At 71.8% G+C, this 56,679-nt stretch carries 48 protein-coding genes and 2 pseudogenes (1 of these 50 running past the window's edge); 33 read left to right on the top strand and 17 right to left on the bottom strand.

Annotated features, from left to right (window positions below):
• The first annotated feature begins 19 nt into the window (after positions 1–19).
• Genes SGFS_RS17145 through SGFS_RS17135 form a run of 3 tightly spaced genes read left to right on the top strand, consistent with a single transcriptional unit; the run spans position 20 to position 2,201 of the window.
• Positions 20–1,495 (top strand): DEAD/DEAH box helicase, encoded by a 1,476-nt coding sequence (locus tag SGFS_RS17145; protein ID WP_286251236.1) that lies wholly within the window; start codon positions 20–22, stop codon positions 1,493–1,495.
• A 47-nt stretch (positions 1,496–1,542) separates the two neighbouring features.
• Positions 1,543–1,842, top strand: coding sequence for a CBS domain-containing protein (locus SGFS_RS17140; protein ID WP_286251234.1), 300 nt, complete (start codon positions 1,543–1,545; stop codon positions 1,840–1,842).
• A gap of 50 nt (positions 1,843–1,892) precedes the next feature.
• Complete coding sequence (locus SGFS_RS17135) at positions 1,893–2,201, top strand: SCO5918 family protein (protein ID WP_286251233.1); 309 nt, start codon at positions 1,893–1,895, stop codon at positions 2,199–2,201.
• 105 nt (positions 2,202–2,306) lie between these two features.
• Here the strand turns inward: SGFS_RS17135 and SGFS_RS17130 are convergent, their stop codons facing one another.
• Positions 2,307–2,663, bottom strand: coding sequence for a hypothetical protein (locus SGFS_RS17130; protein WP_286251231.1), 357 nt, complete (start codon positions 2,661–2,663; stop codon positions 2,307–2,309).
• A gap of 665 nt (positions 2,664–3,328) precedes the next feature.
• Between SGFS_RS17130 and SGFS_RS17125 the strand changes: the two genes are divergently transcribed.
• The 5 genes from SGFS_RS17125 (at position 3,329) to SGFS_RS17105 (ending at position 7,553) form a co-directional block, all read left to right on the top strand.
• A complete protein-coding gene (locus tag SGFS_RS17125) occupies positions 3,329–3,676 on the top strand; it encodes a helix-turn-helix domain-containing protein (protein WP_286251229.1) in 348 nt (115 codons plus the stop codon).
• A gap of 240 nt (positions 3,677–3,916) precedes the next feature.
• Complete coding sequence (locus SGFS_RS17120) at positions 3,917–4,120, top strand: cold-shock protein (RefSeq protein WP_053751759.1); 204 nt, start codon at positions 3,917–3,919, stop codon at positions 4,118–4,120.
• A gap of 381 nt (positions 4,121–4,501) precedes the next feature.
• Positions 4,502–4,996 carry a MarR family winged helix-turn-helix transcriptional regulator gene (locus tag SGFS_RS17115; RefSeq protein ID WP_286251227.1) on the top strand — a complete coding sequence of 165 codons (495 nt, stop codon included), beginning with the start codon at positions 4,502–4,504 and terminating at the stop codon, positions 4,994–4,996.
• 202 nt (positions 4,997–5,198) lie between these two features.
• Positions 5,199–5,990, top strand: a complete 792-nt coding sequence (locus SGFS_RS17110; protein WP_286251226.1) for an MBL fold metallo-hydrolase — start codon at positions 5,199–5,201, stop codon at positions 5,988–5,990.
• A gap of 288 nt (positions 5,991–6,278) precedes the next feature.
• A complete protein-coding gene (locus tag SGFS_RS17105; RefSeq protein WP_286251224.1) occupies positions 6,279–7,553 on the top strand; it encodes a YhgE/Pip domain-containing protein in 1,275 nt (424 codons plus the stop codon).
• A 138-nt stretch (positions 7,554–7,691) separates the two neighbouring features.
• On the opposite strand, the gene katG is transcribed toward SGFS_RS17105, so the two are convergent.
• Together katG and SGFS_RS17095 are read right to left on the bottom strand one after the other, a co-directional pair.
• Positions 7,692–9,884, bottom strand: a complete 2,193-nt coding sequence (katG, locus tag SGFS_RS17100; protein ID WP_286251222.1) for a catalase/peroxidase HPI — start codon at positions 9,882–9,884, stop codon at positions 7,692–7,694.
• Positions 9,885–10,001: 117 nt separating this feature from the next.
• Complete coding sequence (locus SGFS_RS17095) at positions 10,002–10,439, bottom strand: Fur family transcriptional regulator (RefSeq protein WP_286251221.1); 438 nt, start codon at positions 10,437–10,439, stop codon at positions 10,002–10,004.
• A 208-nt stretch (positions 10,440–10,647) separates the two neighbouring features.
• On the opposite strand from SGFS_RS17095, the gene SGFS_RS17090 reads away from it, so the two are divergent.
• The gene (locus SGFS_RS17090) at positions 10,648–11,292 is read left to right on the top strand and encodes a TetR/AcrR family transcriptional regulator (RefSeq protein ID WP_286251220.1); all 645 of its coding nucleotides are present in this window, start codon (positions 10,648–10,650) and stop codon (positions 11,290–11,292) included.
• Positions 11,293–11,668: 376 nt separating this feature from the next.
• Here SGFS_RS17090 and SGFS_RS17080 read toward each other — a convergent pair whose 3' ends face one another.
• Positions 11,669–12,298, bottom strand: coding sequence for a TetR/AcrR family transcriptional regulator (locus SGFS_RS17080; protein WP_286251219.1), 630 nt, complete (start codon positions 12,296–12,298; stop codon positions 11,669–11,671).
• Between the two features lie 138 nt (positions 12,299–12,436).
• On the opposite strand from SGFS_RS17080, the gene SGFS_RS17075 reads away from it, so the two are divergent.
• The 5 genes from SGFS_RS17075 to SGFS_RS17055 are packed head-to-tail and all read left to right on the top strand — an operon-like array spanning position 12,437 to position 18,962.
• On the top strand, positions 12,437–13,564 hold the full coding sequence (locus tag SGFS_RS17075; protein WP_286251218.1) for a VOC family protein: 1,128 nt from the start codon (positions 12,437–12,439) through the stop codon (positions 13,562–13,564).
• Between the two features lie 26 nt (positions 13,565–13,590).
• Positions 13,591–14,553 carry a fumarylacetoacetate hydrolase family protein gene (locus SGFS_RS17070; protein ID WP_286251216.1) on the top strand — a complete coding sequence of 321 codons (963 nt, stop codon included), beginning with the start codon at positions 13,591–13,593 and terminating at the stop codon, positions 14,551–14,553.
• Positions 14,550–16,151 carry a bifunctional 3-(3-hydroxy-phenyl)propionate/3-hydroxycinnamic acid hydroxylase MhpA gene (mhpA, locus tag SGFS_RS17065; protein ID WP_286251215.1) on the top strand — a complete coding sequence of 534 codons (1,602 nt, stop codon included), beginning with the start codon at positions 14,550–14,552 and terminating at the stop codon, positions 16,149–16,151. The genes SGFS_RS17070 and mhpA overlap by 4 nt, the downstream gene beginning before the upstream one ends.
• Positions 16,148–18,175, top strand: a complete 2,028-nt coding sequence (locus SGFS_RS17060) for an acetoacetate--CoA ligase (protein ID WP_286251214.1) — start codon at positions 16,148–16,150, stop codon at positions 18,173–18,175. The genes mhpA and SGFS_RS17060 overlap by 4 nt, the downstream gene beginning before the upstream one ends.
• Positions 18,176–18,206: 31 nt before the next feature.
• Positions 18,207–18,962, top strand: a complete 756-nt coding sequence (locus SGFS_RS17055) for a dienelactone hydrolase family protein (protein WP_286251213.1) — start codon at positions 18,207–18,209, stop codon at positions 18,960–18,962.
• 40 nt (positions 18,963–19,002) lie between these two features.
• Here SGFS_RS17055 and SGFS_RS17050 read toward each other — a convergent pair whose 3' ends face one another.
• Entirely contained in the window at positions 19,003–19,650 is a 648-nt protein-coding gene (locus SGFS_RS17050) for a hypothetical protein (protein WP_286251212.1), read from the bottom strand.
• A 179-nt stretch (positions 19,651–19,829) separates the two neighbouring features.
• On the opposite strand from SGFS_RS17050, the gene SGFS_RS17045 reads away from it, so the two are divergent.
• Both SGFS_RS17045 and SGFS_RS17040 read left to right on the top strand, forming a co-directional pair.
• Positions 19,830–21,059, top strand: coding sequence for a sensor histidine kinase (locus SGFS_RS17045; protein ID WP_286251210.1), 1,230 nt, complete (start codon positions 19,830–19,832; stop codon positions 21,057–21,059).
• Complete coding sequence (locus SGFS_RS17040) at positions 21,056–21,658, top strand: response regulator transcription factor (RefSeq protein ID WP_286251207.1); 603 nt, start codon at positions 21,056–21,058, stop codon at positions 21,656–21,658. The genes SGFS_RS17045 and SGFS_RS17040 overlap by 4 nt, the downstream gene beginning before the upstream one ends.
• Before the next feature lie 30 nt (positions 21,659–21,688).
• Here SGFS_RS17040 and SGFS_RS17035 read toward each other — a convergent pair whose 3' ends face one another.
• Positions 21,689–25,843 (bottom strand): bifunctional nitrate reductase/sulfite reductase flavoprotein subunit alpha, encoded by a 4,155-nt coding sequence (locus tag SGFS_RS17035; RefSeq protein ID WP_286251206.1) that lies wholly within the window; start codon positions 25,841–25,843, stop codon positions 21,689–21,691.
• Positions 25,844–26,167: 324 nt separating this feature from the next.
• On the opposite strand from SGFS_RS17035, the gene SGFS_RS17030 reads away from it, so the two are divergent.
• The 4 genes from SGFS_RS17030 (at position 26,168) to SGFS_RS17015 (ending at position 28,947) form a co-directional block, all read left to right on the top strand.
• Positions 26,168–26,557 carry a cell division protein SepF gene (locus SGFS_RS17030; RefSeq protein ID WP_286251205.1) on the top strand — a complete coding sequence of 130 codons (390 nt, stop codon included), beginning with the start codon at positions 26,168–26,170 and terminating at the stop codon, positions 26,555–26,557.
• A gap of 108 nt (positions 26,558–26,665) precedes the next feature.
• Positions 26,666–27,892, top strand: a complete 1,227-nt coding sequence (locus SGFS_RS17025) for an AAA family ATPase (RefSeq protein ID WP_286251203.1) — start codon at positions 26,666–26,668, stop codon at positions 27,890–27,892.
• The gene (locus SGFS_RS17020) at positions 27,889–28,263 is read left to right on the top strand and encodes a nucleotide pyrophosphohydrolase (protein ID WP_434027279.1); all 375 of its coding nucleotides are present in this window, start codon (positions 27,889–27,891) and stop codon (positions 28,261–28,263) included. The genes SGFS_RS17025 and SGFS_RS17020 overlap by 4 nt, the downstream gene beginning before the upstream one ends.
• Positions 28,264–28,470: 207 nt before the next feature.
• On the top strand, positions 28,471–28,947 hold the full coding sequence (locus SGFS_RS17015) for a DUF6099 family protein (RefSeq protein WP_286251202.1): 477 nt from the start codon (positions 28,471–28,473) through the stop codon (positions 28,945–28,947).
• 175 nt (positions 28,948–29,122) lie between these two features.
• On the opposite strand, the gene SGFS_RS17010 is transcribed toward SGFS_RS17015, so the two are convergent.
• A complete protein-coding gene (locus SGFS_RS17010; RefSeq protein ID WP_286251201.1) occupies positions 29,123–29,293 on the bottom strand; it encodes a hypothetical protein in 171 nt (56 codons plus the stop codon).
• Positions 29,294–29,534: 241 nt separating this feature from the next.
• On the opposite strand from SGFS_RS17010, the gene SGFS_RS17005 reads away from it, so the two are divergent.
• On the top strand, positions 29,535–30,458 hold the full coding sequence (locus SGFS_RS17005) for an LLM class F420-dependent oxidoreductase (RefSeq protein ID WP_286251200.1): 924 nt from the start codon (positions 29,535–29,537) through the stop codon (positions 30,456–30,458).
• 142 nt (positions 30,459–30,600) lie between these two features.
• Here SGFS_RS17005 and SGFS_RS17000 read toward each other — a convergent pair whose 3' ends face one another.
• Entirely contained in the window at positions 30,601–32,835 is a 2,235-nt protein-coding gene (locus SGFS_RS17000; RefSeq protein WP_286251199.1) for a hypothetical protein, read from the bottom strand.
• A 187-nt stretch (positions 32,836–33,022) separates the two neighbouring features.
• Between SGFS_RS17000 and SGFS_RS16995 the strand changes: the two genes are divergently transcribed.
• From SGFS_RS16995 to uppS, 3 genes are all read left to right on the top strand, one after another.
• Entirely contained in the window at positions 33,023–34,585 is a 1,563-nt protein-coding gene (locus SGFS_RS16995; RefSeq protein WP_286251198.1) for a 3' terminal RNA ribose 2'-O-methyltransferase Hen1, read from the top strand.
• Positions 34,582–37,206 (top strand): polynucleotide kinase-phosphatase, encoded by a 2,625-nt coding sequence (locus tag SGFS_RS16990; protein ID WP_286251196.1) that lies wholly within the window; start codon positions 34,582–34,584, stop codon positions 37,204–37,206. The genes SGFS_RS16995 and SGFS_RS16990 overlap by 4 nt, the downstream gene beginning before the upstream one ends.
• A 205-nt stretch (positions 37,207–37,411) precedes the next feature.
• The gene (uppS, locus tag SGFS_RS16985) at positions 37,412–39,211 is read left to right on the top strand and encodes a polyprenyl diphosphate synthase (RefSeq protein WP_286251194.1); all 1,800 of its coding nucleotides are present in this window, start codon (positions 37,412–37,414) and stop codon (positions 39,209–39,211) included.
• 348 nt (positions 39,212–39,559) lie between these two features.
• Here the strand turns inward: uppS and SGFS_RS16980 are convergent, their stop codons facing one another.
• On the bottom strand, positions 39,560–40,459 hold the full coding sequence (locus tag SGFS_RS16980) for an NAD(+)/NADH kinase (protein WP_286251192.1): 900 nt from the start codon (positions 40,457–40,459) through the stop codon (positions 39,560–39,562).
• A complete protein-coding gene (locus SGFS_RS16975; RefSeq protein ID WP_286251191.1) occupies positions 40,456–41,571 on the bottom strand; it encodes an SPFH domain-containing protein in 1,116 nt (371 codons plus the stop codon). Before SGFS_RS16975 ends, SGFS_RS16980 begins: the two co-directional genes overlap by 4 nt.
• 151 nt (positions 41,572–41,722) lie before the next feature.
• On the opposite strand from SGFS_RS16975, the gene SGFS_RS16970 reads away from it, so the two are divergent.
• Positions 41,723–42,946 (top strand): arginine deiminase, encoded by a 1,224-nt coding sequence (locus SGFS_RS16970; protein ID WP_286251190.1) that lies wholly within the window; start codon positions 41,723–41,725, stop codon positions 42,944–42,946.
• A gap of 116 nt (positions 42,947–43,062) precedes the next feature.
• Positions 43,063–44,070 (top strand): ornithine carbamoyltransferase, encoded by a 1,008-nt coding sequence (argF, locus tag SGFS_RS16965; protein ID WP_286251188.1) that lies wholly within the window; start codon positions 43,063–43,065, stop codon positions 44,068–44,070.
• A gap of 36 nt (positions 44,071–44,106) precedes the next feature.
• On the opposite strand, the gene SGFS_RS16960 is transcribed toward argF, so the two are convergent.
• Entirely contained in the window at positions 44,107–44,568 is a 462-nt protein-coding gene (locus SGFS_RS16960; RefSeq protein WP_286251186.1) for an ATP-binding protein, read from the bottom strand.
• Between the two features lie 345 nt (positions 44,569–44,913).
• On the opposite strand from SGFS_RS16960, the gene SGFS_RS16955 reads away from it, so the two are divergent.
• Both SGFS_RS16955 and SGFS_RS16950 read left to right on the top strand, forming a co-directional pair.
• On the top strand, positions 44,914–45,741 hold the full coding sequence (locus tag SGFS_RS16955; RefSeq protein WP_286251185.1) for an enoyl-CoA hydratase family protein: 828 nt from the start codon (positions 44,914–44,916) through the stop codon (positions 45,739–45,741).
• Entirely contained in the window at positions 45,726–48,110 is a 2,385-nt protein-coding gene (locus tag SGFS_RS16950; RefSeq protein WP_286251184.1) for a bifunctional salicylyl-CoA 5-hydroxylase/oxidoreductase, read from the top strand. Before SGFS_RS16955 ends, SGFS_RS16950 begins: the two co-directional genes overlap by 16 nt.
• Positions 48,111–48,332: 222 nt before the next feature.
• On the opposite strand, the pseudogene SGFS_RS16945 reads toward SGFS_RS16950, so the two are convergent.
• Positions 48,333–48,539, bottom strand: a pseudogene (locus SGFS_RS16945) (adenylyl-sulfate kinase); the annotation flags it as partial.
• Between the two features lie 83 nt (positions 48,540–48,622).
• Here SGFS_RS16945 and SGFS_RS16940 point away from each other — a divergent pair.
• Positions 48,623–48,964: pseudogene (locus SGFS_RS16940) on the top strand (IS200/IS605 family accessory protein TnpB-related protein); the annotation flags it as partial.
• A gap of 10 nt (positions 48,965–48,974) precedes the next feature.
• Here SGFS_RS16940 and SGFS_RS16935 read toward each other — a convergent pair.
• Both SGFS_RS16935 and SGFS_RS16930 read right to left on the bottom strand, forming a co-directional pair.
• Complete coding sequence (locus tag SGFS_RS16935; RefSeq protein WP_286251183.1) at positions 48,975–49,796, bottom strand: PaaX family transcriptional regulator; 822 nt, start codon at positions 49,794–49,796, stop codon at positions 48,975–48,977.
• 42 nt (positions 49,797–49,838) lie between these two features.
• A complete protein-coding gene (locus SGFS_RS16930; protein ID WP_286251182.1) occupies positions 49,839–51,437 on the bottom strand; it encodes an AMP-binding protein in 1,599 nt (532 codons plus the stop codon).
• Between the two features lie 130 nt (positions 51,438–51,567).
• Here SGFS_RS16930 and SGFS_RS16925 point away from each other — a divergent pair, with 130 nt between their 5' ends.
• On the top strand, positions 51,568–52,683 hold the full coding sequence (locus SGFS_RS16925) for an acyl-CoA dehydrogenase family protein (RefSeq protein WP_286251181.1): 1,116 nt from the start codon (positions 51,568–51,570) through the stop codon (positions 52,681–52,683).
• Positions 52,680–53,081, top strand: a complete 402-nt coding sequence (locus SGFS_RS16920) for a RidA family protein (RefSeq protein ID WP_286251179.1) — start codon at positions 52,680–52,682, stop codon at positions 53,079–53,081. Before SGFS_RS16925 ends, SGFS_RS16920 begins: the two co-directional genes overlap by 4 nt.
• A gap of 12 nt (positions 53,082–53,093) precedes the next feature.
• Here SGFS_RS16920 and SGFS_RS16915 read toward each other — a convergent pair whose 3' ends face one another.
• Positions 53,094–53,282: a DUF5999 family protein gene (locus SGFS_RS16915; protein WP_286251178.1), complete on the bottom strand. Its 189-nt coding sequence runs from the start codon at positions 53,280–53,282 to the stop codon at positions 53,094–53,096.
• Positions 53,283–53,549: 267 nt separating this feature from the next.
• Here SGFS_RS16915 and SGFS_RS16910 point away from each other — a divergent pair, with 267 nt between their 5' ends.
• Positions 53,550–53,987 carry a DUF6299 family protein gene (locus SGFS_RS16910; RefSeq protein ID WP_286251177.1) on the top strand — a complete coding sequence of 146 codons (438 nt, stop codon included), beginning with the start codon at positions 53,550–53,552 and terminating at the stop codon, positions 53,985–53,987.
• Positions 53,988–54,057: 70 nt separating this feature from the next.
• On the opposite strand, the gene SGFS_RS16905 is transcribed toward SGFS_RS16910, so the two are convergent.
• Both SGFS_RS16905 and SGFS_RS16900 read right to left on the bottom strand, forming a co-directional pair.
• Positions 54,058–54,858 (bottom strand): carbonic anhydrase, encoded by an 801-nt coding sequence (locus SGFS_RS16905; protein WP_286251176.1) that lies wholly within the window; start codon positions 54,856–54,858, stop codon positions 54,058–54,060.
• Between the two features lie 144 nt (positions 54,859–55,002).
• Complete coding sequence (locus SGFS_RS16900; RefSeq protein ID WP_286251175.1) at positions 55,003–56,175, bottom strand: PucR family transcriptional regulator; 1,173 nt, start codon at positions 56,173–56,175, stop codon at positions 55,003–55,005.
• A gap of 253 nt (positions 56,176–56,428) precedes the next feature.
• On the opposite strand from SGFS_RS16900, the gene SGFS_RS16895 reads away from it, so the two are divergent.
• Positions 56,429–56,679: the start of an FAD-binding dehydrogenase gene (locus SGFS_RS16895; protein ID WP_286251173.1), read on the top strand. It continues 1,600 nt past the right edge of the window; 251 of the gene's 1,851 nt are visible here — the first part of the coding sequence; it begins with the start codon at positions 56,429–56,431; the stop codon falls past the right edge of the window.

Below are 56,679 nucleotides of genomic sequence, written 5' to 3'. Positions count from 1 at the left end.
ACATCGAGGAAGGTTCCGCATGAACCGCACACGCACGAACGACCGCTTCGACCGCACCCGTAACGGCAGTGCAGGCGCCGGAAGGGGCGGCAGCCGCATGGGCTCGCAGGCACCGCGCGGTTCCGGCGGTTACGGCCGCCGGCCGGTCGCGGCGCAGGGTGAGTTCGCGCTGCCCAGGACGATCACCCCCGCGCTGCCCGCCGTTGAGGGCTTCGCCGATCTCGACATGCCCGAGCAACTGCTGACCGAACTCGGCAAGCAGGGTGTGACCGCACCGTTCCCGATCCAGGGAGCGACGCTGCCGAACTCCCTCGCGGGCCGTGACGTACTGGGTCGCGGGCGCACCGGTTCCGGCAAGACCCTCGCCTTCGGCCTCGCCCTGCTCGCCCGCACCGCTGGACAGCGTGCCGAGCCCCGCCAGCCGCTGGGGCTGATCCTCGTACCGACGCGTGAGCTCGCGCAGCAGGTGACCGACGCGCTCACACCGTACGCCCGCTCCGTCAAGCTGCGGCTGGCCACGGTGGTGGGCGGGATGTCGATCGGCAGGCAGATCGGCGCGCTGCGCGGCGGGGCCGAGGTCGTCGTCGCGACGCCGGGCCGGCTCAAGGACCTCATCGACCGTGGCGACTGCCGGCTGAACCACGTGGGCATCACGGTGCTGGACGAGGCCGACCAGATGGCCGACATGGGTTTCATGCCGCAGGTCACCGCGCTGCTCGACCTGGTGCGTCCGGAGGGGCAGCGGATGCTGTTCTCCGCCACCTTGGACCGTAACGTCGACCTGCTGGTGCGCCGCTATCTGACCGACCCCGTCGTGCATTCGGTCGACCCGTCGGCCGGTGCGGTCACGACGATGGAGCACCACGTCCTGCACGTCCACGGCGCCGACAAGCATGCCGCCACGACCGAGATCGCCGCCCGCGACGGTCGCGTGATCATGTTCCTGGACACCAAGCACGCCGTCGACCGGCTCACCCAGGACCTGCTCAACAGCGGGGTACGCGCCGCCGCGCTGCACGGCGGCAAGTCGCAGCCGCAGCGCACCCGTACGCTGGCGCAGTTCAAGACGGGGCACGTCACCGTGCTGGTGGCGACCAATGTCGCGGCGCGCGGCATCCACGTCGACAACCTCGACCTGGTCGTCAACGTCGATCCGCCGACCGACCACAAGGACTACCTCCACCGTGGCGGCCGTACCGCCCGCGCCGGCGAGTCCGGCAGCGTCGTCACGCTCGTCACGCCGAACCAGCGCCGCGGCATGGTCCGCCTCATGTCGGACGCCGGAATCCGGCCGCAGACCACCCAGGTCCGTTCGGGCGACGAGGCCCTGAGCCGGATCACCGGAGCCCAGGCCCCGTCCGGCATCCCGGTCGTCATCACCGCACCGGTGGTCGAACGCCCCAAGCGCAGCGTCTCCTCCCGAGGCCGACGCCGCCCCTCTTCGTCGACCCGGCGCGCGCCCGTACGCCGGCCCGTCATCGACGCGGCGGTCTAGGGCCTGTCGTCATCCGGAAGCTGACCCATTTCTACAGGAGGCACCTTTTGACGCTGGTTCAGACGCAGCCCCGCCCGGCGAGCGCCAACCCCGTGCACAGGACGGTGGTCGAGGTCATGGACGCGGCCGGACCGCGGGTTTGTGACGACATGAGCGTCGAGGTGGCGCTGGCCGTCATGGCCGCCGCAGGCACGGGCCGACTGGTCGTCTGCGACCAGGACGACCAGCGCACCGGCCTGGTCACCCAGGCCGAACTTGCCGCCGTCCGGGACAGCTCCGCATACACGGACCGCCTCCGCCTGCGCGACATCCTCAGCACCCCGGGCATCCTCGCCCTCTCCCGCTGAACCGCCTCACCCCAGGTCGGACCGTTCTCCCCCTCTCTCTGTGAGGCCACATGCGCTGCGTCATCGCCCGCTTCCCCTTCGAGCTCACCAAGGGCGGCGTGCTGGAATCGATGAAGGGCATCAAGCCCGAACCGGTCACCGGTGAATCCGTAACCATCGGCCGCCGCCACTACCCCGCCAAGCAGGTCGGCCAGGTCATCACCCGCCAGGACCGCCGTGACTTCAGCGCCGCCGAAGTCCTCCGGGCCATGGCTCAGCTCGGTTTCACCTGCCGCACGCTCCCCGAGGCCGCGCCCGTGCGCATCCTCAGCCCGCTTCAGCAGGCTTCCGCGGCTCTCGGCACCCCCGTATCCGTCTGACCGCGGAAACAGGCGCGAGCCACACCTGAACAGCAGTATGGGCCCGACCGGCACGCGCCGGTCGGGCCCATACTGCTTCCTAGGAGTTCCCGCCGCAGTGGTTGCTCAGTGGTCGGTATAGCGGAAGTCGCCCATGGTCCAGGCGCTGACGTCGTCGATCGCAACGCGGTACATCCCGCCCGTCTCCGGGATCCCCACCGTGCCCTGCAGGATCCGGGCGACGTGGAAGTGCAGATGGGTGGGCGGCCCGTTCTTCACGGGGGCGTCGAAGACGGCGGAGAACTCTCCCAAGAGGTCGGAATCCGAGAGCACATCCGACACCCGCTGCCTCCACACCGCCTCGGGAGCCAGCCGACCGGTGATGACAGCACCACCGGTGACCACGGTCAGGGACATCTGATTGCTCTGCCCGGACTCCACCAAGGCGGCGACGTCAACCAGCAGCTCGTCAGGCTTCGACATGAGGCAGATTATATTCGCCGACCATCCAGCTGCTTGAGCGGTGACGCAGCCGGACGGGACGGACCCGCACGGTCGTGCCGCCGAGGCCCGGCAGGTGACCGAATATGACTTCGCGGCCGCCATCCATGGACCTGTGAGGGCGGTTTACCTCATCCGTGAGCGCGCGAAAATCTATGCCCGCCGGAGTAGACATTGGGTGGTGGCGTGGTTATGGTTTCTCTCGTAGCCGAGATCGAGCAAGGCCCGGCAGAGACGAACTGCCGGGCAGCAGTGCGCAGGACGGTGCGGTGGTGGAGTTCCGAAGCCAGGGTTGTCGCAGGACGGTGACGGGACTGACGACCGGACCGGGTGGCCCGCAGTGATCAGGGGCCGCCATACGCAGTACCCGATTGGTAAGTGAATGGCTCAGAGGGAAGAACGGAGGACTTCAGCGCCATCAGGATCGCCCGGGCGGCAGGCTTGAGCCCGGGTACCGCAGGACATCGATAGGCAGGTGGTCTCCGGTCACGCATCCGCGATCCCCGCACTCCCCGCCCTCTCCCGGGTGGGCCTGCGGAACAAGTGGGCCAGCGCAGCACTAGGGCTGGCAGATGGTGTAGCAGTTCCTTCGGGGCCCTGGTGCCGTACGGCACCAGGGCCCCTCGACGCGTTCCCAGAGAGGTGCAATGACAGCAGACGACTCGTACGGCCGTCTTGATGACGACAACTACCCCGCCTACACCATGGGCCGGGCCGCCGAGATGCTCGGCACCACCCAGGGCTTCCTCCGCGCCATCGGCGAAGCCCGCCTGATCACCCCGCTCCGCTCCCCGGGCGGCCACCGCCGCTACTCCCGTTATCAGCTGCGCATCGCGGCCCGCGCCCGGGAACTCGTCGACCAGGGGACCCCGATCGAGGCCGCCTGCCGCATCGTCATCCTCGAAGACCAGCTCGAAGAAGCCCGGCGCATCAACGCCGAACACCGCCGCACCGCCGAATCACCCGAATCGCCCAACCCTCCGGGCACGGCGTGAGACGCGCGTGCCCGCCGAAATCGGCGGCCGCACGCAAGGTCGCTGTACGCGGCGTGATCGTTCCTATGGTGACGTGGTGTGCGGGCGTGTAGCGTCTGCGTCAGCTGTCGTGGTTCGGAGTTCCCCTTTGCCCACGCTTTTGGCGTGGGCGTTTTGCTGTGCTGTGCCGCAGGAACCAGGGCGATCACCTCCGCCTTCCACATGGAGTGGGAGGCGTTCATCGACTGGAAGGGCATGACTATGGCTACGGGAACTGTGAAGTGGTTCAACGCGGAGAAGGGTTTCGGCTTCATCGCTCAGGATGGTGGAGGCCCGGATGTCTTCGCGCACTACTCCGCGATCAACTCCTCGGGCTTTCGTGAGCTCCAGGAGGGCCAGATCGTGACGTTCGACGTCACCCAGGGCCAGAAGGGCCCGCAGGCCGAGAACATCACCCCGGCCTGACCTCTCAGCTTTTCCACAGGATCAGGGCCGCGCAGCAATGGCTGCGCGGCCCTGATCTGTTGAGGTGGATCCGGGGCGGGTACGAACTCGGCCGAAAATGAGCAGGGGATACGAGGTCGGTCCGCGCGCTACGTGCCGGCTCGGGCGCCGAACGCCCTGCGTGGCTCCCTGGAGCAGTAGACGTTCAGGCGGTGGTCCAGGCGTCGAGGAAGGATTTCCGTCCATCCGGATCGTCCGGGCTGCGGTCCGGAGCCCAGGTCGTCGTCGCGCGACTGCGTCGAGGGGTCGGGCGTGCCGGACCACCCCGTACACACGGGATGATCAGTGGGCGCGCAGTGAGTCCGAGTCTGCGGCGGGGACGAGTGGAAAGGCGGCCGGGGCGTGGAGGAGCGGGCGGAGATCTCGACGGCGAAGGAGGCCGCCGAGAACGACCTGGTGCTCGCCTTCGGGCGGCTCCAGGGGGCGGCCAACCGGTTGGAGTACATCCTCGGGCGCTCCCTGGAGGAGGAGTGCGGCATCAATCACCTGACGTTCGAGGTGCTGCTCATCCTGGGGCGGGCCGGGGCGCCGGGCCTGTCGATGCGCGTGGTCGCCCAGGAGCAGGTGCTGACGTCCGGGGGTGTGACGCGGCTGGTGGACCGTATGGAGGCGGCCGGACTCGTCGCGCGGGTCGAGGACCCCGACGACCGGCGCGGAAGGCTGGTGCGGCTCACCCCACTGGGCGAGGAGACCGTCGTACGGGCCTCCCGAGTGCATGTCGAGAACATCAGGCGCCACTTCCTGGCGCCCCTGCCGGAGGAGGACCGCGACCGGTTCGCCGAGGACCTGCGTGTCCTCAGCCACTCGGCGCGGGACGCACTGCCTCGACTGCCTTGAGCCGAGCCGAGCCGAGCCGAGACGGGCCGAGCCGAGACGGGCCGAGTTGAGACGGCGTGGCGTGGAGTGGAGGCAAGTGGCAGCCCGTGGGCCGGATACGCCGATGATGTGACCGGAGGCCCAGCGGCCCCGGGGGTCCCACGTACGAGATGTGTCGGTTCGCTTGCGTGACGAGGATCGCCGGGGCTGGGACGATGCCCGGGTGAAGGTTCATCACCTCAACTGCGGGACCATGCTCCCGCCCGCCACTCCCCGGCTGGTCTGCCACGTCCTGCTCGTCGAGACCGAGGCCGGCGGCCTGGTGCTCGTCGACTCCGGCTTCGGGCTGGGGGACATCGCGGCCCCCGGATCACGCCTCGGCCCGGCCCGGCACCTCATACGGCCGGTGCTCGCCGCCGAGGAGACCGCCGTACGGCAGGTCGAACGGCTGGGGTTCCGCCGCGACGACGTACGGCACATCGTGCTCACCCACTTCGACTCGGACCACATCGGCGGACTCTCCGACTTCCCCGACGCCCAGGTCCATGTCACCGCGACCGAGGCACTCGGAGCCGTCCACGCGCCCTCCCGGCGCGAGCGGCAGCGCTACCGGCCGCGGCAGTGGGCCCACGGCCCCGAGCTGGTCGAGCACGGTCCCGGCGGCGAGCAGTGGCGCGGTTTCGCCGCCGCCACGGAACTCGACGCGATCGCCCCCGGCATCGTCCTGCTCCCCCTGCCCGGCCACACCCGGGGCCACGCCGCCGTCGCCGTCGACGCGGGCGACCGCTGGATCCTGCACGCCGGCGACGCCTTCTTCCACCGCGGCATCCTCGACGGCCGTACGCCCGTGCCGCGCACCCTGCGCGCCCTGGAGACCCTCCTCGCGTACGACCCCGAGCAGGTCCGCGACAACCACGCCCGCCTCGCCGAACTCCACCGGCGGGCGGACCCCGACCTGGTGCTCGTCAACGCCCACGACCCCGAGCTGTACGACCGGGTGCGCGAAGGCGCGTAGGGCGTGTCGCGAAAGTCCCGTCCCCACTCTCGACTTCGCTCGTGCTGGAGGGACCCACATCGCCGCACCGGGCGAAAGCCCAAGTACGTTCAGCACGAGGGCTTCCGCCCGGCACGCCGAGAGCACGCTCCTCCTCTCTCGGTTGCGCCGAGCGGGGACCCTCATGTCGCCGTGGGGCCCGCCCCACGGGCGGACGACGGGGCTTCGCAACATGCCCCGGCCCACCCCGGCAGTCCGATCCCACCCCGCCCCGCCCGGTCCTCGTACCGCCCGGAACTACGGAGAACCATGGCCGAACCAGGCCCAGAGCCAGGCCCCCGGGCCACCGCCGCCGCGCTGCTGCGCCGCCCCAAGCTGTGGCTGCTGCCCGCCGTGCTGACCGGGCTGCTCGCCCTGCTGTTGTCGCTGCTCTACATGGGCGGCATCGTCAACCCCAACGGGGATCTGCGGGATCTGCCCATCGCCCTCGTCAACAGCGACACCGGTGAACCGCCGACCGGGCAGAAGGAGAACCTGGGGACCCAGGTGACCGCCGCGATCGCCGCCGACACCGCCGGGGGCAAGGCGGACTGGCGCACGCTCACCCGTGCCCAGGCCCAGGACCAGCTCGACTCCGGCAAGGTCTACGGGGCGCTGGTCGTCCCGGCCGACTTCACCGACTCGGTCACCGCGCTCGCCACGACCGGGGCCACGAAGCGGCCCACGATGACGGTCCTCACCAACCCCGGCAAGGGCAGCCTCGGTTCGTCCCTCGCGAGCCAGATCACCACCAAGGCGGCCCACGCGGCGTCCTCGACCATCGGTGAGCAGCTCACGGCGTCCGTCACCGGCGCCGACGCCAGGACCAAGCTGCTGCTGGCCGATCCGGTCACCGTCGTCTCCGAGGTCGGCCACCCCATCGGCACCCACAGCGGTCTCGGCCTGACCGCCTTCTACTACACGCTGCTCCTCGTCCTCGCGGGCTTCATGGGCGGCAACGTCATCAGCAACGGCGTCGACACCGCCCTCGGCTACGCCGACAACGAGATCGGCCCCTGGCACACCCGTCGCCCGACCGTGCCCATCACCCGTACCCAGACCCTGCTGCTGAAGATGGCCATGACAGCGGGCATCACCCTCATCAGCGCCTCACTGGTGATGCTGGCCTGCGTCGCCATGCTCGACATGGACGCCTCCCATCTGCCGCTGCTGTGGATCTACTCCTACTGCGCGGCCCTGGCCGTCGGCCTCGGCGTGCAGGCCATCAACGCGGCGTTCGGCGGCATCGGCCAACTGGTGTCCATGTTCGTGTTCATCGTCCTCGGCCTGCCCTCCTCGGGCGCGACCGTCCCACTCCAGGCCGTCCCCGACTTCTACCGCTTCCTCTCCCACTTCGAGCCCATGCGGCAGCTCAGCGACGGGGTCCGGGCGATCCTCTACTTCGACGCGCGCGGCGACGCGGGCCTCACCCGCTCCTGGATCATGATCGCTCTCGGCACGGTCCTCGCCCTCCTCTTCGGCTTCGCGATGACCGTGTACTACGACCGAAAGGGCCATCAGCGCCTCACACCGCGGCCCGTGTGACCCACAACAGGAACGTCCGGGCCGGCCCCAGCGGGCCGACCCGGACGTCGGGGTCGTACTAGCTCCTGATCGGGCTCCCGATCCAGCTCCCGATCCAGCTCTTGATCCAGCTCTTGATCGGGCTTTCGATCAGAAGGATCAGACCAGGTCGAACCGGTCGAGGTTCGAGACCTTGACCCAGGCGGCGACGAAGTCGTTCACGAACTTCTCCTTCGCGTCGTCGCTCGCGTAGACCTCGGCGACGGCACGGAGCTCGGAGTTCGAGCCGAAGACCAGGTCGGCGCGGGTGCCGGTCCACTTGACCTCGCCCGTGGCGTCGTCGCGGGCCTCGAAGGTGTTCTGGTCCTCCGAGGTCGCCGACCACGTCGTGCCCAGGTCGAGCAGGTTGACGAAGAAGTCGTTCGTCAGCTTGCCCGGGGCGTCGGTGAGGACACCGTGCGCCGTCTGCTGGTAGTTGGCGCCGAGGACGCGCAGGCCGCCGACGAGGACGGTCAGCTCGGGGGCGCTCAGACCCAGCAGGTTCGCCTTGTCGAGCAGCAGGTACTCGGCCGGCAGACGGTTGCCCTTGCCCAGGTAGTTGCGGAAGCCGTCGGCGGTGGGCTCCAGCGCGGCGAAGGACTCCGCGTCGGTGTGCTCGTCCGTGGCGTCCACACGACCCGGCGTGAAGGCGACCTCGACGTCGTGACCGGCGTCCTTGGCGGCCTTCTCCACGGCGGCGGCGCCACCGAGGACGATCAGGTCGGCCAGGGAGACCTTCTTGGCGCCGGAGTTGAACTCCGCCTGGACACCCTCGAGGACACGCAGGACCTGCGCGAGCTCGTCGGGCTGGTTGACCTCCCAGCCGGCCTGCGGCTGAAGGCGGATACGGGCGCCGTTGGCACCGCCGCGCTTGTCGCTGTTGCGGAACGTCGAGGCCGACGCCCACGCGGTGGACACCAGCTGCGCGACCGTGAGGCCCGAGTCGAGCAGCTTGGCCTTCAGGGCCGCGACGTCGGCCGCGTCGATGGTCTCGCCCTCGGCCTCCGGCAGCGGGTCCTGCCACAGCAGGGTCTCCGCCGGGACCTCGGAGCCGAGGTACAGCGACTTCGGGCCCATGTCACGGTGGGTCAGCTTGTACCAGGCGCGGGCGAAGGCGTCCGCGAACTGGTCGGGGTTCTCGTAGAAGCGACGCGAGATCTGCTCGTAGACCGGGTCGAACTTCAGCGACAGGTCGGTGGTGAGCATCATCGGGAGCTTCTTCTTCGACGCGTCGTGCGCGTCGGGGATGATCGCCTCGGCGTTCTTCGCCACCCACTGGTTGGCGCCGGCCGGGCTCTGCGTGAGCTCGTACTCGTACTCGAAGAGGTTCTTGAAGAACCCGTTGCTCCACTGGGCCGGCGTGCTCGTCCAGGTGACCTCCAGGCCACTGGTGATCGCGTCGCCGCCCTTGCCGCTGCCGTACGTGCTCGCCCAGCCGAAGCCCTGCGCCTCGATCGGGGCGGCCTCGGGGTCGGCGCCGACGTGGTCCGCCGGGCCCGCGCCGTGGGTCTTGCCGAAGGTGTGGCCACCGGCGATGAGGGCGACGGTCTCCTCGTCGTTCATCGCCATGCGGCGGAAGGTCTCACGGATGTCGCGAGCCGCGGCGATCGGGTCCGGGTTGCCGTTCGGGCCCTCCGGGTTGACGTAGATCAGGCCCATCTGGACGGCGCCGAGGGGGTTCTCCAGCTCGCGGTCGCCGGTGTAGCGCTGGTCGTCGAGCCAGACCTTCTCGGGACCCCAGTAGACGTCCTCCTCCGACTCCCAGACGTCCTCGCGACCGCCGCCGAAGCCGAAGGTCTCGAAGCCCATGGACTCCAGCGCCACGTTGCCGGCGAGGATCATCAGGTCGGCCCAGGACAGGCTCTGGCCGTACTTCTTCTTCACCGGCCACAGCAGACGGCGGGCCTTGTCCAGGTTGCCGTTGTCCGGCCAGCTGTTGAGGGGGGCGAAGCGCTGCTGGCCGGCGCCGGCGCCGCCGCGGCCGTCGCTGATGCGGTAGGTGCCCGCGCTGTGCCAGGCCATACGGATCATGAACGGGCCGTAGTGACCGAAGTCGGCCGGCCACCAGTCCTTGGAGTCCGTCAGCACCGCGGCGATGTCCTGCTTCACCGCCGGGAGGTCCAGACCCTTGAACGCCTCGGCGTAGTCGAACTCCTCACCGAGCGGGTTGGCCACGGCCGGGTTCTTGGCAAGGATCTTCAGGTTGAGCTTCTCCGGCCACCACTGGCGGTTTCCGCCACCCTGGGTCGGGTGCAGGGCACGGTCGTGAACGACCGGGCACTTCGCTTCTGCGGATTCGAGGTTCTCGGACATGGGATGGGGGATCCTTCCGGGACTGGGCGGAACTATTGGTGCTCAGAAACTGCTCAGGGACTGATCAGGAACCGAAAAATTGCCGATGAGCGACTGAAGCGACTGATGAGTAACTGGTCAGGAACTGCGAGTGGTGGAACAGGAGGGGCAGAAGCCCCAGTAGATGACCTCGGCCTCGTCGATCGCGAAACCGTGATCCTCCGACGCGGTCAGGCAGGGGGCCGCCTCGACCGCGCAGTCCACATCGGCGACGACCCCGCACGCACGGCATATGACGTGGTGGTGGTTGTCCCCGACGCGGCCTTCGAAGCGGGCCGGGCTGCCGGCCGGTTCGATCCGGCGTACGAGTCCCGCGGCGGTCAGCGCGTGGAGGGCCTCGTACACCGCTTGAAGAGATATGTGGCCCACGCGGTCGCGAACGCCTGTCGCGATCGCTTCGACTCCGAGGTGGTCTCCGCCCCGGACGGTCTCCAGCAGTGCGACGCGGGCTGCCGTCACCCGCAGGCCGGCACCGCGCAGCTCCTCGGCGATGGTCGGAGAGTGGGGTGCGGTCATGACGGCAAACCTACCCCCATAAACACGAACAGTTCAAGAAAACGAATGCCCCAAGTTTTGTTGCGGGTGTGTCACCTGGTGTTTTCCCGGTTGTCCGCCCGGGGTGCGCAAGGGCCGCACATGGGTCCGCCGGTGGTCGCGTGCCAGAATGGGCGTGCTTTTCGCCGGACGCCGGTCCCTCTCCCGCTCTCACTCCCACGAGGTTCCCGTGACCAAGCCCGCGGCCCGCGAGCCCATGCGTAGCAACTCGCGGTCCAACCGGGCGCGCATCCTGGCCACGGCCCGGCGGGAGCTGGGCCGGAACCCGGACATCACTCTGGAGGAACTGGCCCGCGCCTCCGGTGTCGTACGACGGACCCTCTTCGGGCACTTCCCCGGCCGCGCGGCGTTGCTGGAGGCGCTCGCGGAGGAGGCCTCCGAGGCCTTGCGCGAGGTGCTGGCGGGCGCGGCGGGGCCGAAGGAGCCGGCCGACCGGGCGCTCGCGCACTTCGTGTTCTCCATCTGGCCGGTCGGCGACCGCTACCGCCTGCTCCTCACCCTCGCCCGCCGCGACCTGGGCACCGAGCGCGTCGCCGAGATCCTGGCCCCGGCGCGAGACGAGGTCACCGCCATCCTGGCGCGGGGCCAGCGCGACGGCGTCTTCCACACCCACCTGCGGCCCGCCGTGCTGAGCGCGGGGCTGGAGGCGATGAACATGGCACTGCTGGAGGCGGTCAACACCGGGGCGCTGGAGGACGACGGGACCCGGGTCGCCGTCGCCACGCTCATCTCGGCGGGGGTGCCGCAGGAGCGGGCACGCGCGGTGGTGGACGTGGTGAAGTCGTTCGCCGCGGAGCCCGCGACCGAGTCCTGATTCTCCGCCGGGCCGCTCGTACGACGGCGACCACGAGCCGCCTGGGACCCTGACTCGTACGACGCTGAAGGCGCCGCCGATGCCGGGAAGCGCCCTCGGAAGCAACAGGCGGCGCGGCAGCCGCGGGGTGAACTCGGCAAGGGGTCAGCCGTGTCGGTGGCCGCGTCCCGGGCCGGGGCGAGGAGCGCGCCGAGCCGGGCGGGCCCGAGGTCCTGGCGGGCGAGTGTGAGCAGCGTGCGGTAGCGGTCGTCGACCGGCCACAGGGCGAGGACGGAACGGGCCGGCGCCGGCGCGGCGTCCGGGGTCGCGGTGCCGTTGGCGGCGACCGTGTGCCGGATCGCCTCGGCGGCCGGCCCGCACATGTGTGAGCAATGAATCAGTCCGGCAGCGGTCGTCGCGCCACCTCGTGGGCGTCCTCCGGGGGCACCCCCAGCATGCGCAGGACCATCTCGGCCAGATTCGTCGCCGCCTCGTCGCCGTCCAGGTCGGGGCGGGTGAACCTCAGCTCCACCAGGGACAGCAGGGTCCCGCCCAGCGCGGACAGGGCGACCATCGGCTCGACGGGGGAGAAGCGGCCGGAGGCGACGCCGACCGCCAGGTCGCGCAGGGCGCGGGGCGCGAGGCCCCGGTCGGAGTGGAGGTAGCCGAGGCCGCGGTGGCGCAGGATCTGCATCAGCTCCGGGTGCGACTCGGTCATGCGGGTGCTGAGCCGGAAGCCCGCCGCGACCAGCTCCGCCGGGTCGTCGATACCCCGCAGTCGCTCGTCGAAGGCCTGGCCGAACTCCTCCAGCGCGTCCACCACAGCCGCGTCGAACAGATCGGTCTTCGACTCGAAGTGGTTGTAGAAGGAGCCGAAGCCCACGTCCGCGCGCTCCGCGATCGCCTGGATGCTCGCGCTGGTGTCCCCGGTCTCGGCGAGGATCTGCCGGGCCGCGCGGACGAGTGCCTGACGGGTCTCGGCGCGACGCCGCTCGAACCGGTTGCTGGGCGGGGCTGACGTAGGCATGTCGTGAGTCTAGTCGGGGCGGCGAGATCGCCCCCAGTTCTGATGAATCCATCACTTCACCTCGCCGAAGCCTTGACGGCGAAAGAATCAAACTTGATGATTTCATCATTACGGCCATGTTGCTTGGAGGACGACGCCATGTCACGGACAGCCCATCAGGACCTCCACAGTGAGCGGGGCGCCCTGCGCGGTGAGCACCCGGGCCGGTCCCGGAACCCGGTGATCAAGGTCGCCGACCTGGCCTGGCTGGAGTTCGAGAAGCCCGACCTGGACCGGGCGGAGGTCTTCGCCCGGGACTTCGGCTTCCAGATCGCCGCCCGCACGGAGCGCGAGCTGTGGCTGCGCGGCACCTTCGCGGGCTCGCCCTGCATGGTGATCCGCAAGGGGCGCACGTCCCGCTTCATCGGCCCGGCGTTCCGCGCGGCCGAGCGGCCCGACCTGGACCGGCTGGCCCGCGCCACCGGCACCGAGGTGCGAGACCTCGATCAAGCTGCGGTCCCCGGCGGCGGACGATCCGTCGAGCTGCTCGACCCCTCCGGCTTCCCGGTCCGGGTCGTGCACTGCGCCGAGCGGCTCCCCGAGCTGCCCGGACAGCAGCCGCTCACCCTGAACTTCGGCACGGACCACCGTCGTACGAACGCCCCCCAGCGCCCGCCCCGCGAGCCGTCCCGGATCCAGCGGCTCGGCCATGTGGTGCTGGAGACAAGGGTGTTCGCGCGGGCCCTGGACTGGTATCTGGACACGCTCGGCATGATCGTCAGTGACTTCCTCTTCCTGGACGGGCAGCGCGACCGCGGTCCGACCATGGCGTTCATCCGCTGCGACCAGGGCTCCCTGGCCGTCGACCACCACACCCTGGCCATGCATCTCGGGCCCGGCACCGGCTATGCCCACTCGGCGTACCAGGTCACCGACCTGGACGCGCTCGCCGCCGGCGGGGAGTACCTGGGCGAGCGCGGCTACCGGCGCAGCTGGGGCATCGGTCGGCACATCCAGGGCAGCCAGCTCTTCGACTACTGGCGCGACCCCGACCACTTCATGCTGGAGCACTTCGCCGACGGCGACCTGTTCTCCTGCGACCTCGAACCCGGCTGGGCACCCATGTCGACCAGCGGACTCGCCCAGTGGGGCCCGCCGGCCACCCGGGACTTCCTCGGCGCGAGCCCCTCCCCGCAGCGGGTCCGCGATGTCGTCCAGGCCCTGCGCGGCGACAACGAGATGGACCCGGCGCGCCTCCTCGGTCTGCTCAAGGCCGCCCGTTCCTGACCCCGCCCCCTCACGAAGGCAATGACATGAGTACGAACATCCTGCGCACCGCCGAAGGCTGGTGGGCCGTCCGCGGCGACCGTGCCGTCCCCGTCGACACCAAGGCCGTCACCACCGCCGAGCTGCTGGGCGACCGCGACGCCGTACGGGAGGCCGCCGCCTCCGGCGAGGCCGGCACCCCGGTCGCCGACCTGGCCGCCCTCTCCCCGGTCACCACGCCCTGCCGGGTGGTCTGCCAGATGGTCAACTACCGCAGCCACGCCCGCGAATCGGGCTTCACCAGCGACATCCCGCCCGCCTTCTTCCGCAAGGCGTCCGGCTCGGTCAGCGGCCCGGGCGAGCCGGTCGTGCGGCCCTCGCACGTGAAGTTCCTCGACTACGAGATCGAGCTCGGCCTCGTCATGGGGGCACCGCTCCCGGTGGGCACCGTCGTCGAGGAGCGGGACCTGCCCTCATACGTCGCCGGGCTGGTGATCACCAACGACATCAGCGCCCGTGACGTCCAGCTGACCAGAACGCAGTTCTACGAGAGCAAGTCGTACCCGACGTTCACGCCGACCGGCCCCCATCTGACCCTCCTGGAGCCGGAGGAGTTCGACCGTCTCCTCGATCTGCGGCTGAGGCTGAGCGTCAACGGCGATCTGCGGCAGGACCGCACCCTCGTCGACATGATCGTCCGCCCGGCGCAGGCGCTGACCCTGCTGGCCAGGTTCCAGACCCTCGACCCCGGCGATCTGCTGCTGACCGGCACCCCCGGCGGCACGGCCCTCAAGGCACCGCCGAAGGCCGTCGAGAAGATCGGCTCGCTGCTGCCGCCCGCCGTGAAGTGGAACGCGTTCTTCAAGAGCCAGGCCCGCAATCCGCACTACCTCCACGAGGGCGACCTGGTGACCGCCACCATCGCCACGCCGGACGGGCGGATCGACCTGGGCGAGCAGCGCACCCCGATCGCGGACACGAAGCAGAAACCACAGGTGAGCCGCGTATGACCGTCGACCGAGCCGAATCAGGGGACGACACCGAGTCCGTCTCCGTACCCGTGGTGATCGTCGGCGCCGGGCCCGTGGGAGTGACCGCCGCGCTCCTGCTCGCCCGGCGTGGTGTCCGCAGCGTCGTGCTAGAACGCCACCAGGACGTCTACCCCCTGCCGCGTGCCGTCGCCACGGACGACGAGGTGCGCCGGATCCTCCAGGCCGCCGGGATCCACGAGGAGTTCGCGGCCGTCTCCCGCCCGGCGCGCGGCCTCAGGCTCCTCGACGCCCGGCACCGGGTGATCGCCGAGTTCCCGCGCTCCCCGCACGGCCACCACGGCTTCCCGCAGACCAGCATGTTCGACCAGCCCGAGCTGGAACGGCTGCTGCGCACCGCCCTCGCCGAGCGCCCGGAGTGCGAGCTGCGGGGCGGGGCGGAGGTCACCGCCGTACGGCAGGACGACACCGACGGGCCGGTCCACGTGACCTACCGCGACGAGGACGGCCGTACGCACCGGCTGCGCGCGGACGCGGTCCTCGGCTGCGACGGCGCGGGCAGCCTCACCCGCGAGGCCGTCGGCGCCGCATGGGAGGACCTGCGCTTCGAGGAGCGCTGGACCGTCGTCGACGTCCGGACGAAGGCCCGGGTCCGCTGCTGGGAGGGCGTCGACCAGGTCTGCGACCCGAACCGCCCGGCCACCTTCATGCGCATCGGCGAGGACCGCTACCGCTGGGAGTTCCGGCTGCCGGACGACACGGAGCCCGACGCCGAGCGGCTGCGCGAGCTGGTCGCCCCCTGGGTGGACATCGCGTACGACACCGACTTCGAGGTGGTGCGACAGGCCCGGTACACCTTCCGGGCCCGGGTCGCCGACCGCTGGCGCCGGGGCCGGATCTTCCTGCTCGGCGACGCGGCCCATCTGACCCCGCCGTTCGTCGGGCAGGGCCTGTGCTCGGGGCTGCGGGACGCCCACAACCTGAGCTGGAAACTGGCCGCCGTCCTCCAACAGGGCGCCGACGAGCGGATGTTGGAGACGTACGAACGTGAGCGCAAGCCGCACGCCCGGCATGTGATCCGGCTCGCGGTCGCCACCGGCTGGGCCATGACCGGCGGCCAGGACGGGGCCGCCGCCCTGCGCCGGACGGCCGTGGCCGCGGCCGGCCGGATACCCGGAGTGGCGGGCCTGGCCGCCCGCAACCTCAGCCGCCGTCTGCCCACGGGCCCGCTGGTAAGCCGGGGCCGCCTCGGCGGCACCCACTGCCCGCAGCCCTGGACCCGCGCCGCCGACGGTGGCCTCGTCCGCCTCGACGACGTGCTCGGCGACTCCTTCGCCGTCCTTACGGCGGTGCCCCTGCCGCCGTCGGCGCACGCCCTCGCGGAGGGGCTCGGCGCCGAGGTCGTGCGGGTGGGCGAGGTCGACGACGGCACCCTCGCCGACTGGCTGCGCGCCGGCCACGCGGACGCCGTACTGCTGCGGCCCGACCGGGTCGTCCTGGACACCGTCCCGGCAGGCGGCGACCGCTTCACGGGCACCTCCGCCTGGGCGCCCCTGCTGTGCACCACCCGCCGGCCCGCCGAACAGCCCGCACTCTTGCCGAGGAGCACCGCGCCATGACCACGCCACACCCGAAAACGCCACACCCGAAAACCGCCCCGGCCCCCTTCTGGTCTCCCGACCCGGAGACCGCCGACCGCACCCGCATCGCCGACTTCGCCCGCTGGGCCGCACGCCACCGGGGCGTCGAAGCGGCCGGCTCCGACTACGCGGCCCTGCACCACTGGTCGGTCACCGACCTGGAGGGGTTCTGGGGCGCGCTCTGGGACTACTTCGACATCGACGCGGCCCCTGCGTACGACCGGGTGCTGGCCGAGGAGCAGATGCCCGGCGCCCGCTGGTTCACCGGCGCCACCCTCAACTACACCCACCACGCCCTGCGCGACCTCGCCGCCGACGAACCGGCGGTGATCGCGCTGGACGAGACGGGCGCCGCGTACGAGGTGACCGGGCAGCGGCTGCGCGCCCAGGTCGCCTCCGTCGCCGCCACCCTGCGCGAGCTGGGCGTGGGGCTCGGCGACCGCGTCGTCGGCTATCTGCCCAACACCCCGCACGCCGTGGTCGCGTTCCTCGCCGCCGCGAGCCTCGGCGCCGTCTGGTCGGTGTGCGGCCAGGACTACGCGCCGAAGGCCGCCGCCGACCGCTTCGCCCAGCTCGAACCGACCGTGCTGATCGCGGCCGACGGCTACCTCTTCAACGGCACCACGCACGACCGCCGCGAAGCCGTCCTCGAACTGGCGGGCGCGCTCCCGACGTTGAAGGCCACGCTCCTCGTCACCCACGTGGGCCTGTCGCAGCTTCCGGACAACTTCCCCTCGCTTGCGATCCCTTGGGAGGACGCGGCCACCCGCACCGAGGAACTCGCCTGCACGCCAGTACCGTTCGACCACCCGCTCTGGGTCGTCTTCTCCTCCGGCACCACCGGCCTGCCCAAGGGCATCGTCCACGGCCACGGCGGCGTCCTGCTGGAGCACCTCAAGACCCTCGGCCTCCACTCCGACCTCGGCCCCGGCGACCGTCTCCTCTGGTACACCACCACCCACTGGATGATGTGGAACCTGGTTGTCTCCACCCTCCTGACGGGCGCGACGACCTGCACGTACGACGGCAGCCCGGCCCCCTTCGCCCGCCCGGACGTCCTGTGGGAGCTGGCGGCCCGCCACCGGGTGACCGTCTTCGGCACGAGCCCCCAGTACCTGCTGGGCATGGCCAAGTTCGGCATCGCCCCGTCCGTGCACGACCTGTCGGCGATCCGGGCCGTCGGCTGCACCGGCTCCGCGCTGCCCGCGTCCGCGTACCCGTGGGTCCGAGACCACGTCGGCGACCGGGTCCAGCTCGTCTCCATCAGCGGCGGCACGGACGTCGTCTCCGGCTTCGCGGGCGGCGCGCCCACCACCCCGGTCTGGGCGGGCGAGCTGTCCGCGCCCCACCTGGGCGTGGCGCTGGCCGCGTACGACACCGAGGGCCGCCCGGTCACGGACGAGGTGGGCGAACTGGTCGTCACCCGCCCCATGCCCTCGATGCCCCTGCGCTTCTGGAACGACCCGGACGGCGGCCGCTACCACGAGGCCTACTTCGCGGCGTACCCCGGCGTGTGGCGGCACGGCGACTGGATCACGGTCACGGGCCATGGCTCGGTGATCGTCCACGGCCGCTCCGACAGCACGTTGAACCGCAACGGCGTACGCCTCGGCAGCGCTGACATCCACGACGTCGTCGAACGCCTGCCGGAGATAGCGGAAGCCCTGGTCATCGGCGCGGAGGAGCCCGACGGCGGCTACTGGATGCCGCTGTTCGTGGTCCTCGCGCCCGGAGCCGAACTCGACGACCCGCTGCGCGAGCGCATCCGCGAGGCCGTCCGCACCGGCGCCTCACCCCGCCATGTCCCCGACGAGATCCTCGCCGTGCCCGCCGTCCCGCACACCCGCACCGGCAAGAAACTGGAGGTCCCCGTCAAACGCCTCCTCCAGGGCGCCCCCGCCGACCAGGTCGTCAGCCCCGCCGCCGTCGACGCCCCCGACCTCCTCGCTCACTACGCCCGCCTGGGCGCGGAGCGCCGAGAGCGGAGGACTACCGTGGGGTGACTGCGACTTCAGGTAAACGGGAGGCACTTGTATGACCGCCGTACGCGGCACATCCGTGGACATCACGACCGAGGACGGCACGGCCGACGCCTATCTCGTCCGGCCCGACGACGACGCCGCGCACCCGGCGGTCCTGCTCTACATGGACGCCTTCGGACTGCGCCCGCAACTGCGGGCGATGGCCGACCGGCTGGCCGCCGCGGGCTACACGGTCCTGGTGCCCAACCTGTTCTACCGGCACGGCCGCACCCCCGTGTTCGACCTGCCCGAGTTCATCGACACGGGCGCGCGGCCCGACCTGTGGGAGAAGATCTATCCCCTCGTGCTGTCGGTGACACCGGAGCTGGCGGTGCGCGACGCCGAGGCGTACACACGGTGGCTGGCCGACAGCCCGGACACCACGGACGGGCCGATAGGCCTCACCGGCTACTGCATGGGCGCCCGACTGACCCTGCCCACCGCCGCGGCGCTCGGGCAGCGGGTCGCCGCGGTGGCCGGCTTCCACGGCAGCCGGCTGGTGACCGACGCCCCGGACAGCCCTCATCTGTCGGTGGACGCGGTGACCGCCGAGGTGTACTTCGGCCACGCCGACCAGGACCCCGGCCTGCCCCCGGAGCAGATCGACGGCTTCGAGAAGGCGCTCACCGCGGCGGGCGTACGCCACCGCACCGAGGTCTACACCGGCGCCACCCACGGCTACACCCAGGCCGACACCTCCGCCTACGACGCCGAGGCGGCGGAACGGCACTGGACGGCGCTGCTGGACCTGTTCGGCCGTAACCTGTAAAAGCGGTCAGCTCGTAAAAGCGGTGCCAGGTGGTCGCCGATCAGGGCAGGAACAGCAGCTCGACGGCGACCACCACGTCCACGACCCCGCACCACTCGGCGAAGCTCGGCGCCACGACCCCCTCCAGCCTGCGCGCCCTCAGGTGGACGAAGTCCCAGACCCCGTGGAAGAGCCAGCCCGCCGCCACGACAAAGCGCCCGAGGTCCGGGTCCACGGCGAGCCCCACCAACGCGAGCGCGCAGAACACGACGGCGCCCACCGCCTGGACCCCGAACACGGCCCGGCCGTGCGGCGTGCCCCGCAAGGCGCCCCACAGCAGCACCACCAGCGCGACGCCGACCAGCACACCGGACGGCGAGACGACCTCCTGCGCCAGCAGCCCGAACACGACCACCAGACTCCCCCCGAGCAACGGCCAGGTCACCCGGGGCTTCCCGGCCTGATGGACGATCACGTACAGCAGCGGCAACAGGGGCAGGATCTCCCCGTGGACACCGACCGCGTCGCCCGCGGTCCCCGAGCCCTCCGAAACGATGCCCGTGATCAGGCCGGGCAGCGTGAGCGCGAGGGCCAGCGCGGTGGGCCAGCGGCGCAGCAGGGCACGGGCGGCAGGGGAGTGCCTCCCTCCGCGCCGGGCGCTCCCGCTGCCGTCCCGTTCATGTACGGCGATGTCGTCGCGGCTCCGCATGGCGCTCTCCTCATTCCTCGCGATACCCGGTGGGGGTGTCTGTCCGCCTTCACCCTGCCGAAAGGAGAGCGGCCGCCAGTAGTGCCGTCCCCACACGTCCTCGCATGGAGATGTCACGTCCGCTCATGACATCTGTCATGAGCGGACGGGCGGGCGAACACCCCTGCGACAATGGCCGCGTGCGTGACGGGCCGAGCGAGCGCGGGGCGGGGCTGACGAGCCTCCGTCGCTACACCTGGTGGACCGTGCCGGGGACCACGGTGTGCCTGCTGGCGCTCTTCTACGGCGACTGGATCCTGGACGGCGACGTTCCCCTCTGGGCCCGCGTCCCCGTCGCCGCGGCCCTCGTGGCCGACGTGGTGGCGAGCGCGGTCCTCCTCGGAAGATGGCTGACTCCCACCCCTGATGCCGAAGTCCCGCTGCCCAAGGGGTGGTTGGTGGCCACGATCGCCGCCACGACCGTCCTCGCGGCGCTCCCGCTCGCCCGGCGCGACTACGGCCTCTGGGCCGTGGCCCCCGCCGTCACCGTCGCGATCTGCGCCACCTACCTCCCGCCGAGCCGTCGACGGCACCTGCTCATCGGCGCGGCACTCCTCGCCACGCTCCCCGGCGCCGCCGTCAGCCTGACCACCGGGGACGGGGAACTGCCGTACGCCACCCTCTTCCCGGCCGGGCTGCTGCTCTTCACCGTCTGGATGGTGCTCGGCCCGCTCTGGGCGTGGAACCTCGCGGGACGGCTCGACCGGGCGCGGCGGCTGGAGGCCGAACTGGCGGTCAAGGACGAGCGGCTGCGGTTCGCCGCCGACCTGCACGACATCCAGGGCCACCACCTCCAAGTCATCGCCCTCAAGAGCGAGTTGGCGGCCCGGCTCGTGGAGGTGGACCCGACGCGCGCCGCCGAGGAGATGCGGGAGGTACGACAGCTGTCCGCGGAGGCCCTCAGGGACACCCGGGCCGTGGTGCGGGGTTATCGACGTACGACACTGGAGGACGAGATCGCCAACGCGACCCGCGTGCTGGCGGCGGTCGGCATCGACGCCCGTACGACACTCCTACCGGCCGCTGCCGCACCTGAGTTGACGCCCACCGCCCGGCATCTACTGGGCCTGGTCATGCGGGAGGCCACCACCAACGTCCTCCGCCACAGCCAGGCCCGGCACACCGAGGTCGACTACCGCGTCACCGACGGCACGGCCCGCCTGAAGGTGGGCAACGACGGCGTCGACGGGCTTCCCGCCACCGACGGCGACGGCACGGGCCTGCACAGCCTCGGCGAGCGACTGCGCGCAGCCGACGGCGAGTTGCGGTGGCACAGGGACGGCGACCGCTTCGAGATCGAGGCGTCACTGCCGACGGACGCGACCGACACCGTGCCACCGCACCCGGCGAACGGACCGGTGACCCGATGATCCGCCTCCTCATCGCCGACGACGAGGACCTCCTGCGCAGCGCGCTGGCCGCCCTGCTGTCGCTGGAGGCCGACCTCACCGTGGTCGCCGAGGCCGCCACCTCCACCGACGCGGTACGGCTCGCCCGCGAGCACCGCCCCGACATCGCCGTACTCGACCTGGAGATGCCGCCCACCGACGGACTGCGCGCCGCCGAGGAGATCGCCGCCGAACTCCCCACCCGGATCGTCCTGGTCACCCGGCACGCCCGCCCGGCCGTACTGCGCCGCGCCCTGGCCGTCGGCGTACGCGGCTTCGTCCCCAAGACGACCTCCGCGAACCGGCTGGCGGAGATCATCCGCGACATCGCCGCCGGCCGCCGCTACGTCGACCCCGACATCGCCGCGTCCGCGCTGACCGAGGACGACTGCCCGCTCAGCGACCGCGAACTACAGGTCCTGCGCGCCGCCCGCACCGGCGCCTCGGTCGCCGAGATCGCCGCCGAGGTCCAGCTGGCCCGGGGCACGGTCCGCAACTACCTCTCCGCCGCGATGGCCAAACTGGGCGCCCCCACGCGGCACGCCGCAGCGCACCACGCCTGGCGGCAGGGCTGGATATAGCAGGGATCGGCTCAGAGACGGGGGGCCGGCTCAGTACACGTCCCGCAGATACCGCTTCTCCGTGGCCAGCTGCTTCACATACGCGGCGGCCTCGGCCTCGGTCAGCCCGCCGTGCGCCACGGCGATGTCCCGCAGCGCCTGGTCCACGTCCTTCGCCATACGGGAGGCGTCGCCGCAGACGTAGAAGCGGGCGCCGTCCTGGAGCCAGTGCCACAGCTCGGGCCCGTGCTCACGCATCCGGTCCTGGACGTACACCTTCTTGCGCTGGTCGCGGGAGAAGGCGGTGTCCAACCGGCTGAGCACACCGGCATCCTGAAGCTCCGTCAGCTCGTCTTCGTAGTAGAAGTCGGTCGCCCGGTGCTGCTCGCCGAAGAACAGCCAGTTCGGCGCCCGGTGTCCGAGGGCCTGCCGCTCCTGGAGGAACCCGATGAAGGGCGCGACGCCGGTGCCGGGGCCGACCATGACCATCGGGGTCGCGGGGTCGGCCGGCGGCCGGAAGTGCGGCGAGCGCTGCACGGACAACGGCACCTCCATCCCGTCCTCCCCGTCGGCGAGGAACGGCGAGCAGACCCCGCCGCGCGCCCGTCCGTGCAGATTCTCGTACCGCACGACGGACACCGTCAGCGACACCTGGTGCGGATCGACGAGCGGGCTCGACGAGATGGAGTACAGCCGGGGCTGGAGCCGCTTGAAGACATCGGCCCACTCCTGGGCGGACGCCCGCACCCCGAACTCCGTCACCACGTCCACGGCCTGCCGGCTCCAGGACCACTGCGCCAGCCCGTCCTTGTTGTCCGGCCGCATCAGCTTCTTCAACTCCCGGTTGTCCCGCGTCCGTTCGGAGACGAAGCGCAGCAGGTCGGAGTTGATCCGGGTGATGTCGAGATGCCGGTGCAGGGCCTCGGCGAACGGAAGCTCGCCAACTCCGTTGACGTGCACGGAAGCCGACCCGTCCAGCCCGGTCACGGCCAGCCACTCCGTCACCAGGTCGAGGGAGTTGACCGGCCGTACGCCGAGCGCGTCGCCCGCCTCGTACGTGAGCCCCGTCCCGCTGGTGTCGAAGGTGAACCGGCGCACCTCCTTGCCCGCGCCGGGCAGGCTGAGCAGCCTGTTGCCGACCAGCCGGCCGACGGCGGGCGCGGGCTTGGCGGCCCGGGTGGCGGAGGGAGTGGCGGAGGGAGCGGGAGCCGCAGTGCGTTCCGGGGCGGTGGTGGTGGTCCCGAGCGCGGTGAGCACCTGGTCGAGCCAGGCGTCCGCCGACGGCTCGTAGTCCGGCTCGCAGTCCGTACGCGGCGCGAGCCGCACCCCGCCCAGCTCGTCGAGCCGGGTGTCCAGCCTCCGGCCGTGCCCGCAGAAGTCGTCGTACGAGGAGTCCCCGAAGGCCAGCACGGCATAGCGCACACCGTCCATGCGCGGGGCCTCCTGGTGGGCCAGCGCCTCCCAGAACCCGGAGCCGTTATCGGGCGCGTCGCCGTCACCGAACGTACTGGTGATGAGCAACAGGTCTGCGCCACGCGGCAGTTGACCGACCTCGGCGTCGTCCATGCCGACCAGCGTGGCCCGGTGCCCCGCCGCCCCCAGATGCTCGGCGGCGGCCACCGCGAACTCCTCGGCGGTCCCGGTCTGCGAGGCCCAGAGCACGACGACCTCACGCCCGGCGGGCTCGACGACGGCGGGAACCACGCCGGGGGCCGCGGACCGCGAGTACATCCCCGCGAGCACCCCGTTCACCCACAACGCGTGCTCAGCACTGAACGGCGCGTCCGGCGGCAACACGGGCACCCCGACGACACCGGACCCGAGCCCGGCGAGGAACCCGGTGAGGTACTGCCGTTCCTGGGAGGAGAGGACGGGCGGGGGAGAGGGCTCGAGGCCCAGGGCAGCCATTCCGGCGCCGATGGCGGGCCCTTCGGCCCCGGTCGGCACCAATTCGGCCCGTCCGGCGTTCGAGGACGAGCCCGAAGGGCGATCCAGCTCCCGCCCACCCGCAGCCGACCCGTCCACCCGCTCGGCGGAGCCCAGTGACGGGGGCGAGGAAACCCGGGTCACTCCCACCGCGCACACCTTCAACTCCGGCTGGAACGACAACGGATCCACCGCGTCGCTCGTCACCGCGTTGATGCTCAGATACTCCCCGAACAGGTCGTTCCAGTGGAACGGCGCGAACAGACACCCCGGTCGCACCCGATCCGTCACGACCGCGGGCAGCACGGCCCGCCCCCGCCGCGAGGCGACCTCGACGGAGTCCCCGTCGGAGATCCCCAACCGCTCGGCATCCCGGGGATGCACCTCCACGAACGGCCCCGGATTCAGCTTGTTGAGCTTGGCCACCCGCCCCGTCTTCGTCAGCGTGTGCCACTGATGCTGCAACCGCCCGGTGTTGAGCACGAACGGATAGTCGTCGTCCGGCATCTCGGCGGCGGGCATGTGCGGCCGGGCGTGAAAGACGGCCCGCCCGCTCGCGGTCGGGAAGAGCAGCCCCCCGTCCTCACGCACATACCGGATCGGATTCCGCTCCGGCCCGCTCTCCTGCGCCGCGGGCCACTGCACCGGCGTCGACCGCAGCCGCTCGTACGTCACACCCCGCAGATCCCACCCGGTCTTCGGGTTCCACGCCCGCTTGATCTCCTCGAAGACCTGCTCGGCGCTGTCGTACGAGAACCCCTTCTCGTACCCCATCTCACGGGCGACGGCCGCGATGATCCGCCAGTCGGCCATCGCCTCGCCGGGCGGATCGGCGGCCGCAGCGGCGAGCGTCAGATTCCGCTCGCTGTTGATCAGGACGCCCTCGGATTCGGTCCACAGGGCGCCGGGCAGCACGACATCGGCGTACGCGTTGGTCTCGGTGTCGGTGAAGACGTCCTGCGTGACGACGAACTCGGCGGCCTCAAGCCCCTCGATCACGGTCTTCCGGTTGGCGACCGAGGCGACCGGGTTGGTGCAGATGATCCAGCAGGCCTTGATCTCCCCGTCGGCCATCTTCTGGAACATCTCGACGGTGCCCTTGCCGACCCCGTCCTTGCGCAGCGTCTGAGGCGCCAGCTCCCACAGCTCCTCGACGAACGCCCGCTCCTCGTCCACGAGCACGGACCGCTGACCGGGCAGCCCCGGCCCCATGTAGCCCATCTCGCGCCCGCCCATGGCGTTCGGCTGCCCGGTCAGCGAGAACGGCCCGCTGCCGGGACGGCAGATCGCGCCGGTCGCCAGATGCAGATTGACCAGGGCGTTGGTGTTCCAGGTGCCGTGCGTGGACTGGTTGAGCCCCATGGTCCAGCAGCTCGTCCACTCCTGGGCCTCACCGATGAGCCGCGCGGCCTCCCGGATGTCGTCCGCGGCGAGCCCGGTGATCTCGGCGACGGCGTCCGGCGCGTACTCGGCGAGGAAGTCGGGCATCGCCTCCCAGCCCTCGGTGTACGCGGCGATGAAGTCGGGATCGGTGTGCCCGTCCGCGTGCAGCAGATGCAGCAGCCCGTTGAGGAACGCGAGATCCGTACCCGGACGTATCTGCAGAAACAGATCGGCCTTGTCGGCCGTCGCCGTGCGCCGAGGATCGACGACGATCAGCTTCGCGCCCGCCTTGACCCGGTCCATCATCCGAAGGAAAAGAATCGGGTGACAGTCGGCCATGTTCGAGCCGATGACCAGGAAGGCGTCCGCCTTGTCGAGATCCTCGTACGAGCCGGGCGGCCCGTCGGCACCCAGCGAGAGCTTGTAGCCGGTGCCCGCGCTCGCCATGCACAGCCGGGAGTTCGACTCGATCTGGTTGGTGCGGATGAAGCCCTTGGCCAGCTTGTTCGCCAGGTACTGGGCTTCGAGGCTCATCTGCCCGGAGACATAGAAGGCGAACGCGTCGGGCCCGTGCTCGTCGATGATCGCGCGCAGCCGCCGGGCGGTTTCGGCGATCGCGGCGGAGACGGGCGCCGGCACCGGCTCGTCGCCCCGGTCGTCCCGTACGAGGGCCGTGGTGAGCCGGCCGGGCGCGGCCAGCATGTCGGCCGTCGTCGCGCCCTTGGTGCACAGCCGCCCGAAGTTCGCGGGGTGAGCCTTGTCACCGGACGCCTTCAGAACCGTACGCCGTCCGTCGGGACCCATCCCGACGTCGAGGAGCATGCCGCAGCCGACGCCGCAGTACGAGCACACGGTCCGCACCTGGGTGGTCGTGCTCTGCGGGCCCTGTGCGGCCACGGGCGGCCCCTCTCTGTCGGCGTCCGGGGTGTCCGGTCGGTGTCCCGTCGCTGTCTGGTACGGCGGCCGGTCGGCTTCCGCTCAGCGTCCGAGTCGCAGCCCGGCAGACCCGATCGTACGAATTGCCCGTTACGCCGATGTCACATGACCTGATCATGAGGGGTTACGCCCGCCACACATGCCCGGCGGCACGACTGTGAGGGCGGGATCCGGCCCCTGTGACGTGCGGGGGAGTAGCGGTCCGTGTCGCAGTTGGGCCGAACGGGTGACCATGCGTAAGAATTGGTTGATGCAGTCATTCAGTGCGAGCCAGGGGGAGGCGCGGTGAACAGCCACGATGTCACCGACGAACAGTGGGAGGGGCTCGCCCAGGTCGTGCCGTTGCGTGGCCGGGACGCATGGCCGTCCGCGGTGGGCCACCGGGCGCTGCCCGACGCCGAGACGGAGGCCAGGCGCCGCTTCGTCGTCCTGCGGATCAATGTGTTCGCGGACGCCCGCGAGGTCGCGGAGACGCTGATGGCGGGCATTCCCGTACTGCTCGACCTGTCGGGCGCCGAGACGGACGTCGCCAAGCGCGTACTGGACTTCAGTACGGGTGTCGTCTTCGGGCTCGCGAGCGGAATGCACCGGGTCGATCGAAATGTGTTTCTCCTCACGCCGCCCGGGACCGAGGTGCGCGGACTGATGGAGGGCGTCGGAGCCCCCGGGGTGTGAGGCCCTTCCGAGGGAGCGCCCCGCTCCATGCGGGGGCGCTCCCTCGATCGTAGGAAGATCGACTGGGCGGAACGGTTTGCCGGACGGCCGCACGCCTACCGTCCGCGTATGACCGCCTCCCCCCTGTCACCCGCCGCTTTCCCGTCGTCCACCGGCGTGGCGCTCGTGAGCCCGTCACCCTCGGCTCCGCCTGCCGCGTCGGCCTCGGAGGCCGGGACACCGCACGGCCGCCCGAGCATCACCGAGCTGCGGCTGTCCGCCTTCGCCGGGCATCGCGGGGCCGCCTTCCCGCTCGGCCCGCTGACCCTGCTCGCGGGACGCAGCGGCAGCGGCAAGTCCACGGCGCTGCGGGCGTACGAGGCGCTGGCGCGGCTCGGCGGCGGTGCCGCGCTCGACGAGGCGTTCCCGGACCCGGAGAGCTGTGTGCCCGAGCGGGCCCGCCCGGACGCCCAGCGACGGCGCGGCTTCCGGATCGGCTGCACGGCCGACGGCCCCGAGGGACCCGTACGGCTCGACCTCGCCGTCCAGGCCGAACCCGAACTCCGGATCGTGGGGGAGCGGTTGACATCGGGCGGACTGACCCTGCTGGAGACGGCCCTGGTGGATCCGGGCCGCCCCGTGGTCCAGGCCGCCTGGCACACGGCGGGCGCGTCGCCGGTCACCCGTGGCCCCCTGCCCGACGACCGGCTCGGCACCGCGCTGCTGCCACTGCGCGTCGCGGGCAAGACGGACGGCCAGCGTCGGGTACTGGCCGCCGCCGAGCAGATGGTGGTCGCGCTGCGGTCCGTCTTCGCCTGTGACCCCCGCCCGGGCCGGATGCGGGTGGCCGTGCCGCTCGGCTCCGGGCGGCTGCTGCCGGGCTGCGACAACCTCGCCGAGGTGCTGTGGCGTACCCGCAGGGAGTGCGGGCGACGGCACGCGCAGCTGGTCGCGGCGGTGGGTGCCGGGTGTGCGGGCCCGGTCGTGGAGCTGCGGGCCGAACCGCTGGGCGACGGCACGGTACGGGCGGTACTGGACCGGGGCGACGGGGTGCGGACACCGCTCGGTCTGCTCGGGGACGGGGAGCTGAGGTATCTGGCACTGGCCCTGGTGCTGTTCACCGGACCCGGGGTGCTGGAGGTCGACCCGGTCGCCGAGGTCCCGGCGGCGCTGCAGAGCCTCACCGTGCTGGCCGACGGCCTCGACCGCTGTCTGCCGCCGCGACAGACCGCGGACCTCGTGCGGCTCGCGGCCCGGATGTGCGAGCGCGGCCACATCCGGCTGGCGGGGGCGGTGAGCGACGCGTCCTGGGCGGCGGGGATGGAAGGGGTGACGGTGGTAGACCTGGGCGCGTGAACGAACCTGGACCCGAGCCCGTCGACGAGAAGCACGCGCCTGCCCGCCTGAGCCTGCCGGCGCTGCAGCGGCGCCTCGCCGACTTCGCCGCCGCCCGCGACTGGCAGCCGTACCACACCCCCAAGAACCTCGTCGCCGCCCTCAGCGTCGAGGCCTCCGAACTCGTCGAGATCTTCCAGTGGTTGACGCCGGAGGAATCGGCCCGGGTGATGGCCGACCCGGACACGGCCCACCGTGTCACCGACGAAGTCGCGGATGTGCTGGCCTACTTGCTCCAGTTCTGCGAGGTGCTCGGCATCGACCCGTTGTCGGCGCTGGATGCGAAGATCGACCGCAACGAACGGAGGTTCCCGGCGCCGGAGGGTCCATGACCGGGCAGCGGTACGGGGGGTTCCGACGGGAGACCCTCATCCGATTGTCACTCTCCGGAGTTGAAATGTTGTCCACAGTCGATTTGTTATCCACAGATTTCAGACTTCCTCTGGCTTTCTGTCTCACACGCCTTCACTGTGGGTAGTGGACAGTCAGGAGTTCGGGCGGACGTGTGACGAGCGCGTCGGGACAGGCGGGGGCAGCGCATGGATGCGGTGCGGCTCATCTTGGCGAACAGGCGTGCGCTGGCGTGCGGTCTCGAGGGACCTCAGATCATGGCGGAGTCCTGGCAGGCCTACGCCCTGGCCCAGGCGATCGGCAGTCGCCTGGCGGTGTCGGGGCCGCCCGAACTGCGGGGCGAGGCCCTTGGTTTGACCGAGCTGGCGGGCACGGGCTGCGGCATACTCGGCGCCCCGCCGCTCGGCGTAGGCGATTTACGCGCCGCCCAGCTCACCGAGTTGGGCGACGCCCATGAGTCCCTGTTCCGCCTCGGCGCACTTCTCGGCGAGGTCGGCATCGCCCTCGTCGGCCTCGCCAGCGGGGCGGACGACGAGGCGACGTACTGGCAGTGCATGGAGGCCATCGACGCGGCGGACGAGGCGAGGGACCGGGTCCTGGAGATGCTCAGGCGCCTGGCGGTGAGGGACCAGGTGCTGTCGGAGAGGGACGCGGCAGCGGGGTGAGGGAGTCCCGCGCCCTCAAGGGGCGCGGGGAACGGCGCGACAAGCCCCCACCGGCCGCCAGCAGGGCGGGTAACGGCTGCGGGGGCGAAACCCCTCTGGCCGCTACCACGGCGAACGCCCGGCCGGAAGGGTCGGCCGGGCGCTGTACTCGTGGGTCCCCGTTCCCAGGGGCAGGTCAGACCGGGTCGGTGCCCTCGATGGACACGGGGGCGCGGGAGCCCGAGAGGTCCGCGTCGAGCTGGGACAGGTCCGCGTTCAGAGCCGCCATCAACTCCTCCATCTGCTGAAGCAGACCCTTGGGCTGCGCAGGCACGGCAGCCTGCTCCGGCACGGCTTCCTGGGACATGTGACGGCCTCCTCGGCCCTCGCCCCCCGAGGGGGCACGTATGCAGGCGTCATCGGCAGCGGCCGCCGGCGACGGGTGCCGGGCGGTCCGGCTCCGCCCGAGCCAACGATCACTGTCCGCCCCGGTCACTGGCATGGGCCTGTCGTGGGCACGGCGTTGACGGATTTCACCCGACCGGGCAGCGGTCGCCCCGGAGGGACCGATGAAGTTGACCGGCGGACGAGCGTGCAGGATGGGAGGCATGGATCTTCGCGTCTTCACAGAGCCCCAGCAGGGGGCGACCTACGACACCCTGCTCACCGTCGCCAAGGCCACCGAGGACCTCGGCTTCGATGCCTTTTTCCGGTCTGACCACTACCTCCGCATGGGCTCGGCGGACGGCCTGCCCGGCCCCACCGACGCTTGGATCACCCTGGCCGGCCTCGCCCGCGAGACCAAGCGCATCCGGCTCGGCACGCTCATGACCGCCGGAACGTTCCGGCTGCCCGGCGTGCTCGCCATCCAGGTGGCGCAGGTCGACCAGATGTCCGGCGGCCGGGTCGAACTGGGCCTGGGCGCGGGCTGGTTCGAGGAGGAGCACAAGGCGTACGGAATTCCGTTCCCGCCGGAGAAGTTCGCCCGGCTCGAGGAGCAGCTGGCCATAGTCACCGGCCTGTGGGCCACCGAGACCGGCAAGACCTTCTCGTACGAGGGCACCTACTACCAGCTGACCGACTCGCCCGCGCTGCCGAAGCCCGCGCAGGCCAAGGTGCCGGTGCTCATCGGCGGCCACGGCGCGAGCCGCACACCGCGGCTGGCCGGGCAGTACGCGGACGAGTTCAACATGCCGTTCGCCTCGATCGAGGACAGTGAGCGGCAGTTCGGCAGGGTGCGGGCCGCAGCCGAGGCGGCCGGGCGCAAGGGCGACGACCTGGTGTACTCGAACGCGCTGGTCGTCTGTGTCGGCAAGGACGACGCCGAGGTCGCCCGCCGGGCCGCCGCGATCGGCCGCGAGGTCGACGAGCTGAAGGCCAACGGTCTCGCCGGTTCCCCGGCCGAGGTCGTCGACAAGATCGGCCGCTACCAGGCCGTCGGCTCCCAGCGGCTCTACCTCCAGTTCCTCGACCTCCACGACCTGGACCACCTGGAACTCGTCGCGTCGCAGGTGCAGTCGCAGCTGGCGTGACGATTGCGGAGACCCGCGCCCCGGTCCTTTCAGGGGCGCGGGCCTGCGCCGATCCGCGGCTCCGCCGCGTGGGCGCGAGCAACCGCCTACATACCGCACCCGGCGTACGACCCGGGCGCCCTACAGGGCTCTCCGCTCGCCCCTACCCCGCGTCCCGCCCGCCGAGGTCCGCCAGAACCGTCCGGGCCCGGGTCCGGAGGCGCTCGTCCTTGCGGATGATCTGGTCCTCCAGGCCCGAATCCACCACCCTCGGATCGCGGTCGGCCAGGGCGGCCAGCCTGTGTCGCTGCTCGGTGGTGAGGGCGCGGGTGCCCAGAGCCGTCAGGGCCTCGAAGGCGGCGTCGGGGTCGGTGCCGTCCTCCGCCGAGGCGAGGACCAGGTCGGCCAGGGCCGTACGGTTCAGCTGGCCGCGCAGTTCCTCCTCGGGCAGGGCGGCCAGCAGGGCGAGGGTCGCGGCCGGGGCGTGCAACGGGTCGGTGAGCATCCCTTCCAGTGCCGGGCGCAACGGCCGCGCTGTGGAACCGAGCCGTGCCGCCAGCCGGGCCGCCCGGACCCCGGTCCACCGGAACCAGGCCCCGCCGGCCTCCGCGAGGACTCCTTCGAGGACCCGCACGGCCTCCGTGGTGTCCCCGGTGAGCCGCCACAGCGCCCCGGCCAGCTCCACGTCACCGTCCAGCTGCGGCATGTTCCGCTGCTGCGCCGGATCGCTGAGCGCGCCGCGCAGGGCGGGTACGAGTTCGGCAGCGGCAGGACCGACGCCGGTCGCGGGAGTGAGCCCGGCGGCCACCTGCGCGGCCTCACGCACCCCGTAGCCGCCGCCCGCCACCTTGTTCCGTATCGCGTCCAGCAGCGGACGTACATCGCCGGTCAGCTCGTGCAGCGCCCGGGCCGAGGCGAGTCGGCCGTCCCCGGGGCCCCGCAGGGCCGCCTCGCGCAAGCCGTTCTCGACCCGCTCCCGGACCGCTCCCTCGGTGGGACACAGCGCCACCAGGGCCTTGGGCCCGACAAGCGGTATGCGTGGCAGCGCGTCCAGCAATTGGGGCACAGCGGCGGCGGCCCGCCCACCCCACAACGCGAGCAGCAGTGCCAGATGGATCGGTTCGTTGCCGGTCACCGCCGGGTCGGCCAGACGTCGGCGGGCCGCGTCGAGCAGCGCGGGCGAGAAGGGCAGCGCGACCTCGTTCGTGTTCTCCCCGGGGCCGCGCGCCCCGGCCGCGACGGCCAGCGCGCGGGGCCGACGGGGCAGTTCGGCGGCGAGCAGCTCCGCGGCCCGCTCGGGCGCGACGGTCACGAGCAGCGCCAACGCAAGGTCCGCCGTATCGCCGCCGTCCTCGTCGCCCTCCCTGTCCCTGTCCCTGCCCCCGTCCCCTCCGCCTCCCGCAAGCCGCACGAGCGACGGAACCACTGCACGACCCACCTGCTCCGCCACCTTGCCCAGCAACGACAGCACGGACGACGCCGACAGGGGATCGTCGAGCAGCGGCACCAGGGCGGGCACCAGCCGCGCCGGAGCGGCACGGGAGACCAGGCACGCGTGGTCCGCGGCCCACACCGCCTCACCCCGGACCTGCGGGTCCTCCCTCCCCAACGCCGCGTCCAGCAGCCGGAACGCGGCCTCCCGATCCTCGTCCGTGTCCCGTCGCAGCAGGGCGTCGACGACGGCCCGCAGCGGCTCGCGCTGCTCCTCGTCGAACCGCTCGGAGACCAACTCGTCGGCCGGCAGCACCGACAGCACCGCGTCGTGATGCGCGACGCCCCACGGCAGCCCGGCGTCCAGACAGGCCAGCACCCCCGCGACACGCAGCTCGGCCGGGCCCGCCGGATCCAGCGCCCCCGTGGCCGCCTTCGCACTCGCCGCCGGGTCCAGCCGGACCATCGCGGCCAGCAGCTCCGCCCGCACGACCCCGCCCCGCTCCTCGGCCCAGCGGCGCTCCAGCCCGGGCCAGGCCTCGGCCTGGGCCCCGGTGTGCCCGATGGCCCAGGCCGCGGCCTGCCGTACCTGCGCGTCCTCGGCGGCCAGCAGCGGCAGCAGCAGCGGCAGCTGCGCGACGACCGCCGCGCGGCAGGCGCCCGGCGCGACCCCGTGGGCGTCCTCGCTCTCGGCTATCGAGCCGAGGAGGCCCAGCAGCTCCGCGCTGTGGCATCCGGCCGCCGCCAGCCGCGCCAGGAACGGCACCGCCTCGACCGTCGCCGCGTACACCGTGCCCTGGTGCCAGATGTTGCCGTAGAACTCGTACAGCGCTTCCTTCGCCGCCTCCGTGTCGTCGCCCGCCACCGCGCGCAGCCCGTCGGGCACGTCCTCGGCGCTGCCGTAGGCATGCTGCAGGGCGGCCCAGGGCCGGTCGTCGAGGCCGTCGAGAACATCCGCGAGATCCATGGCCGGATCCTGGCAGACAGCACTGACAATCCGGTCGGCAGGGATGAAAAATCCCGCGTGCACCTGCGGTTTTGTCGGTACGTTGGCATGACGGTCCACACGACCGCCGACTCGACGAGCCACTTGGCAACGCACTTGACGAGCACTCGCCGACCGGATTCGCACCCGACTTCGAGGCCAGCCCACCGTGTTCCTGACGATCAGTACCACCGGTACCCCAGAGCGCCCCGCGACCGATCTCGGCTTCCTGCTGCACAAGCATCCCGACAAGGCGCAGGCGTTCTCCACCTCCTACGGCAAGGCGCACGTCCTCTATCCCGAGGCGGGCCCCGAGCGGTGCACGGCCGCGCTGCTGCTGGAGGTGGACGCGGTGGCGCTGGTCCGGCGCGGCAAGGGCAAGGGCCGCGGCGGCGCACCCGACGCGGCGCTCGCCCAGTACGTCAACGACCGCCCGTACGCGGCCTCCTCGCTCCTCGCCGTCGCCCTCAACGACGTCTTCTCCAGCGCGATGCGCGGCCACTGCAAGGCCCGGCCCGAATTGGCGGAGCAGGCCCGCCCGCTGCGCGTGGAGATACCGGCGCTGCCCGCCCGCGGCGGCCCCGACCTGGTCGGCAAGCTCTTCGCCCCGCTCGGCTGGACGGTCACCGCCGAGGCGGTCGCCCTGGACACCGAGTTCCCGGAATGGGGCGACTCCCGTTACGTACGGCTCGTCCTGGAGTCGGAGTCGCTGACCCTGGCCGAGGCGCTGCGCCACCTCTATGTCCTGCTGCCGGTCCTCGACGACGCCAAGCACTACTGGGTGTCGTCCGACGAGGTCGACAAGCTGCTGAGGGTGGGCGAGGGCTGGCTCCCGGACCACCCGGAGCAGAAGCTGATCACCAGCCGTTACCTGTCCCGCCGCTGGTCGCTGACCCGGCAGGCCATGGAGCGCCTGGAACTCGTACGACTCGCCGAGGCCGACGACAGCGAGGTCGAGGCGATCGACAACGCCGTCGACGACACGGAGAGCGAGACGGAGAGCGACACAGAGAACGGCGAGACGGAGAAGGGCGAGACGGAGGGCCAGGCGGAGAACCAGGCAGAGGGGCAGGCGGAGACCCGGGCCGAGGAGAAGGCGACGCCGCTCGCCGTGCTGCGGCGGGAGGCGATCATCGCCGCCCTCAAGGACTCCGGCGCCGCCCGCGTGCTCGACCTCGGCTGCGGTCAGGGTCAACTCGTGCAGGCGCTGCTCAAGGACGTCCGCTTCACCGAGATCGTCGGCACGGACGTGTCGATGCGCGCGCTCACCATCGCGTCCCGCCGCCTCAAGCTGGACCGCATGGGCGAGCGCCAGGCCTCCCGCGTCCAGCTCTTCCAGAGCTCCCTCGCCTACACCGACAACCGGCTCAAGGGCTACGACGCCGCCGTGCTCTCCGAGGTCATCGAGCACCTCGACCTGCCCCGGCTGCCCGCCCTGGAGTACGCGGTGTTCGGCGCGGCCCGCCCGCGCACCGTCCTCGTGACGACCCCGAACGTCGAGTACAACGTCCGCTGGGAGACCCTCCCCGCAGGTCACGTCCGCCACGGCGACCACCGCTTCGAGTGGACCCGCGAGGAGTTCCGCACCTGGGCGGCCAAGGTGGCCGAACGGCACGGCTACGAGGTCGGGTTCGTGCCCGTCGGACCCGACGACCCCGAGGTGGGACCGCCCACCCAGATGGCTGTGTTCAAGCAGCGCAACACCGACGAGAAGGAGGCGAAGGCGGCATGAGCGAGACCACCGACGAGACGGCCGAGGGACGCACCCTCCCCGTCACCGACCTCTCCCTCGTCGTCCTCATCGGCGCGTCCGGTTCGGGCAAGTCGACGTTCGCCCGACGGCACTTCAAGCCCACCGAGATCATCTCGTCCGACTTCTGCCGCGGCCTGGTCTCCGACGACGAGAACGACCAGAGCGCGACGAAGGACGCCTTCGACGTCCTGCACTACATCGCGGGCAAGCGCCTCGCGGCCGGCCGCCGTACGGTCGTCGACGCCACCAGCGTGCAGCAGGAGTCCCGCAAGCAGCTGATCGAGCTGGCCAGGCAGCACGACGTGCTGCCCATCGCCATCGTCCTCGACGTGCCCGAGGAGGTGTGCGCCGAGCGCAACGCGTCCCGCACCGACCGCGCCGACATGCCGCGCCGCGTCATCCAGCGCCACACCCGCGAACTCCGCCGCTCCCTGCGCCACCTGGAGCGCGAGGGCTTCCGCAAGGTGCACGTCCTGCGGGGCGTGGAGGACGTCGAGAGCGCCACGGTCGTCACCGAGAAGCGCTTCAACGACCTCACCCACCTCACCGGCCCCTTCGACATCGTCGGCGACATCCACGGCTGCGCGAGCGAACTGGAGTCGCTGCTCGGCAAGCTGGGCTACGTCGACGGCGTGCACCCGGAGGGCCGTACGGCCGTCTTCGTCGGCGACCTCGTCGACCGGGGCCCGGACAGCCCGGGCGTCCTGCGCCGCGTGATGTCGATGGTCGGCTCGGGCGACGCGCTCTGCGTGCCCGGCAACCACGAGAACAAGTACGGCCGCTACCTCAAGGGCCGCAACGTCCAGCACACCCACGGCCTCGCCGAGACCATCGGGCAGATGGACGGCGAGAGCGAGGAGTTCAAGAAGCAGGTCCGCGAGTTCATCGACGGGCTCGTCAGCCACTACGTCCTCGACGGCGGCCGCCTGGTCGTCTGCCACGCCGGTCTGCCGGAGAAGTACCACGGCCGTACCTCCGGCCGGGTGCGCAGCCACGCCCTGTACGGCGACACCACCGGCGAGACCGACGAGTTCGGCCTGCCGGTGCGCTACCCGTGGGCGGAGGACTACCGGGGCCGCGCGGCCGTGGTCTACGGCCACACCCCCGTGCCCACCGCCACCTGGCTGAACAACACCATCTGCCTCGACACGGGCGCCGTCTTCGGCGGCAAGCTCACCGCGCTGCGCTGGCCGGAGCGCGAGCTGGTCGACGTACCGGCCGAGAAGGTCTGGTACGAGCCGACCAGGCCGCTCGCCTCCGAGGCGCCCGGCGGCCACGAGGGCCGTCCGCTGGCCCTGGCCGACGTGCACGGCCGTCGGGTCGTCGAGACCCGGCACGCGGGCCGGGTGTCGGTCCGCGAGGAGAACGCGGCGGCCGCCCTGGAGGTCATGAGCCGTTTCGCGGTCGACCCGCGCCTGCTGCCGTACCTGCCGCCGACCATGGCTCCCACGGCCACCTCGCACATCGAGGGCTACCTGGAGCACCCGGCCGAGGCGTTCGCGCAGTACAAGGAGGACGGGGTCGCGCGGGTCGTGTGCGAGGAGAAGCACATGGGGTCGCGGGCCGTCGCCCTGGTCTGCCGTGACGCGGACGCGGCCCGCGAGCGCTTCGGCGTTGGGGGCACCTCCCGCTCGAGCGCAGCCGAGAGTGGGGGAGGCCCCACGGGGTCCCTGTACACCCGTACGGGCCGCCCCTTCTTCGACGACGCCGCCCGCACCGAGGAGATCCTCGGCCGGGTGCGCGACGCGATGGAGGCGGCTGGCCTGTGGGCGGAGCTGGACACCGACTGGGTGCTGCTCGACGCCGAGCTGATGCCGTGGTCGCTGAAGGCGTCCGGGCTGCTGCGCACCCAGTACGCGGCCGTCGGCGCCGCCTCGGGCGCGGTGTTCCCGGGCGCGCTGGCCGCCCTGGAGGGCGCGGCTGCACGGGGCGTCGACGTGGGCGAGCTGCTGGGCAAGCAGCGCGAGCGGGCCGCCGACGCGGCCGCGTTCACCGACGCGTACCGCCGCTACTGCTGGACGACCGACGGCCTGGAGGGTGTCCGGCTGGCCCCCTTCCAGATCCTCGCCGTCCAGGGCCGCAGCCTCGCAGCCCTCCCGCACGACGAGCAGCTGGCCCTCATCGACCGGCTCGTCGAGTACGACGGCAGCGGACTGCTCCAGACCACGCGACGCCTCTTCGTCGACACCGGCGACGAGGAGTCCGTACGCGCCGGGATCGACTGGTGGCTGGAGATGACCGGGCGCGGCGGCGAGGGCATGGTCGTCAAGCCCGTCGAGGCCGTCGTACGGGTGGGGCGCCCCCGCCCGAGCGAAGCCGAGAGCGGGGGAGGGCAGGGGCGGCTGGTGCAGCCGGGCATCAAGTGCCGGGGCCGGGAGTACCTGCGGATCATCTACGGCCCGGAGTACACCCGGCCGGAGAACCTCACCCGGCTGCGCGGCCGGTTCCTCAACCACAAGCGGTCCCTGGCCATCCGTGAGTACGCCCTGGGGCTCGAGGCCCTGGACCGGCTGGCGGAGGGCGAGCCGCTGTGGCGGGTGCACGAGGCGGTGTTCGGGGTGCTGGCCCTGGAGTCGGAGCCGGTCGACCCCCGACTGTGAGCGGAGAAACCCCTCCTCCGTGACCGGCGCACCCGCGCCTGTGAGGCGACTTTGCGGCTGATAATGTCGCAAGCAGGCGTGGCCGTGCACTGCCTTCGAATGGTTCCAGCGGTTCCGGCAGTGCTCGGGTGACAGCGATCGCAGCCGATCGACGTCACCCGAGCCGGTCCCATCGGTCTCAGTTCGAAGGTATGAGGGGTTCCCCTTGCGTCGCACCACAGCGCGGTCCGGGCCGAAAGCGTCGGCGGTCGACGCCGCCTACGAGGAGTGCCGCAGTCTGGTCCGGCGGACCAGGCCCACCGAGCACGCCCTGATGGACCTGATGCCGCCGTCCGTACGACCGGCGTGCTGGGCCATGTACGCCGCCTTCGCCCACGCCGACGACCTGCTCGACTTCTCCGACGAGACTCCCCAGGAGCGGGGCAACCAGCTCCGGGAATGGCGGGCCGCGCTGGAGGCCGACCTGGCGAGCGGGACCAGCGACGACCCGATCCGCCTGGCCCTGACCGACGCGGTGCGGCGCTGGGGGCTGGACCTCGGCGATCTGCTCGGCGCGCTGGACGCGGTGCAGCAGGACGACGGCCGCGAGGGCGTCGCGACCTGGCAGGAGTGGCGGGAGCGCGCCCACGCCCAGAACGTCAGCTGGCCCGAACAGCTCATGCGGATACTGGCGCGCTGTGGCATGCCCGTGCCCGTGCGCCTGAGGGACCTGCCCGGCTTCACCCGCTTCGTGGAGGGCCTGTTCCTCACCGACATGCTCCGCGACCTCCCCGAGGACCTCGACGGCGGGCATGTGTGGCTCCCGACCGAGGTGCTCGAACGCTTCGATGTCACCCCGGCCGACCTGATCGCCCGCCGGTGGACCCCCGCCGTCCGGGAGCTGATCACCCACCTCGCCGGCGAGGCGCGAGCCTGGCTGGACGCGGCGCGCCGGGCCCTGCGGAGCACGCTGCCGCTGGGGCCCGCGATCGTCCTGGACACCACCGTCGACCTGTTCGGCGCCGAACTGGACGCGATCGTGCGGGCCGGAGGCGACGCACTGAGCCGACCGGTACGCGTCCCCCGCCACAAGCAGTGGCGGATCCTCGGCCCGTCCCGCGCCCGGGCCGCGGTGGTCTGGCGGCTGACCCTGCCGCCCGAGACGGTCGCGGCGGACAAGCCGTCCGCCGTGGACATCCCGGAGGACACCCCCGAGTGGCAGCCGGTGCCGGTCGCCGACCCGCCGCTGCCGCCGCGCCCGCACCGCGACGGCGTACGCCCGCCCGAGATAGCGGCCGCCCTGCTGCCGCACCATGTGGCGATCGTCATGGACGGCAACGGCCGCTGGGCCACCGCGCTCGGTCTGCCGCGCGACGAGGGCCACCGCGCCGGAGCGGTCGCGTTGCGCGATGTCGTCCAGGGCGCCCTGGAGATCGGCCTCCAGCACCTCACGGTCTACGCCTTCTCCACCGAGAACTGGAAGCGCTCGCCCGACGAGGTCGCCAAGCTCTTCGCGATCATGCGCGCCGAACTGCTCGACGGCGAACTGCTCCAGCACGACGTACGGCTGCGCTGGGTGGGCTCCCCCGACGGGCTCCCCGAGGACGTGGTGGAGGTCCTGCGCCGCCAGGAGCACGCCACCCGGCACCGCACGGGCCTCACCCTCAATGTCTGTGTCAACTACGGCGGCCGCGCCGAACTCGCCCGAGCGGGCGCGTCGTTGGCCCGTGCGTCGTTGGCCGGCGAGATCGACCCGGGCCGCGTCTCCGAGCAGCTCTTCGCGAGTCATCTGCCCCACCACGCCATGCCCGACGTCGACCTGATGTGGCGTACCAGCGGCGAGCTGCGCGTGTCCAACTTCCTTCCCTGGCACGCGCATTACGCCGAGCTGTACTTCACCGACGAGCCCTGGCCGGAGGTCGACCGGCGTGGGCTGTGGGAGGCCATCGAGGCCTACACCCACAGGAAGCGCCGCAAGGGGGCCTCGACCGCGCCCGTCGTCCAGGCGCGCCACGACGAGCTCTGACACCGCCGACTCAGGAGGCCGGCTTCCGGCGCCGTAGCGCAGCGCGTACGCCGCCGGAGGCCGAGCAGTCCGACCACCGCCGTCGCGGCGAACCAGCCGAGCCATAGGCCGAGTCGACCGACCGGGACCGCTCCCGTGCCCCCGGCGCCGATGGCCGACTGCGTCGCCCCGTACGACGGCGGGAACAGCACCAGGCCGCTGTCGGCGCCCGTGCCGCAGACGGGGCTCAGATCGGCTGAACTGTTGATCGTCTCGGTCATCGCGGTGTCGACGACGGGCCCGGCGAGTGGGCAACGGCCGGTCGCCGGGCGGCCACGGCCGTCTGCCGACCCGCACCGGGCCCGGGCGTCAGCCCACCAGCCGCAGCCGGACCCCCGCCACCCCCACCTCCACCGTCTGCCCCCAGGTCAGCTCCAGCGCGTCGCCCTCCATGCCGTCCCCGAAGGCGATGAGGCGGTCCGACTCGACGGTGAGCCGCAGCCGGGCGGACGCCTCCAGCCGGCCCGCCACCAGGGACGTTCCCGTCGCGGGGGAGGGCCAGGCCTCGCGTACGAACCACAGCAGACTGGTCTCGGTGGCGCCTGGCAGGGGCAGCCCGCTCGACCGCTCCTGCCACACGGACCGGATCCAGCCGCTCGCCCCGGTGCCGGTGCCGACCAGGACCCCCGACGAGGCCTGGGGCTCGACGGCACCCCTGTCGCCGTCGAGCCCCAGGTGGTACCGGGCGGTCTGGTGTCCGGCCGCGCCGAGGTAGATCTCGTTGAGGGCGACGATCCGCTGGGTGTCGTCGGCGACGGCCTCGACCATGGTCAACTCGTCGACCCGGCTTCGCTGTTCGAGCGCGGAGGCGAGCAACTTGCCCGCGTGCTCCGGGCGATGGCGGACCAGGACCCCCGGATTGCGCCCGGTGTCGGTGTTGATCCCCACCACCGGCTGCCCCGCGAGGTACTTGGCGACATTGGCCACCAGCCCGTCCTGCCCGACGACGACCACGACGTCCTCGGGGGCGAACAGGAACCGGTCCAGGTCCCGCCGCTCGACGCGGGCCTGACGCCAGGTCAGCGGGACCGTGGAGGTCACCTCGGCGAGCACCCGCCGATCGCGGTGGTGCCGTTCGGCGACCTCCTCGATGTCCCGCCCCCGGGAGCGCAGAAAGAAGGCGGCCTGGCCGTGCGTGCCGTGCCGGGCCACCAACTCCTCGTACTCCGTGATGCGATGGACCAGCACGACCCTGGGCGCGAGACTCACGCGGAGTCTCCGGCCGCGCCCCCGCCGCCCAGCCTGGCCAGCAGCCCCGTCAGCACGTCCGGCGACACCGTCACGCTCTCGATCCTCGGCAGGTTCTCCGCGAGCCGGGTCCCGGTCAGCGCGTGCAGGGTCGCCGCGTCCACCTCGTCGTGCACCCGCAGCCAGGCCGCCTGGGCCTCGGCCCGCGCCTCGCCGACGGCACGCGAGGCCCTTGCCTCCGCCTCGGCGAGCCGCACCTGGCGGATCGCCTCCGCGTCGGCGAGCTTGACGCTCCGTTCCGCCTCGGCCTCCGCGAGCTTCACGGTCCGCGCGGCCTCCGCCTCGGCCAGCCGTACCGTACGGGCCGCCTCCGCCTTGGCCTTCACCGCGTCGGCGGCGGCGCGCTCCTCGGCCTCACGCCGGGCGTTGGTCCCCCGCTGCTCGACCAACTGCTCCTCACGTCGGGCGAGTTCGATCTGGCTGGCCAGCTCGTTCTCCGCGATGGCCCGCTCCCGCTCGACGGCCACGGCCCGCCGCTCGTACGTAGCCCGGTCGGCCTCCTGCTGGATCTGCTCCCGCGCCGGGGTCCGCAGCGCCCGCTCCACCTCGGGCTCGGGCCGCAGCGCCACCACGCGTACGGCGACGATCTCGATGCCGGTGGCGGGCAGCCGGGGCTCGGCGGCCAGCCCGCTCGCCACCCGCTCCCGGACCGCCGCGACCCCGTCGACCAGGGCCGACGACAGCGACGTACGGGCCAGGACGTCCAGCGCGTGCTGCTGGGCCGTCTCGGTCAGCAGGGTGGAGAGCTGCTCCAGGGGCGCGCCGCGCCAGACGCCAGTGTCGGGGTCGACGGAGAAGTCCAGACGGGCGGCGGCGGTCGCCGGGTCGCTGACCCGGTAGGTCACCGTCGCCTGCACCGCGATGTCCTGGAAGTCGGACGTACGGGCGTGGAAGGTCATCGCCAATTCCCGGTCGTCCACCGGGATCTCGGAGAGCGCGGCGGTCAGCGACCGGTACCAGAAGCTCAGGCCCGGGCCGTCGTGCACGAGCCGCCCGGAGCGGTGGTGGCGGATGTGGGCGGTGGGCGCGCCGCGCAGATGCCGCCAGCCGAGCCGTCTGGTGATGTCGGCCATGGATGATCCCCCTCGCCGGTCCCTCGCGGGATTGTTCGCGTCACTTAGACGATAATGGAGGGCTTCACTTATCGTCAAGAGGACGAGATTGAAGGGTTCGGATCCGGCCGACCGGCGGGTGAACAGGCGCGCGAATGGTCAGGATGAAGGCATGGGATTCCATGTCGACTCCGAGGCCGGGCGGCTGCGCCGCGTCATCCTGCACCGGCCTGACCTAGAGCTCAAAAGGCTCACCCCCAGCAACAAGGACGCGCTGCTCTTCGACGACGTGCTGTGGGTGCGCCGGGCGCGCGCCGAGCACGACGGCTTCGCGGACGTGCTGCGCGACCGGGGAGTCGCCGTCCACCTCTTCGGCGACCTCCTCACCGACGTCCTGCGGATCCCCGTGGCCCGCGAGCTCGTCCTGGACCGGGTCTTCGACGAGAAGGAGTACGGTCCGCTCGCCACGGACCACCTCCGGGCCGCCTTCGAGTCCCTCCCGCTGGCCGGGCTGGTCGAGGCCCTGATCGGCGGTATGACCAAGCGGGAGTTCCTTGAGGCCCACGCGGAACCGGCCTCCGTGCGCTTCCATGTCATGGAGCTGGACGAATTCCTCCTCGACCCGCTCCCCAACCACCTCTTCACCCGCGACACCTCCGCCTGGATCTACGACGGTGTCTCCATCAACGCCATGCGCTGGCCGGCCCGCCAGCGCGAGACGGTCCACTTCGAGGCGATCTACCGCCATCACCCCCTCTTCAGGCGGGAGGTCTTCAACATCTGGTCGGAGGGTCAGGCCGACTACCCCTCCACCATCGAGGGCGGCGACGTCCTGGTCATCGGCAACGGCGCGGTCCTGATCGGCATGAGCGAGCGGACCACGCCCCAGGCCGTGGAGATGCTCGCGCACAAGCTCTTCGCCGCCGGGTCCGCGCAGACGATCGTGGCGCTGGACATGCCGAAGCGGCGGGCCTTCATGCACCTCGACACGGTGATGACCATGGTCGACGGCGACACCTTCACCCAGTACGCCGGGCTCGGCATGCTCCGCTCGTACACCATCGAGCCTGGTGTCGGCGAGAAGGAACTGAAGGTCACCGACCATCCGCCGGAGCACATGCATCGCGCGATCGCCGCCGCGCTGGGGCTGAACGAGGTCCGGGTATTGACCGCCACCCAGGACGTGCACGCGGCCGAACGGGAACAGTGGGACGACGGCTGCAACGTGCTCGCCGTCGAACCGGGTGTCGTCGTCGCCTACGAGCGCAACGCCACCACCAACACGCATCTGCGCAAGCAGGGCATCGAGGTGATCGAGATCCCGGGCAGCGAACTGGGCCGGGGCAGGGGCGGGCCGCGCTGTATGAGCTGTCCGGTGGAACGGGCGGCCGTATAGAAATGTGGGTCATCGTATAGACTTCCATTTGAGTGTGCGTCGGACCTCCGGCGGACCTCTGTCGGACTTCCATCCGTTCGTGCCCCGCCCCTGCCACCGTTGACCTGGAGTGACCCATGGCGACTGTCCCGAACGCCCTCGCCGGGCGCCACTTCCTCAAGGAGCTGGACTTCACCGCGGCGGAGTTCCGCGGTCTGATCGAGTTGGCCGCGGAGCTGAAGGCGGCGAAGAAGGCCGGGACGGAGACCCAGTACCTGCGGGGCCGGAACATCGCGCTGATCTTCGAGAAGACCTCGACGCGTACGCGCTGCGCGTTCGAGGTCGCCGCGGCCGACCAGGGTGCCCGGACCACGTACCTCGACCCGTCGGGCTCGCAGATGGGCCACAAGGAGTCGGTACGGGACACCGCGCGGGTGCTCGGCCGGATGTTCGACGCGATCGAGTACCGCGGGGACAGCCAGGCGAACGTCGAGGAGCTGGCCGCGTACGCCGGGGTGCCGGTCTACAACGGTCTCACCGACGACTGGCACCCCACCCAGATGCTCGCCGACGTCATGACCATGACCGAGCACAGCGATAAGCCGCTCGAAGAGATGGCCTTCGCGTACCTCGGCGACGCCCGCTTCAACATGGGCAACTCCTACCTGGTCACCGGGGCGCTGCTCGGCATGGACGTGCGGATCGTCGCGCCGCAGGCGTACTGGCCGGCGGAGGAGATCGTGGCCCGTGCGCGCAAGCTGGCGGAGGAGAGCGGGGCGCGGATCACGCTCACCGAGCACATCGGGGAAGGGGTCGAAGGGGCGGACTTCGTCGCGACCGATGTCTGGGTCTCGATGGGGGAGCCGAAGGAGGTGTGGCGCGAGCGGATAGGAGCGCTGTCCCCGTACGCCGTGACGATGGACGTCCTGCGCGCCACCGGGAACGCGGACGTGAAGTTCCTGCACTGTCTGCCGGCCTTCCACGACCTCGGCACGAAGGTCGGACGCGAGATCCACGAGGCCCATGGCCTCGACTCCCTGGAGGTCACGGACGAGGTGTTCGAGTCGGCGCACTCGGTGGTCTTCGACGAGGCGGAGAACCGGCTGCATACGATCAAGGCGGTGCTGGTGGCGACGCTGGCGTGAGGGGCGGGTTCCGAGCTCGTCCCTTGTGCGGGAGAGCTACGGACGTCGCTGCGGGGGCACCGTCGGGAGGCGGAACCACACCGCCTTGCCCGAGTCCGTGGGGCGGTGGCCGCAGGACGAGCTGAGGGCTCGGATCAGCAGCAGTCCCCGGCCGTGCTCCTGCCAGGGATCGGGGTGGTCGCAGCCCGGCGCCGTCAGATCCCCCGGCGGTGCCGGATCCGGATCATGCACCTCGACCTTGCAGCCCCCCGGCAGCAGCTCCACCACCAGCTCTATCGGCCCACTCCCCACCGCGTGCTCCACCGCGTTCGCCACCAGCTCCGCCGTGAGCAGCTCCGCGGTGTCGCAGTCGGCCCCGTGCTCCAGCTCCGTCAACGCCGTACGGACCAGCGCGCGGGCCACGGGCACGGCCGCGGCGGTCTGCGGCAGCGCGATGCGCCAGGAGGCGGGGGTGGAGGGTTCTTGCAAGGCAGTGGATCCGTTCATGGAGCAGGTCATCAGCCGTCCTGCTTTCAACGTGAGGAATGGTACGGCGCGAGGCGGCGGAAGCACTCGGCGGGCGTCGTCGCCCGGGCCACTCGGCCCCGCTGTCGCTCCGTGTACCCACCCCAACGCCCCGCCTCGCGCGACCGAGTCCACCGTTACGGCCCTGTCGAGAGCCCGTGACGCAGCCACGCCATCAACCGGCCCGTGCCGATCCGGCGGCCGATCCTCTATCGCGCGGTCGTGACGGTGGTCAGATATCGGTGATAGCTTCTGGAGTGCAAGGAGAACGCACGGAGTAATGGAGTAGTCGCTCGCAGCCGCCACACCGCGGCAGCCCCAGCGAGGAGGCCGCCCGTCATGAGTCCCTTCACCGGCTCCGCCGCACGCACCTCCGACTGGCGCCATGTGAGGTGCGCGATCACCGAGGGCGTCGCCACGGTCACCCTCGCCCGCCCCGAAAAGCTCAACGCGCTCACCTTCGGCGCCTACGCCGACCTGCGCGATCTGCTCGCCGAACTGTCCCGCGAGAAGTCCGTACGGGCACTGGTGCTGGCCGGTGAGGGCCGCGGCTTCTGCTCCGGCGGTGACGTCGACGAGATCATCGGCGCCACCCTCGCCATGGACACCTCCCAGCTCCTCGACTTCAACCGGATGACGGGGCAGGTCGTCCGGGCCGTACGGGAGTGCCCGTTCCCGGTGATCGCCGCCGTGCACGGGGTCGCGGCGGGCGCAGGGGCCGTCCTCGCGCTGGCCGCCGACTTCCGGGTCGCCGACCCCACCGCCCGCTTCTCCTTCCTCTTCACCCGCGTGGGCCTCTCCGGCGGCGACATGGGCGCCGCCTATCTGCTGCCCCGCGTCGTCGGCCTCGGCCACGCCACCCGCCTGCTGATGCTCGGCGAACCGGTGCGCGCCCCCGAGGCCGAGCGGATCGGTCTGATCAGCCAGTTGACGGACGAGGGCGGCGCCGACGAGGCCGCCCGGACCCTGGCCCGCCGCCTGGCCGACGGCCCGGCCCTGGCCCACGCCCAGACGAAGGCCCTCCTCACGGCGGAGCTGGACATGCCCCTGGCCGCCTCCGTCGAACTGGACGCCGCCACCCAGGCCCTGCTGATGAACGGCGAGGACTACGCGGAGTTCCACGCGGCGTTCAAGGAAAAACGCCCTCCCAAATGGAGGGGACGGTGACCGTGACGCCCCAAGGGGCGCGGGGCGGTGTCGACACGCGGCTCCGCCGAGGGGCGCGACCAGCCACGAACAACCAGCAGCCGCACGACGGGACCAGCCGTCCCCACCGCGTCGCGATCATCGGCGGCGGCCCCGGCGGCCTCTACACCGCCGCCCTCCTCAAACGCCTGGACCCGTCCCGCGAAATCACCCTCTGGGAACGCAACGCCCCTGACGACACCTTCGGCTTCGGCGTCGTCCTCTCCGACGAAACCCTCGGCGGCATCGAACACGCCGACCCGGTCGTCCACGAGGCCCTCCAGCAGCACTTCGTCCGCTGGAACGACATAGACATCGTCCACGGAGCCACCCGCCACACCGCCGGAGGCCACGGCTTCGCCGCGCTGGGCCGCCGCCGGCTCCTGCAGATCCTGCACGAGCGCTGCCGCTCCCTCGGCGTCGACCTCCGCTTCCGTACGGAGGCCCCCTACCCGGAGTGGCTCTGCGAGACGTACGACCTGGTCGTCGCGGCGGACGGGGTGGGCAGCGCGACACGCGAGGCGTACGCGGAGGTGTTCCGGCCGGCCGTCGAGGAGCACCGCTGCCGCTACATCTGGCTCGCCGCCGACTTCGCCTTCGAGGCGTTCCGGTTCGAGATCGCCCAAACCGAGCACGGCGTGATGCAGCTGCACGGCTATCCCTACCGGGCGGACGCCTCCACCGTCATCGTGGAGATGCGCGAGGACGTGTGGCGGGCTGCCGGGTTCGAGGGGATGGACGAGCGCGAGTCGGTCGAGCGGTGCGCGAAAATCTTCGCGGACGCGCTCGGCGGACGGCCGCTCAGGTCCAACAAGTCCGCCTGGACCACCTTCCGCACGGTCGTCAACGAGCACTGGTCGCACGGCAATCTGGTACTGCTCGGCGATGCCGCGCACACCGCGCACTTCTCCATCGGCTCCGGTACGAAGCTCGCCGTCGAGGACGCGCTCGCGCTGGCCGCCTGTCTGGAGGAACAGCCGGATCTGGCACGGGCGCTCGCGGCGTACGAGGAGGAGCGGCGCCCTGTCGTCGCGTCCACGCAGCGGGCGGCGCGGGCCAGCCTGGAGTGGTTCGAGAACCTCGGGCTGTATCTGGGCCAGCCTCCCCGGCAGTTCGCCTTCAACCTCCTCACCCGAAGCCGCCGCGTCACGCACGACAACCTCCGGCTGCGGGACGCGCACTTCACCGGGGCCGTGGAGCGCGAGTTCGGCTGCCCGCCCGATACGCCACCGATGTTCACCCCGTTCCGGTTGCGCGGCCTGACCCTGCGCAACCGGGTGGTCGTCTCGCCGATGGACATGTACTCGGCTGTGGACGGCGTCCCCGGGGACTTCCACCTCGTCCATCTGGGCGCGCGTGCCCTCGGTGGCGCCGGGCTGGTGATGACCGAGATGGTGTGCGTCAGCCCGGAGGGGCGGATCACCCCGGGCTGCGCCGGGCTCTGGAACCCCCGGCAGGCGGAGGCCTGGCGCCGGATCGTGAGGTTCGTGCACGCACAGGCGCCGGGCACGGCCGTCGGCCTCCAGCTCGGGCACTCCGGGCGCAAGGGGTCCACCCAGCTGATGTGGGAGGGCATCGACGAGCCCCTGGAGGACGGCAACTGGCCCCTCGTGGCCGCGTCCCCGATCCCGTACAAGCCGGGCAGCCAGACCCCTCGTGAACTCTCCCGCGCCCAACTCACTGACATCCGCGAACAGTTCACCTCCGCAGCGTGGCGGGCCGCCCGCTGCGGCTTCGATCTCCTCGAACTCCACTGTGCGCACGGCTACTTGCTCTCCGGCTTCCTCTCCCCGCTGACGAATCGGCGCACCGACCGGTACGGGGGATCGCTCGACCGGCGGCTGCGCTTCCCGCTCGAAGTCTTCGACGCCGTACGGGCGGTGTGGCCGGAGGAGCGGCCGATGACCGTCCGTGTCTCCGCGACCGACTGGGCCGACGGCGGGACGAGAGCCGAGGACGCCGTCGAGATCGCCCGGGCTTTCGCGGCGCACGGCGCGGACGCCGTGGACGTCTCGACCGGGCAGGTCGTCGCCGAGGAGCGTCCCGAGTACGGGCGCTCGTACCAGACGCCGTTCGCGGACCGGATCCGGCACGAGGTGGGGGTGCCGGTGGTGGCGGTGGGGGCGATCTCTTCGTGGGACGACGTGAACTCGCTGATCCTGGCCGGGCGGACGGATCTGTGCGCGTTGGGGCGGCCGCATCTGTACGACCCGCACTGGACGTTGCACGCGGCGGCGGAACAGGGGTACGAGGGGGCGGGCGTCGGCTGGCCCGCCCAGTACCGGGCGGGCAGTCGGCGTCCGCGTACGGGGCGCACGGACGCGCCGAAGCCACGGCTGACTCTGTCCTAGCTGCGCGAGCGGGGGCCGCGCCGCCAGGCCCGCAGGGGTGAGTTCTTCGACTGCGGGCCGGTGGGGGCTTGTCGCGCGACTCCCCGTGCCCCCTTTCGGGGCAGGGACTGCGGCGCGTACACCAAGAAGAGGATCACCGGCCGCTCGAACTCGCCCGCCACCTCGCGGAGGAATGGACGGCCTCGGATTCGAGGGCGTCCAGGTGGGACAGGGCGTGGACGGTCATACGAGGCCCCGTTCCGCCGGCATCGCGTACACCGACGCGGCCGACTCCTCGGGCGTCTGGTGCTGGGCGGCGAGGACCAGCGCCGGGTCGACCGGCGGCTCGTACGGGTCGTCGACACCGGTCAGGCCCTTGAGCCGGCCGGCGGCCTGACGGGCGTACAGACCCTTCGCGTCACGCTCGCTGCACACCTCGACCGGGGTCGGTTCTCGGTGGTGAACTGACGTTCCTCCATCGAATGCGTGACCTTCATGGGGGGGGCGCTCGTTTCCCATGGCGATGGGTTCTTGAACCCCTCACCACCACGACTCGTAAGACCACTCGCCACGATGCCGCCGCTGTGGCGATCGGAAGGCGCGCCCAGGGACACCCGATCCGGCGACGGACGACACCGCCCCCACTACACCGGAGTGATGCGGTGGGGCATCGGACCGTCCAGGCCGGACCGAGTGTTCCTGGGCGTGAGGAACCCCGCCCCCGCATCCCCGGACCACGGACACGATCCGTGCCGCCCGGCTGCGAAGCGAACGCGGGCAACCAGAACGCCCAACACCGTCCGGGGCGTTCGGCCGAGCACGAGACCTGGCAACAGGACTCACTCCCGCTCAGTCTTCAGGAACGGTTCTCTTAGGTCGACATGCTCACGAGGTGGCAACCCCGGCGAAGACCGCCCCCGCGTCCCGCAGCCGTGCGTGCAGCGCCCGGAAGACGGCCGCCGAGCGGACCCCCGGCCAGTCGGCGGGCAGCAGCGCGGCGGGCAGCCCCGGGTCGGCGTACGGCAGATGACGCCACGAGTCCAGGGCGAGCAGATAGTCGCGGTACGCCTCCTCCTCGGGGGTGTCGGCGCGGCGCTCCCAGTCGCGCAGCACGCGCGCGTGCCGGTCGAGGAACGCCTCGTGCTGCTTGGCGATCCCGGCCAGGTCCCACCACCGCGACACGGCCTCGGCGGTCGCCGCGAACCCCAGGTGCTCGCCCCGGAAGAGATCCACGTACGGGTCGAGCCGCAGCCGGACGAGGGTGTGCCGGGTCTCCTCGTGCAGCCGGGCCGGCGCGATCCACACGCCCGGCGCGGCCGTGCCGAAGCCGAGCCCGGCCAGCCGGGAGCGCAGCACATGCCGCTTCTGCCGCTCCGACTCGGGCACGGAGAACACGGCGAGGACCCAGCCCTCGTCCTGCTCCGGCGCCGGCGCGTAGATCCGCCGGTCGCCGTCGTCGAGGAGTTGCCGGGCGTCGTCCGACAGGGCGTAGCCGGCCGCGCCCGCCTCCGTACGGGCGGGCAGCAGCAGTCCGCGCCGCTTCAGCCGGGAGACCGACGAGCGGACGGAGGGCGCGTCGACACCGATCGCGGCGAGCAGCCGGATCAGCTCGGAGACGGGCACGGGGCCCGGCACCGAACGGCCGTAGGCGCCGTAGAAGGTGACGATGAGCGAACGTGGTGCGTGCTGTTCGGACACATTGATCATTTTAAGTCTTCAGTGTCGCTGCTGATCACTTGAGGTGCGGTATCACCGCTGGTCACTCGCGGTACGAAGGCGGAACCGCTGAAGCTTTCCGGTCGCTGTGCGCGGCAGCGCGTCCAGCAGGACGACCTCGCGGGGACACTTGTACGGCGCCAGCTCCGCCTTCAGGAACGCGCGCAGCGCCTCCGGGTCCCCGGGTGCCCCCGGCCGGACGACCACATACGCCACCACGACCTGACCGCGCGCCTCGTCCGGCCGCCCGACGACCGCCGCCTCCCGCACGTCCGGATGGCGCAGCAGGGCGTCCTCGACCTCGGGGCCGGCGATGTTGTACCCGGCCGAGATGATCATGTCGTCGGCTCGTGCCACGAACCGGAAGTAGCCGTCGGGCTCACGGACATAGGTGTCACCCGTTAGGTTCCAGCCGTCCCGCACATACTCCCGCTGCCGCGGATCCGCCAGATAGCGGCACCCCACGGGGCCGCGGACCGCGAGCAGCCCCTGCTGCCCGTCCGGCACGGGCACCCCGTTCTCGTCCTGCACGCGCGCGTGCCACCCCGGTACGGGCACCCCCGTCGTCCCCGGGCGGATGCCCTCGTCGGCGGCGGAGATGAAGATGTGCAGCAGTTCGGTCGCGCCGATGCCGTTGATGATCCGCAGCCCGGTCCGCTCCCGCCAGGCCTCCCAGGTGGCCGAGGGCAGGTTCTCACCGGCGGAGACGCACCGTCTGAGGGACGAGACGTCGTGCCCGTCCATCTCCCCCAGCATCGCCCGGTACGCCGTCGGCGCCGTGAACAGCACCGACACCCGGTGCCCGGCGATCGCCGGCAGCAACTGCTTCGGACCCGCCTGTTCGAGCAGCAGCGCGCTGGCGCCCGCCCGCATCGGGAAGACGACGAGACCACCGAGCCCGAACGTGAAGCCCAGCGGGGGAGAACCTGCGAAGACGTCGTCCGCCCGGGGCGCCAGCACATGCTTCGAGAAGGTGTCCGCGATCGCCAGCAGATCGCGGTGGAAGTGCATGCACCCCTTCGGCCGACCGGTCGTGCCGGACGTGAACGCGATCAGCGCCACATCGTCGGCCGCCGTCCTGACCGCCTCGTACGGCCCGTGCGGCACCGGCAGATTGAGCAGGTCGTCGGGTGCGTCACCGCCGTACGCGGTGATCCTGAGCCCCGGTACCTCGGCCTTCGCCAGATCGTCCAGTGACCGGATGTCGCACAGCGCGTGCGTCACCCGGGCCAGCTCGCACACCGTCGCCAGCTCGTACGGCCGCGTCTGCGCGAGCACCGTCACCGCGACCGCCCCCGCCTTCAGGACCGCCAGCCAGCACGCGGCCAGCCAGGGCGTGGTCGGGCCGCGCAGCAGCACCCGGTTGCCGGGGACGACGCCGAGGGTGCCGGTCAGGGCATGGGCGATGCCGTCGACGCGGCTGCGCAGCTCGCCGTACGTCCAGCTCTCCCCGGCGGGCGTGTGGAACACGGGCCGGTCCGGGGCGGCCCCTTCGAGCAGTTCGGCAGCGGCGTTGAGCCGGGCCGGGTAGCGCAGCTCGGGGAGGTCGAACGTCAGGTCGGGCCACTGCTCGCGCGGCGGGAGATGGTCGCGAGCGAAGGTGTCCGTGTGGGCGCTGACCCCGAGATTCATGACGTTCCGCCCCCTGTCGTGGTGGGCTCGCATGTCGTAGGTGCTCGCTCCAGGAGCGTAGCGCGTTGGTGACGGCGGTCAACAGTGCGCGATAACGTGGAGGCGACCCGACGGGCCGGAGAGGACGGCGATGACCGCATTCTCGCTCGAACCGGAACAACTCGCCTGGGGTGCCGAGCTGCGCGCCCTGGCCGCCCAACAGCTGCGCCCGCTCGCCGAGAAGGGCGAACCGGGCCGCGTCAACCGCCCCCTCGTCACCGAACTCGGCCGACTCGGTCTGCTGCGCCGCCTGTTCACCTCGGGCGCGCTCGACCTGTGCCTGATGCGAGAGTCCCTGGCGTACGCCTGCACGGAGGCCGAGACCGCGCTCGCCCTCCAGGGCCTGGGCGCCCATCCGGTGCACGCGTACGGCGCCGAGGAGCTGCGCGCCCGCTGGCTCCCCCGGGTGACCGAGGGCAGCGCGGTGGCGGCGTTCGCGCTCAGCGAGCCGGGGGCGGGCTCGGACGCGGCGGCCCTGTCGCTGACGGCGGAAGCCGACGGGACGGGCCGCTGGCGGCTGACCGGCGAGAAGTGCTGGATCTCCAACGCCCCCGAGGCCGACTGCTACACGGTGTTCGCCCGGACGACCTCCGGCGCGGGCGCCTGGGGCGTGACCGCCTTCCTCGTCCCCGCCGACCGCCCCGGCCTCACCGGCGCCCCGCTCGACATGCTCTCCCCGCACCCGATCGGCACGCTCGCCTTCGACGCCGTACCCGTCACGACGGCCGACGTCCTCGGCGAACCCGACCGGGGTTTCCGGGTCGCCATGGGCACCCTCAATCTGTTCCGCCCGAGTGTCGGCGCCTTCGCGGTCGGGATGGCCCAGGCCGCGCTGGACGCGACGCTCGCGCACACCTCGGAGCGCGAAGCGTTCGGCGGCAGGCTGCGGGACCTGCAGACGGTGGCCCACCAGGTCGCCGAGATGGCGATGCGCACGGAGGCGGCCCGGCTCATGGTCCACGCGGCGGCGACGGCGTACGACCAGGGCGACCCGGAGGTGCCGAAACGGGCCGCGATGGCGAAGCTGCTGGCCACGGAGACCGCGCAGTACGTCGTCGACGCGGCCGTCCAGCTGCACGGGGCGCGGGCGCTGAAGCGCGGGCACCTGCTGGAGCACCTCTACCGCGAGGTGCGGGCGCCGCGTATCTACGAGGGGGCCAGCGAGGTGCAACGGGCCATCATCGCGAAGGAGTTGTACGCCCGATGAGCGGTGTGGAGCGGGTGAATCCCGCCGAACTGTCGCCGCCGACCGGCTTCTCGCACGCCGTGGTCGCGAGCGGCAGCCGGGTGGTCTTCCTCGCCGGGCAGACCGCGCTCGACGGGGACGGCATAGTCGTGGGGGACACGCTGGAGGAGCAGTTCGAGCGGGCGCTCGGCAATCTGCTGACCGCGCTGGCGGCCGCCGGAGGCACTCCGGCCGACCTCGCCAGGGTCACGGTCTACGCCACGGACGTCGCCGAGTACCGGGCTCGTGCGCCTCGACTCGGGCGGATCTGGCAGCGGTTGGCGGGGCGGGACTATCCCGCGATGGCGGTGATCGGCGCCGTACGGCTCTGGGACGAGCGGGCGCTGGTGGAGCTGGACGGGTTCGCGGTGCTGCCGTAGCCCGTGAGGGTGTCAGGCGGCGACGGCGATACGGCTCGGCGCGACGACGCTGCCGTCGGGGAGGAGCTCACCGGTGTCGTCGAAGACGATCGCCCCGTTGCACAGCAGGTTCCAGCCCTGCTCGGGGTGGAAGGCGACGATGTGCGCGGCGTCGCGGTCGGGGCTGGTGGCCGAAGGGCACAGGGGCTGGTGGGAACACATGGCGGGCCTCCACGTCGTTGTGAGTGCCGGCGGCTGTCGCCGCCTCGCACTACAGACGATGCCCGCGTCCGGAACTCGTCGAAAGGCGTGGCGGCGAGCCGTGACAGCACCCGGACGTGTTGTGACAGGACGCGGACACATCGGGGGACGTGGAGGTGGGGACGTACGGGAGACGGCCGAGGCGACGCGCCGTCTAAGGAGTGGTGATCACCTGTCCGGGAGGGCGCGGCCGGTACCTCTGGAGCCCCAGCTCAAGGAGGTAATCCGATGTCCCGTTCCCGTATTCCCCAGGCCCTCGGTGCGGCCCTCGGCGCCGCGCTGCTGCTGCTCGCCGCCGCACCGGCCGCCGTGGCCAAGCCCGAGCCGTCCGAGGGGGTGACCGTCCACTCCCCGGGCCTTGTCGCCGAGGACGGCCCCGTCATGGTCTCCGGCACCTACCGCTGTGTCGGCGGCGGCAGTGTCGCCGTCTCGCCCTCGCTCCAGCATGCGGACCAGCGATCCCGCAAGGGAGCCGGCGGGAGCCGGGCGGTCTGCGACGGCGCCGAGCACTCCTCGACCGACACGGACGATGCGGTGACCAGCCGCCACCGGCGGGGTCCGGCCCGGGGGAAGGTCACGTTCGTGGAGGTCTCCACCAGCGGCGGCTCGCAGCTGTCCGACGTCCACTCGGTGCGCCAGCGGGACACCACCCCCGTCGAGGACTGAGCCGCGGCGGCACTGAGGCGGCCCCGGTGGAGGTTGTGCTCCGGGGCCGCCTTCCCCTTGCCGGGGTCCGCTACTTGAGCAGATGCACGCGCTGGGTGGTCAGCTCGTAGCGGGCGCCGACGATGGCGACCTCGCCCGCCTTCACCTTCGCGGCGAGGTCCGGCTCGGCGGCGAGGCGGGACCGGACGAGGCGGACGTTCGCGTCGATGGTCGCGTCGACCCGGGCGTCGCCGTCCACGCTGTGGTCGATGGCCGGGGTGATCTGGTCGGCCACGTACTGGATGTGGGCCGGGAGCCTGTCACCGGTCCTGTCCGCCTGCACGGCGGCCTTCACGGCGCCGCAGGACTGGTGGCCGAGCACCAGCACCAGGGGGATGTCCAGTTCGAGGACGCCGTACGCGACGGAGCCGAGGACGGCCTCGTCCAGCACCTCACCGGCGCTGCGGACGGTCATCAGGTCACCGAGGCCCTGGTCGAAGACCAGCTCCGGGGGGACGCGGGAGTCGATGCAGCTGAGGATCAGGGCGAAGGGGTGCTGACCGGTCGTCAGGGCCTTGCGGACCGCGGCACCCTCGTTGGGGTGCTGCTGGTGGAGGGTGCGCCAGCGGCGGTTGCCCTTCGACAGCTCCTTGAGCGCCTGGTCGGGCGTGCTCGGCCGGGTGGGGACCGGGGCGGAGTGGCGGGCACGGCCGGTGGTCGCGGCGGCCGGGACGGTGCCGACGGCGAGACCGGTGCCGAGGACGGCGGTGCCGGTCAGCGCGGCGCGCAGGAGCGAGCGCCGGGCGCGGGGTGTCGCACTGGGTATGGGGGCGACGGAGGAGTCGGTCGGCTCGGAGCCACCGGCTCTGTGTGGGGCTACGTCAGAGTTCACGCGGAGGAACGTATGTCCGGGCTAAACGCTCAAACGTTCAAGATACGGAATCATGGACGATCGTTGATCAATCATGGTCAGTCGTTGAATCGTTCTTGGCCAACCTGAAGAAAGCTTTTGGCCAACTGGACGGCTGTCGTTCGCCTAGGACGTCGGAGTCGAGCGCAGCCACGTCGTCAGGGCCCACCACCAGTGCAGGGTGGTGAGTGTTCCCGAGGGGCCGTCGAGCGCTCCGTCGGTGAGGGGTTCGCCGGTGATCTGCTGGAGCCGGGCGAGGCGGTAGCGAACGGTGTTGGGGTGGGTGAACAGCGCCGTCGAGGTGCGGTCGAGGCGGCGGCCGTGGTCGAGGAACGCCACGGCGGTGAGCGCGAGTTGCCGGTGGAAGTCGTCCGCCGGATCGAGGCCGCCGAGGAGCCGGTCGCTCAAGTGCGCGCCCAGCAGGGGATGGTCGGCCAGGGCGATCTCGCCGGCCAGATCGGTCAACTCGCGCAACCCGGGCGGTCCCTGACGGCCATTCACCTCCAACGCCCGGACGCAGAGCCGGTACAGCGGGCGGAGCCGGTCCGGCGCGGCGGCCGGGGAGGCGATGACGAGAGCGGAGAGGCCGGGGATCTCCTCGGTGTCCGGCAGCCGGGGGCACAGGCCCACCAGGCGGTCGTCGAGCAGCGCGAAGACACCGGGGAGAGTGGAGGAGAGCCGGGCGGTGAGGGCGCGGGTCCCTTCGCCGGGTTCCGCGACCAGGCAGTGGTACGGGCTCTCGGGGCGGATGCCCACCCGGGTCAGTTCCGCCCGGGTCGGGATCTCGCCGGGCGTTCCCATGAGCAACCGGCGCAGCAGCCGCGCCCGGCTCTCGCCCGGCCCGCGCGGCGCGCCCAGCTCCGCCGCGCGGTAACCGTTGACGACATGGCGCTCCACGGCGTCGCCGTACTCCTTCAGCCGCAGTACGACGGTGAGGAGCGCGGCGTCGGAGACCCCGGCGGAGCGGCAGCGGTCGAGGGTGATCTCCACGACCCGGGTGAGGGCGGCCTGGACCCCGCGCAGTACGGCGGTCATCGGGATGCCCTGGCCCGCGCGGTCGGCGCCGAGCAACAGGGCGGCGGCGAAGTCCTGTTCGTCGACCCGGTCGAAGGTGGAGAACCAGGCCTCGGCGGCGCGGACCAGGGCGGTGACGTGGGAGCGGGTCTCCGGCTCGCTCAGCCGGGCCAGTTCGGGGGAGCGGGAGCGGGCCGTGCGGGTCAGCTCGGCGCACACGTCCGCGTCGGCTGCCATCGCTCGCAGGACTCCGGTGACCGGCTCGCCCTCGTGAACGACAGTCATGGGCCCCTCTTTCTGTCCCGTCCCGTCCTGTCCTGTCCGGCCCCGTCCGCCCTGTCCGACACCGTTCCGATCCGTCCCCGGCGCTGTATCCGGGCCACAACGAGGAGTGCGCCGCGTTGACGCCCGGCCACTACCCCGGTGGTGTGACGGACTGGTTTCCTAGTGGGCTACCGACGGTAACAGCGCAGGTGTCGCAGGAACAGCCCCCCACCCCTCGCGTACCCCCCTGCTCCCCGGAAGGCAGTCCCCACCCATGCCCATCTCCTTGGAGAACTCCGCCGCGAACACGGCGAACGCCGGGACCTCTGTGAACGCCGCGAACTCCGCGTCCCCGGACGGGATCAGCCGCCGTGGCGCGCTGACCGTGGCGGGCGGTGCCCTGGCGGGTGTCGCTCTCGCCGCGCAGGCCACCTCGGCCTTCGCCGCGGGGGCCTCGTACGACGCGGACGCGATCGTCGTCGGCCATGGGCTCGCCGGACTGGTCGCCACGGCCGAACTCGCGGC

Source organism: Streptomyces graminofaciens (genome assembly GCF_030294945.1).
GTDB lineage: Bacteria > Actinomycetota > Actinomycetes > Streptomycetales > Streptomycetaceae > Streptomyces > Streptomyces graminofaciens.
Note: the sequence above shows the minus strand (reverse complement) of the source record. Positions and strands in the feature narration are given on the sequence as shown.

Bases quoted from the DNA above. Each gene is read 5' to 3' on its own strand.
- SGFS_RS17120 (WP_053751759.1), top strand. From the start codon at position 3,917: ATGGCTACGGGAACTGTGAAGTGGTTCAACGCGGAGAAGGGTTTCGGC.
- SGFS_RS17060 (WP_286251214.1), top strand. From the start codon at position 16,148: ATGACCACGCCACACCCGAAAACGCCACACCCGAAAACCGCCCCGGCC.
- SGFS_RS17010 (WP_286251201.1), bottom strand. From the start codon at position 29,293: ATGTCCCAGGAAGCCGTGCCGGAGCAGGCTGCCGTGCCTGCGCAGCCC.
- SGFS_RS17135 (WP_286251233.1), top strand. From the start codon at position 1,893: ATGCGCTGCGTCATCGCCCGCTTCCCCTTCGAGCTCACCAAGGGCGGC.
- SGFS_RS16975 (WP_286251191.1), bottom strand. From the start codon at position 41,571: ATGGCCGACATCACCAGACGGCTCGGCTGGCGGCATCTGCGCGGCGCG.
- katG (WP_286251222.1), bottom strand. From the start codon at position 9,884: ATGTCCGAGAACCTCGAATCCGCAGAAGCGAAGTGCCCGGTCGTTCAC.
- SGFS_RS17125 (WP_286251229.1), top strand. From the start codon at position 3,329: ATGACAGCAGACGACTCGTACGGCCGTCTTGATGACGACAACTACCCC.
- SGFS_RS16920 (WP_286251179.1), top strand. From the start codon at position 52,680: ATGAGCGGTGTGGAGCGGGTGAATCCCGCCGAACTGTCGCCGCCGACC.
- SGFS_RS17025 (WP_286251203.1), top strand. From the start codon at position 26,666: ATGACCGCCTCCCCCCTGTCACCCGCCGCTTTCCCGTCGTCCACCGGC.
- SGFS_RS17005 (WP_286251200.1), top strand. From the start codon at position 29,535: ATGGATCTTCGCGTCTTCACAGAGCCCCAGCAGGGGGCGACCTACGAC.
- SGFS_RS17080 (WP_286251219.1), bottom strand. From the start codon at position 12,298: ATGCCTACGTCAGCCCCGCCCAGCAACCGGTTCGAGCGGCGTCGCGCC.
- SGFS_RS17130 (WP_286251231.1), bottom strand. From the start codon at position 2,663: ATGTCGAAGCCTGACGAGCTGCTGGTTGACGTCGCCGCCTTGGTGGAG.
- SGFS_RS17015 (WP_286251202.1), top strand. From the start codon at position 28,471: ATGGATGCGGTGCGGCTCATCTTGGCGAACAGGCGTGCGCTGGCGTGC.
- SGFS_RS16970 (WP_286251190.1), top strand. From the start codon at position 41,723: ATGGGATTCCATGTCGACTCCGAGGCCGGGCGGCTGCGCCGCGTCATC.
- SGFS_RS17145 (WP_286251236.1), top strand. From the start codon at position 20: ATGAACCGCACACGCACGAACGACCGCTTCGACCGCACCCGTAACGGC.
- SGFS_RS17040 (WP_286251207.1), top strand. From the start codon at position 21,056: ATGATCCGCCTCCTCATCGCCGACGACGAGGACCTCCTGCGCAGCGCG.
- SGFS_RS16915 (WP_286251178.1), bottom strand. From the start codon at position 53,282: ATGTGTTCCCACCAGCCCCTGTGCCCTTCGGCCACCAGCCCCGACCGC.
- SGFS_RS17095 (WP_286251221.1), bottom strand. From the start codon at position 10,439: ATGACCGCACCCCACTCTCCGACCATCGCCGAGGAGCTGCGCGGTGCC.
- SGFS_RS16950 (WP_286251184.1), top strand. From the start codon at position 45,726: ATGGAGGGGACGGTGACCGTGACGCCCCAAGGGGCGCGGGGCGGTGTC.
- SGFS_RS17105 (WP_286251224.1), top strand. From the start codon at position 6,279: ATGGCCGAACCAGGCCCAGAGCCAGGCCCCCGGGCCACCGCCGCCGCG.
- SGFS_RS17050 (WP_286251212.1), bottom strand. From the start codon at position 19,650: ATGCGGAGCCGCGACGACATCGCCGTACATGAACGGGACGGCAGCGGG.
- SGFS_RS16960 (WP_286251186.1), bottom strand. From the start codon at position 44,568: ATGACCTGCTCCATGAACGGATCCACTGCCTTGCAAGAACCCTCCACC.
- SGFS_RS17000 (WP_286251199.1), bottom strand. From the start codon at position 32,835: ATGGATCTCGCGGATGTTCTCGACGGCCTCGACGACCGGCCCTGGGCC.
- mhpA (WP_286251215.1), top strand. From the start codon at position 14,550: ATGACCGTCGACCGAGCCGAATCAGGGGACGACACCGAGTCCGTCTCC.
- SGFS_RS17075 (WP_286251218.1), top strand. From the start codon at position 12,437: ATGTCACGGACAGCCCATCAGGACCTCCACAGTGAGCGGGGCGCCCTG.
- SGFS_RS16900 (WP_286251175.1), bottom strand. From the start codon at position 56,175: ATGACTGTCGTTCACGAGGGCGAGCCGGTCACCGGAGTCCTGCGAGCG.
- SGFS_RS16930 (WP_286251182.1), bottom strand. From the start codon at position 51,437: ATGAATCTCGGGGTCAGCGCCCACACGGACACCTTCGCTCGCGACCAT.
- SGFS_RS17070 (WP_286251216.1), top strand. From the start codon at position 13,591: ATGAGTACGAACATCCTGCGCACCGCCGAAGGCTGGTGGGCCGTCCGC.
- SGFS_RS16925 (WP_286251181.1), top strand. From the start codon at position 51,568: ATGACCGCATTCTCGCTCGAACCGGAACAACTCGCCTGGGGTGCCGAG.
- SGFS_RS16910 (WP_286251177.1), top strand. From the start codon at position 53,550: ATGTCCCGTTCCCGTATTCCCCAGGCCCTCGGTGCGGCCCTCGGCGCC.
- SGFS_RS16935 (WP_286251183.1), bottom strand. From the start codon at position 49,796: ATGATCAATGTGTCCGAACAGCACGCACCACGTTCGCTCATCGTCACC.
- SGFS_RS16990 (WP_286251196.1), top strand. From the start codon at position 34,582: ATGAGCGAGACCACCGACGAGACGGCCGAGGGACGCACCCTCCCCGTC.
- argF (WP_286251188.1), top strand. From the start codon at position 43,063: ATGGCGACTGTCCCGAACGCCCTCGCCGGGCGCCACTTCCTCAAGGAG.
- SGFS_RS17055 (WP_286251213.1), top strand. From the start codon at position 18,207: ATGACCGCCGTACGCGGCACATCCGTGGACATCACGACCGAGGACGGC.
- SGFS_RS16955 (WP_286251185.1), top strand. From the start codon at position 44,914: ATGAGTCCCTTCACCGGCTCCGCCGCACGCACCTCCGACTGGCGCCAT.